Origin of the sequence: Streptomyces sp. B15 (genome assembly GCF_018070605.1) — a bacterium.
Classification (GTDB): domain Bacteria; phylum Actinomycetota; class Actinomycetes; order Streptomycetales; family Streptomycetaceae; genus Streptomyces; species Streptomyces smyrnaeus.
The window spans coordinates 1-54,484 of the sequence record NZ_JAGPXJ010000050.1 but is presented as its reverse complement, the minus strand read 5'-3'; the positions used below and the strand labels follow the sequence as shown (position 1 = coordinate 54,484).

The following is a 54,484-nucleotide window of genomic DNA, read 5'->3' as shown; positions in this document are numbered from 1 at the left end:
TCCTGGAGCGGCGTGGAACGCTGGCAGCGGGCTTGGTGGGCTTCGGAGGGCTCGGTGAGCATGGAGTGTTTCCCGACGGGGCATCAGTCGCTCGGCCGTACTTCTGTGCGCCCCTGGTGATCCCGGCGCCGGGTGGGGGACGGGGCCGCGTTCACCTCCGCGCCCGTTGACCGCCGTTCCCCTTCGCGGATCGGCCTGGAATGATATGGCCGCGTGGTCGGCGTTACTGAACTGGTGTCCTGTGGGGGAGGGTTGGGGAGTGCGCCGTAGAAGAGCGTGGCTGCTGGCGATCGGTGGCGGGCTGGGAGTGCTGTCCCTGTTCGTCACGCTGCTCGTGGTGGGCACGTACGTGGCTTCCGCCAGCCTGCTGGGCGCGGGTGGTGGCGGGGCCGTCGCGCTCGCCAAGGGCGCTGTGCCGGCTGCCTACGCGAAGCTCATCCAGAAGGCCGGCAACATGTGCGAGGCGATCAACCCGGCGCTGCTGGCCGCGCAGCTCAAGCAGGAGAGCGGCTTCAACCCCAACGCGCAGAGCCCCGCCAAGGCGCAGGGCATAGCCCAGTTCATCCCCGCCACCTGGGCGACGCACGGCCTGGACGCCAACGGCGACGGCAAGAAGAACGTGCACGACCCGGAGGATGCCATTCCGTCCGCGGCGAGCTACGACTGCAAGCTGGCCGCGAACGTCAAGAACGTACCGGGCAACCTCACGGACAACATGCTCGCCGCCTACAACGCGGGTCCGTACGCGGTCATCAAGTACGGCGGCGTGCCGCCCTACAGCGAGACCAAGAACTATGTGGCGACCATCCGCAGGATGGAGCAGAGCTTCGCGGCGCCCAGCGGTCGGCTCAGCCCCACCAAGCAGGGCGCCGGCGCCATCGCCTTCGCGCAGAGCAAGCTGGGTACGCCGTATCTGTGGGGCGGTAACGGTACGCCGGAGCAGGGCGGCCGGTTCGACTGCTCGGGTCTGACGAAGGCGGCGTTCGCGAAGGTCGGTGTCACGCTGCCGCGGGTGGCCAACGACCAGTACGACACCGGGCCGCACCCCAAGCGGAGTGAACTCCTCCCCGGGGACCTGGTGTTCTTCGCCCACGATCTGACCAACTCCCGGACCATCCACCATGTGGGCATCTACGTCGGTGGTGGCAAGATGATCAACGCTCCCTACACGGGGGCGAAGATCCGCTACGACCCCATCGACACTCCCGACTACTTCGGGGCGACCCGGCCGAGCGCCAAGTGAGCGTTTGTGTGCGCAGGGTAGGGATTGCGCCAACAATCCGTGAGGCACAGGCCTTGAGCTGCGCGTATGGGTCACCCTTGGGTAACGTCCTGGTGATCGTTCGGTAAGAACGGAACGGTTCGCCTGACGCAGCGCGTTTTTCTCCACGGAATGGGACTTCCGCACCGCGACCACGGGGGGTCGTCAGCGCAGATCCAGCGATGAGCACACAGCCGAAGTGAGGGGCCGCACCGCGATGGCACTCTGGGACAACCCTGATGTCGAACTGCTCTACGAGATCAACGGGCTGGCCAAGGACGCACCCACCTGGGCCGACCGGGTCATGGAGTACATCGGGGAGTACGGCATCGCCGTGGGGCTCGTCGTACTGGCCCTGTGGGCCTGGTGGGGCGTGACGCGCAAGCGGGAGAGCCGGGACGAGGCGCTGAGCGGCTTCGCCGGACTGGTCTGGGCCCCGCTGGCCGCGGTGATCGCCATCGTCGTCAACATCCCCATCCGGGGCTTCGTGGAGCGGCCGCGGCCCTTCATGGAGCACAAGGGCGTGGAGGTTCTGGTCGAGGGCAAGACGGACTTCTCGTTCGTCAGCGACCACGCCACCCTCACCATGGCCATCGCCGTGGGCATCTTCATGGTCCAGCGCAAGCCCGGTCTCGTCGCCATCGGACTGGCGCTGCTGGAGGCCTTCTGCCGCGTCTACATGGGCGTGCACTACCCCACGGACGTCATCGGTGGACTCGCGCTGGGCACCGCTGTGGCGCTGCTGCTGGCTCCGGTCGCCATGTGGGCACTGACGCCGCTGGTGCGGGTGGTGGCCGGAAACGCACGGCTGGAGGTGCTGCTGTGGGCGGGTGCCGCTGCTGCCGCCGTCGCGGCGGGCGGCCGGGCCGCGGGGCGGCGCGGCGCGGGGGAGCCCCGCCGCACCAGGGACCGCGACCTGGCAGCGTGATCTGAGACCGAACCGGTGGCCCGGCTGAGCCGGTAGGCCCGTCCCGGCCCCGCACCCGGGCCCCGCTCCGGTCCATGTATCGGCCTTCGAGCAGTACGCCGCGAGTTACAGCGCCCCCGCCGCATCGCCAGGCGGGGGCGTCGGCGTGTGGTCGCCGTGCTCCCGCTGGTGTGCGTGGCAGTCCGCACGGGCGCGGTCGCGGGCGCGGCGTGCCGGGCCGCGCCAGCCGCAGGTGCACGATGCGGAGCAGAAGGAGCCCCGCTCGTTCAGCGACGTCCCGTGCGGGACGGTGTGGGCCGCAGGGCGTACCGGGTCCGGCTGGTGTTCGGGAGCTCGCTCTCGCACATGACCACCGTACTCGGGCCGTGACGGCGTTCCCAGGGCCCTCGTTGAACCGTCGAATCCGGACCGGCCCCGCGAGACCGGGGCACCTGCCGGCCGAGGGCCGGGGGAGGCGGCGACCGGCAGCGAGGGGTCGGCTAGAGATGGCAGTGCGACGGCAGTCCCGAGGCGGCGCGGTGTTCTTCCCGCTCGGGATGGTGGCGCTCGGTGCCGTGCTGCTGTCGGTCGCCGGATGCTCGGGGGACGGCGCTGTGGCGACTGCCGGGCCGTCAGCGGTCGGGACCGCCCGGCCCGGACCGGCTGCCGTGGCGGCGGCGGCCGACGAGCTGGCCCGGGCCGGGACGGCACGGGTGCGTACGGCGATGGAGATGGTCAGCGGCCATACGCGCGTCACCATCGAGGGGCGGGGCGCCTTCGACCTGGCCGCCCGCACCGGCAGGCTGCGGGTCACGCTGCCGCCCGGCGTCGACGGGGCGCGGCCGGGGGAGCGCAGGCTGGTGCGCGAGCTGGTCACGCCGGGCGCGCTCTATATGCGCCACCGCGCGGGGGTGCCGGCCGACAAGTGGGTGCGGGTGGACACCACGGGGTTGCCGGACGGCAACCTGGTGACGGGTGGCGCGACCGACCCGGTCACCGCCGCCCAACTGTTGCGCGGCGCACGTCGAGTGGTACACGAGGGCGTCACCGAGCTGGACGGCAGCCGCGTGTGGCACTACAGCGGCGTGGTCGACATCGAGCGGGCGGCGGAGGGGGCGCCACCGCTGGCGCGCCGGCAGCTGAAGGCCGCGGAGAAAGGGTTCTCCGGCCGTATGGTGCCGTTCGACGCCTATCTGGACGCGCAGGGACGGCTGCGGAAGGTCCAGCACCGTTTCACTTTCGCCGCAGACCCGGACGGTCCTCCGGACGCGGACTACACGGTCTCCTCGACGACGACGCTGCACGCCTTCGGCGTCCGGGTGCGGATCAGGATGCCCGACCGTGGTGACATCTGGACCGGGAAGATCGCCGCTCCGTAGCCGCCGTACGGCAGCTGGGGCGGTCGCGCGCGGCGCCCGCGGGTCGCCGGGCCGGCGGCGCGGGAGGGGACGGGAGCGGGACGGCCACCGTGCCGTGCCGGTAAATGATTCGGAAGTGCCATGCGCGCAGGCGGCGGTCTCCCTAGGCTGGGAGGCTGGGCCCAGGCCCGGCCGTGGCGCTCCGCCCGGTGGATCCGTGCAGCACGGGAGGTGATACGGGTGCCCGTACCGAAGCGTGACGACAGGGGCGACGGCCGCCGTGGGGGCCGTTGCCGACGGCGTTCGCTGATGCACGACCACGTCGCCCTCGCCGAGATCGAACTGTGCGGCGAGCTGATGATCGCCGCGGCCGCCGCCGAGGGGCCGCTGAGCGCGGCCCGTATCGACGAGGTGCTGCGGCGCGCGGCGGACGAGCTGGACGACCTTCCCCGACCCGCCCGCTGAGGAACTGCCCGCCCGCTGAGGAACTGCCCCCGCGTCCTGTCCGGTCTGTCCGACCTGCGGGCTGCCCGGCCTCGGCGGAGGGTCAGGTACGCAGCAGGCGGGCGATGGCGGCGGTGGCTTCCTCCACCTTGGCGTCCATCTCGGCACCGCCGTCGAGCGCGGCGTGGGCCACGCAGTGCCGCAGATGCTCCTCGAGGAGTTGGAGGGCGAAGGACTGCAGGGCCTTGGTGGAGGCGGAGACCTGGGTGAGTATGTCGATGCAGTAGACGTCCTCGTCCACCATCCGCTGCAGGCCGCGGACCTGACCCTCGATACGGCGCAGTCGCTTGACGTGAGCGTCCTTGTTCTTGGTGTAGCCGTGCTCGCCGGTGGCCGCGTGTGCCGAGCAGCACTCCGAAGTGGCTTCGGCCACGGTTTCCGGCGTGTCCGGTGTGGTCTGCGGCGACGTCATACGGTCCTCCCGGGTGGTGGTGAGGGGCTGTCGAGGCCGTGATATCGGGCCCTTGATACCCCCAACGGGTATATGATACCGGACTTCTCGGAGCCCACTTCAGTACGCGAGTCTCCATGGGTGACACTGGGGGACGCCGGTTCGCTGTGGCCGGATGATGCGCCTAGCATCAACGAGACCGTCATCGATGCACCCCGAGGACCCCCAGTGCGCTTTCGTCTGACCCCCAGGGAGACGAGCTTCTACGACATGTTCGCGGCCTCCGCGGACAACATCGTGACCGGCTCGAAGCTCCTCATGGAACTGCTCGGGGCGGAATCCTCCGCGCGGAGCGAGATCGCCGAACGGATGCGCGCGGCCGAGCACGCGGGGGACGACGCGACGCACGCGATCTTCCACCAGCTCAACTCCTCCTTCATCACGCCGTTCGACCGCGAGGACATCTACAATCTGGCGTCCTCCCTCGACGACATCATGGACTTCATGGAGGAGGCCGTCGACCTCGTCGTCCTCTACCAGATCGAAGAGCTTCCCAAGGGAGTCGAGCAGCAGATCGAGGTTCTGTCGCGGGCCGCGGAGCTGACCGCGGAGGCCATGCCGAACCTGCGGACGATGGACAACCTCACCGAGTACTGGATCGAGGTCAACCGGCTGGAGAACCAGGCCGACCAGATCCACCGCAAGCTGCTGGCCCATCTGTTCAACGGCAAGTACGACGCCATCGAGGTCATGAAGCTCAAGCAGGTCGTGGATGTGCTGGAGGAGGCCGCCGACGCGTTCGAGCACGTGGCCAACACCGTCGAGACCATCACGGTCAAGGAGTCCTGACGCTCCGTGGACACCTTCGCGCTGATCGTGACCGTCGGTGTCGCGCTCTTCTTCACGTATACGAACGGCTTCCACGACTCCGCGAACGCCATCGCGACGTCGGTCTCCACCCGGGCACTCACTCCGCGTGCAGCCTTGGCCATGGCCGCGGTGATGAACCTCGCGGGCGCCTTCCTCGGCAGCGGCGTCGCCAAGACCGTGAGCGAGGGGCTGATCGAGACCCCGCACGGCGACAGCGGCATGGCCATCCTGTTCGCCGCGCTGGTCGGCGCCATCACCTGGAACCTCATCACCTGGTACTTCGGGCTGCCGTCCTCCTCCAGCCACGCCCTGTTCGGCGGCATGGTGGGCGCGGCACTGGCAGGCAGCATCGCCGTCCACTGGTGGGGGGTGTTCGAGAAGATCGTCGTGCCGATGTTCCTCTCGCCGCTGGTCGGGATGGGCGTCGGCTATCTGGTGATGTGCGTCATCATGTGGCTCTTCCGCAAGTCGAACCCGCACCGTGCCAAGCGGGGCTTCCGCATCGCGCAGACCGTCTCGGCGGCCGGGATGGCGCTCGGACACGGTCTGCAGGACGCGCAGAAGACCATGGGTGTGGTCGTCATGGCGCTCACCATCGCCGATGTGCAGCAGCACAACGAGATTCCCATCTGGGTCAAGCTCGCCAGCGCCGCCATGCTGTCGCTGGGCACCTACGCGGGTGGCTGGCGCATCATGCGCACCCTGGGCCGCCGCATCATCGAGCTCGACCCGCCACAGGGTTTCGCGGCGGAGACCACTGCGGCGTCCGTGATGTACACGGCGTCCTTCATGTTCCACGCGCCCATCTCCACCACCCATGTGATCACTTCGGCGATCATGGGCGTGGGGGCGACGAAGCGGGTCAGCGCGGTGCGCTGGGGCGTGGCGAAGAACATCGTTCTGGGCTGGTTCATCACCATGCCCGCCGCGGCCGTCGCTGCTGCGCTGATGTACTGGATCATCAAGCTCATCTTCGGCTGACCCGCGCCCCGACAGGGGCGCGGGGAACTGCGCGCCAAGCCGCAGACCCACCCGCAGACTGCCGCGGAGGCCAAGGGGCACCCCCTCCCCGAAATGAACGGGGAGGGGGCGAGGGAAAAGCCCGCGGTGGCACCGCCATGCAGCACCGCGGGCGGTCAATGGGTGGGCGGTCAAGGCCGGCCCGGCCCAACGCTCAGCCGAAGCGGCCGGAGATGTAGTCCTCGGTGGCCTGGACCGACGGGTTGGAGAAGATGCGCTCCGTGTCGTCGATCTCGACGAGCTTGCCGGGGGCACCCACCTCGGCGAGGTTGAAGAAGGCGGTGCGGTCGGAAACCCGCGCCGCCTGCTGCATGTTGTGCGTCACGATGACGATGGTGAAGCGCTCCTTCAGCTCCCCGATCAGGTCCTCGATCGCCAGGGTCGAGATCGGGTCGAGCGCCGAGCAGGGCTCGTCCATCAGCAGCACCTGCGGTTCGACGGCGATGGCCCGGGCGATGCACAGCCGCTGCTGCTGTCCGCCGGACAGGCCCGATCCCGGCCGGTTCAGCCGGTCCTTGACCTCGTTCCACAGGTTGGCGCCCTTGAGAGAGCGCTCGACGACCTCGTCGAGGTCCTTCTTGCGGTGCTCGCCGTTCAGCCGCAGCCCCGCCGCGACGTTGTCGTAGATGGACATGGTCGGGAAGGGGTTGGGCCGCTGGAAGACCATGCCGATGGTGCGCCGCACGGAGACGGGGTCGACACCGGTGCCGTACAGGTCCTCGTCGTCCAGCATCACCTTGCCGTCGACGCGTCCGCCGGGCGTCACCTCGTGCATGCGGTTGAGGGTGCGCAGGAAGGTCGACTTGCCGCAGCCGGAGGGGCCGATGAAGGCGGTCACGGAGCGGGGCTCGACGGTCATGGATATGTCGTCGATGGCGCGGAAGTTGCCGTAGTAGGCGGTCAGGCCGCTGACGTCGATGCGCTTGGCCATGGGGGAATCACCCTCTTAGTGCTTGGGGGCCTTCCAGCGGGCGATGCCGCGGGCGACCAGGTTGAGGATCATGACGAAGGCGATCAGCACGAGGGCGGCTGCCCAGGCGCGGTCGTAGGACGGCTCGTTGCCGAGGGCCCACTGCTCGTAGATGAAATACGGCAGCGAGGACTGCGCGCCTTCGAAGGGATTGTTGTTGATCTCGGCCGAGCCGAAGACCAGCAGCAGGATGGGGGCCGACTCACCCGCGATACGCGCGACGGCGAGCATGATGCCGGTGGTGATACCGCCGACGGCCGTCGGCAGTACGACCCTGAGGATCGTCTTCCACTTCGGCACACCCAGTGCCAGCGACGCCTCACGCAGCTCGTTGGGGACGAGCTTGAGCATCTCCTCCGTCGAGCGTACGACGATCGGCATCATCAGGATCGACAGCGCCATCGCGCCCGCGAACCCGGAGTAGCCGAAGTCGAGAATGATGATCCAGAACGAGAGGATGAACAGGCCGGCGACGATCGAGGGGATGCCGGTCATCACGTCCACGAAGAACGTGATGGCCTTGGCCAGCCGGCCCGTGCCGTACTCGACCAGGTAGATCGCGGTCAGCAGCCCGATGGGTGCGGCGATCAGCGTGGCCAGACCGACCTGCTCCAGGGTGCCGATCAGCGCGTGGTAGATACCGCCGCCCGGCTCCATGGTGATCACACCGCTCATGGAGTGGGTCAGGAAGTAGCCGTCGAGGACCTTGATCCCGCGGGCGATCGTCTCCCACAGCAGGGAGGCGAGGGGGACGACGGCCAGCAGGAAGCAGACCCAGATGACGCTGGTCGCCAGTCGGTCCTTGGCCTGCCGGACGCCCTCGACCCTGCCGGCGATGCCCGCGGTGAGGCCGAGATAGAGGACGGCGGCGATCAGACCCCACTGGATTCTGCTGTCCAGCCCGGCCACCAGCCCGACCCCGATGCCGAGCGCGGCGGCGACGACGGCCAGGCCGAGCGGGGCCCAGCGCGGCAGTCGCGGCTGCTTCAGCGTGGGCAGAGGCAGCGGGGCGCCGTCGACGGGGGCGTCGGCCACAGCTGTCTGGCTCATGCGTTCGCTCCCGAGTACTCCTTGCGGCGCGCGATGATCAGCCGGGCCGCACCGTTGACCAGCAGGGTGATGACGAAGAGGACCAGACCGGAGGCGATCAGCGCGTCCCGGCCCATGGATCCGGCCTCCTTGAAGCCCGCGGCGATGTTCTGTGCGAACGTGCCGCCGCCCGGCTGCAGCAGGCTGGCCTTGATCAGGAAGCTGGGGGACAGGACCGTGGCGACGGCCATCGTCTCGCCCAGCGCCCGGCCCAGACCCAGCATGGAGGCGCTGATGACGCCGGAGCGGCCGAAGGGCAGCACCGACATGCGGATGACCTCCCACCGGGTGGCGCCCAGTGCGAGGGCCGCCTCCTCCTGCATCTTCGGCGACTGCCGGAAGACCTCGCGGGAGACGTTGGTGACGATCGGCAGAATCATGATCGCGAGCAGGATGCCGACCGTGAACAGGGAGCGCGCGGCGCCGCCCTCATAGGTGAAGATCCCGGTCCAGCCGAGGTACTCGTCCAGCCAGGTGTACAGGCCGGTCAGGTGCGGAACGAGGAAGAGCGCGCCCCACAGGCCGTACACGATCGAGGGGACGGCCGCCAGCAGATCGATGACGTAGCCGAGCGGGGTCGCCAGCTTGCGCGGTGCGTAGTGCGAGATGAACAGTGCGATGCCGACGGCGATCGGCACCGCGACCACCATCGCGATGACGGAGCTGACGACGGTGCCGAAGGCGAGGACCGCGATACCGAAGCGCGGTGGGTTCGCGTTGGCGTCCCACTCGAAGCTGGTGAGGAAGTTGGCCTCGTCGGCGTTGATGGCGAGCGCCGCTCGCCAGGTGAGGAAGACGGCGATGGCCGCCATGATCACCAGGAGGGTGATTCCGGAGCCCCGGGAGAGCCCGAGGAATATTCGGTCACCCTTGCGCGTGGCGCCCTTCGCTGAGGCCGCTGAGGCCGGGGGGCCCGCTGTTGCGGGTGGGTTTTCGGTAGCCATGGTTTCTCCGGTCTGACGGTGCGGGTCGCTGCGCGCGCGGCGTTGCTGCGCGGGCGGCCCTTTGGCGGTGCACCGGAAGTCTTGGCGGCCCCTCGTCCAGGGACGTTCGGGGCGCCGTTTGCACGGGGAGAGCGGGAGGCGGCGGGCCGGGCGCCGCCCGACTTCGGCCGGGACGCCCGGCCGCTGGGCCGGGGCCTCGCCGTCGCGGTGGGAGCAGTGCCCTCCGCGACGGCGAGAAGGGAGCCGCTTGTGCGGCAGCCCGTCAGCTCAGGCCGTCGATGGTGGTGCGGACCTTGGTGATGATCTCGTCGGGGATCGGGGCGTAGCCCTTGTCCTTGAGGGCCTTCTGGCCGTCCTCGCTCGCGGTGTACGTCAGGAAGGACTTCATCGCGTCCAGCGATTCCTTCTTGTTGCCCTTGTCGCAGGCGATCTCGTACGTCACCAGGACGATCGGGTAGGCGCCCTCGGACTTCGTCTTGTAGTTCAGCTCCAGGGCGAGGTCCTTGCCCTGGCCGACGACCTTGGCGTCCGCGATCGCCTTGGAGGCGTTGTCCGCGGTGGCCTCGACCGGCTCCTTGGCGCCGGTGTCCAGCTTGACCGTGTCGAGGTCGTTGCCGGTGGCGTAGGAGAGCTCGGCGTAGCCGATGGAGCCGTCGTTCTGCTTGACGTTCGTGGCGATGCCGGAGGAGCCGTCGGCGCCCTGGCCGCCCTTGCCGGCCCAGGCCTTCTCCGGCTCGTGCTTCCAGGAGGAGGGCGCGGCGGCGTTGAGGTACTTGGTGAAGTTGTCGGTGGTGCCCGACTCGTCGGAGCGGTGGAACGCCTGGATCTTCTTGCCCGGAAGCTTCGCGTCCGGGTTGAGCTTCTTGATCGCGGGGTCGTTCCACTTGGTGATCTTCGAGTCGAAGATCTTGGCCAGCGTGTCGGCGTCCAGCACCAGGTCCTCGACACCTTCGAGGTGGTACGTGACGGCGATCGGGCCGCCGACCATCGGCAGGTCGATGCCCTGGCCGCTCTTGCAGACCTTCTTCGACTTGGCGACCTCCTCCGGCTTGAGCGCCGAGTCGGAACCCGCGAACGCCGTCTTGCCCTGGAGGAACTCCTGGATGCCCGCGCCCGAGCCGGTGGGCTTGTAGTTGATCTGGGTGCTGCCGCAGGCCGACTGGTAGGTCTGCGTCCAGATGTCCATGGCGTTCTTCTGGGCGCTGGAGCCGGAGGCGAGAAGGTTGCCCTCGCCCTCACACTTGATCTTGCTGGCCGCCTTGGTGGTGTCGCTGCCGGAGCCGCCGGAGTTGTCGTCCGAGCCGCAGGCGCTCAGGGCCAGGGCGCCACAGACCGTGAGAGCGCCGACAGCTGCGGTGCGGAGCCGGATCGTGCGCTGAAGCTTCACTTTCGTTCAGTTCCTTCCTGGGCCCGGGAGCGACGACCGGCCGGCCGTCGGGGTCTCTGGCTACGGGGCGCAGTCCCTGTCTCGGGGGGTGCCGCGCTCTTGGTAAGGCCGAAATTAGACAGATCAGGTGAAGCGGCCGACGGAGCTGAGTGAACGCCGAGTGAACCTCGGCCGTCAGCCCGGTGCTCCTCGGGAGTGGGAGCTTCCGGGGCGGGCCCTGTTGATACTCGTCAGTACATTCCTCTGTTGTCTTCGCGGCCGGCATGGCACTATCCGCTGCGTCGGCCAAAGTTGACCATAACCAGGGGGTGGCCCGGGTGAGACGGCCGCAGAGCAGCTCGACCCTCCCGTCCGGCCGGTACGGCGCGCTCGTGCTGGTCTGCACCATGGCGTTGCTCACAGGAGCCGCGCCGGGTACCGCGTACGCCGCGCCGGGGAGGCCGGATCCGGGCGACGCCAGGACCGGGGCCGGGTCCGACGAGCAGAGCGGTGCCGGCGAACCGGGTCTTGAGCAGATCCGGAAGCAGATCGAGCGGCTGCACGACAAGGCCGGTTCGGCGACGGACGCTTACAACGCCGCCGAGGACGCCGTCAAGAAGCAGCAGAAGCACATCGTCAAGATCGCCAAGCGTATCGAGGCCACCCAGGGCAAGTTGGACGAGCTCAACAAGACGGCCGGCGCCATGGCCCGCGCCCAGTACCGGAGCGGCGGCATGCCGGACGAGGCCAAGCTGCTGCTCAGCGACGACCCGGAGAAGTTCCTGCACAGCGTCTCCCTGGCGCGCAAGGGCCAGCACGCCACCCGGGGCTTCATCGGCTCCCTGAGCAAGACCCGCGGCCGGTTGCAGGGGTACGCCAAGGACGCCACGGACGAGTGGAAGAAACTGGAGAAGACCCGCAAGAAGAAGGCCGCCGCCAAGAAGAAGATCACCGCCCAGCTGAAGCAGGCCAAGAAGATCGAGTCCGGCCTCGAGGAGGAGGAGCGGGAGCGGCTGCGCGAGCTGGAGGACGAGGCGGCGAAGGCCCGGCAGGCCAAGTGGCTCGAATCCGGCGTGCTGAAGGGCCTCAAGGGCAAGGCTTCCCCGGCCGGTCGGCGCGCCATCGAGTGGGCCACCAAGCAGCTCGGCAAGGACTACGTGTGGGGCGCCGAGGGCCCTGACACCTTCGACTGCTCGGGGCTGACGATGCGCGCCTGGGAGGCGGCGGGGGTGCGGATTCCGCGTACGTCGCAGGAGCAGTGGAAGCAGCTGCCGCATGTGCCCGTCGGGAAGATGCGCCCCGGAGACCTGATCATCTACAAGAAGGACGCCAGTCACGTGGGCATCTACGTCGGTGACGGAGCGCTGCTGCACGCGCCGCGTACCGGTCGGCAGATCACCGTCGAGGGCGCGGGCACCATGCCGATCCTGGGCGTCGTCCGCCCGGACAAATAAGGCATATTCAGGGGAATTGACAGGGCGGGCGCGGGCGCGGGTCGCGAGTGGCAGCGGGAAGAGAGCGTCTTGGGGCCCATTTCCGTACGTGTGCGTATTTCGAGGCCGGTGGCGCGTGAGCTTGGTCATGCGGGGGCCGGTGAAAACGGCCGTATCGCGGTGTGAACTCCCGTTCTGTTGTGGGCATATGACAGAGGCGGATTGTCGTCGGCCATTCCATCGGTCCGTACGAGGGCGTTAAGGTCCTGTTCGAATGCCCGGGATGACGAGCGCCCGACCACCGCGCGCCGTTCCGGGCTGAGCCATGGTGGGCGCCGTTCGGCGCGCGCACCCCGCCCTCGGGGGAGGGAGAGGTTTCAGCATGCCCGTAAGCGCGCCCCAGGCCGGGGCGGCGGCGCAGTCCGCCGACGCGCCGGCCCGGCAGGCCGCCCAGGGACCCGGCAGCGGTCTGACCCTGCTGGTCATCGAGGACGATCCGGCCGGTGCGCTGAGCGTGCCCCGCATGCTCGACGCGTACGGCAGGCCCGTACGGGTCCGTACGGCCCGCAACCTCACCGAGGCCGCCCGGCTGCTCACGGACGACGTCCACTGCATCCTGCTGGACCTCGCGCTGCCGTGCGAGGCGCGCGGAGACACGGACGAGGCGCCGTCCGGGGGGTTCCCCGCCGAGCGGCCGGACGCCGCGTCCCCGGGCGCCATCCCCGGTATCGGCGGCGTCCCGGGCAGCGCGGCTGCGGCTCCCGGCGGCACCGGCGGTACGGTCCGGGGCGTTTCGGGCGTCTCCGGCGTTTCGGGTGCTGCCGCCGCTGCCGGTGGTCCGGGGACGACCGGCGCCTCCGCCTACGGCGCCCCGGCCGTCCCCGGCGCCGGCTCGGCCCCGGACTCCGACGAGCTGCAGATCCTGCGGCGCGTGCTGCGGATGGCCCCCCGGCACGCCGTCCTCGCGCTCACCGACGGCAGCGACGCCGAGCGGGCCGCCGAAGCCGTACGGGTCGGCGCCCAGGACTACCTCTTCCGCGACGAGCTGGACGGCAGGCTGCTGATGCGCGCCATCCGCTACGCGGTGGAGCGCAAACGGGCCGACCTCGCCCAGCGTCAGCTCACCGAGACCCGGTTGCGGGCCCAGGAGAACGCCCGGCTGGAGCGCGGGCTGCTGCCCCGGCCGCTGTTGGAGGGCAGTGATCTGCGGTTCGCCGCGCGATACCGGCCCGGCCGCTCCCGCGCCCTGCTCGGCGGCGACTTCTACGACACCGTCCGCACCCCCGACGGCGTCGTCCACGCCATGATCGGCGACGTGTGCGGCCACGGCCCGGACGAGGCGGCGCTCGGCGTCGAACTGCGCATCGCCTGGCGCGCCCTGACCTTCGCCGGACTGTGCGGGGACGCGTTGTTGAGCACCCTGCAGAAGGTGCTGGAGAACGAGCGGGACAGCGAGGAGATCTTCGCGACGCTGTGCACCGTCGACATCGCCGCCGACGGCCGCAGCGCGGGCGTCTGTCTGGCCGGTCACCCCTCGCCGTTGTTCGCGGACGACGGCGCGGGCGCGGCGCCCCGGCTGCTGCCGGAGGACGAGAGCGGGCCCGCGCTCGGACTGCTGCCGGACGCACGCTGGTCGCGCCGCCAGGTCGCGCTGGGGGGCTCCTGGAGCCTGATGATGTACACGGACGGGTTGATCGAGGGCCGTGTGCACGAGGGCCGTACGGAAGAGGGCCGCGCCGACGGGAGCCGTACCGACGAGGGCCGTACCGGGGCGGGCACCGGAGACGGCCGGACGCCGGGCCGGGAGCGGCTCGGTCAGCAGGGGATGCTCGACATCGTCGCCCGCCGGATGGCCGAGGGCGCGCAGGGCGAGCGGCTGCTGGACGAGACGATGGACGAGGTGCGCCGCCTCAACGGGGGCGAGCTGACCGACGATGTGGCGGTCCTGCTGCTGGGCCGGGGCCGGTGAGCCCTCGGGCACCGGCCCGGCACCTCCCGGCGGCTCACGCCGACGGTATCGTCACCGGCCGTTGAACGGCCCGTACGGCCCGTCGCTGCTGCTGCCACCGCGAGGGCGACGGCCGCCTCGCCCGTTGCCCATGATCTGCTTGAGCGCCGGGCGGACATCGACGATGTAGACGATCGTGGCGATCAGCCCGATGATCTTCAGCAGGAACATCGGCACCAGCAGGTTCACCAGGACCGTGATGCCCAGGATGATCAGCCAGAACTGCTTGTTCTGCTTGTCGGTGGCCCGGTACGCGTCCTCCCGCCGCAGGGCGGCGTCCACGAAGGCGAACAGCGCCAAGGCGAGCAGCACAACGGTGATCAGCCCGAAGACTGTGGCCTGAAAGCCCGCGAACAGCATGGTGCTCACACTCCCGGTCGGTGTCGTTCCCTGGCTCGGTCGCCTCGGTTGACGCGCTCTCGAAGGGGCTTTGCCGCAACGGTACCGCAGCGCTCAGGGAACGGGCCGGGCCCACGAGGGTGCCCGGCCCGTTCTGCGCTCCTGCCTCGTTCGCCTCGGCTTCCGCTCTTCCCCCGCGTCGTTCCACGCGGCTCAGGAGTCGGTCTTAGGAGCCGACTTCCGGGCGGCGGGCGTGGAGGTGCCGTTCGTCTTGCGGGCGGCGGTCGTCTTCTTGGCACCGGAGGCGGTCCTGGTGCCGTTGCCGCTGCTGCTCTTCGTGGTCCCGGCGGCGGACTTACGGGCGCTGCTCTTGGCGCCGCTGGTGCTGGTGCCGGTGGCTCCGGTGGTCTTGCTGCCCGTGCCGGCGGCGGCGGACCCGGAGGTCTCCTCGGCAGGCGGCTCGGCGATCTTCACCGACTGGGCGGGCTCGCGCTCCACGGTCACCTCGGGGGTGTCGTCGTCGCTCTCGCCCCGCCAGTTCTTGACCGCCTCGCGGCCGCGCACCGCCAGCTCGTCGTACGTCTCCCGCGCCTTGATCGCGTACTCCGCCGCGACGCCGACGCTCTGCAGCGCCAGGTGCTGGGCCTGCTCGCGGAGCTTCTTGATGTCGGTGTCCAGCCCGGTGAGGGTCTCACTCACCTTGGCCTGGGTCTCCTTGGCCTGCTGGGTGAGCTTCGTCTGGACCTCCTTGGGGTCCGTCTCCCGCACCGCCGCGAGGGCCTGCGGCGCCTCTTCGCGGATCTTGTCTACGACGCCCGCGGCGACGTAGAGGGGCTTCGGGTCGGTGAGGCTCTTGCGCAGGTCGTTCGAGAGGGGCATGAGGGTACGCCTTTCGTGGCTCAACTCGCCTGACAGGGCCGCTGGTTCGGTCCGTACGGTGCGTCGCGCCGGAACCGGCGCCCGACGCCGGTGGCCCGCACCGCCGCGGCCCTGGTGTTGCTTGTTCCGCTTGTGGTCACTCCGCTTGCTGTTCGTGCTCCGGCGATCGAGGCTCCTCGTCCGCCGGTCCTGCCCGTCCTGCGGGTCCCGTCGGCCCCGTCGGCGCCGCGTCCTGGGCGGTCGCCCGCTGCGGGGCGTTCTCCTTGCGGAACGACTCGTAGATCTGGAGCAGCGCCTGCTTCTGCTGCTCGTTCATCGAGGGGTCCGCGAGAATCGCGGCGGGGACCTGCAGCAGGTCCTGCCGGTCCCGCTCGTCGAGAATCCCGGCCTGCACGTAGAGCGTCTCCGCCGAGATCCGCAGCGCCTTGGCCAACTGCTGCAGGATCTCCGCGCTCGGCTTGCGCAGGCCGCGCTCGATCTGGCTCAGATACGGGTTCGAGACACCGGCGGCCTCCGCGAGCTGCCGCAGCGACAGCTTCGCGGTCCGTCTTTGTTCCCGCAGGAACTCGCCGAGGTTCCCGACATTGAGCGAGGCCATGACTCCAGAGTGCACCCGAACGCTAACTATTGCAAGCAAGCCGCTTGCAAGTGTCGCGCACGACACTTGTGCCGGAGCACGTTAGTTGGCCAGTTTTCAGAGTGCTTGGCCAATCTGAGCGGGTTGCTTGGCCACGTCGGCCTATGATCTTGATCCCGCGACCTTGGCGCCGTCTGGTGCGGGTGCGTGTTCTGGCTGGTGCGCTGTCCCGCTGAATGAGGAGCCACCACGCGCCCGGAGCGCGAGCCCTGCTCGGACCTTGGATCCAAGCGCGTGGCGAACCTCGATGGTGCGTCGTCAGCTTGCTTTCCCCCGTGGCCTGTCGCTGCGGCGGAGACCTCGGCGTCTCGTGTCGTGGATAAGCACAGCTGTGGCTGTGACTGCTGCCGCTCCGGCTACGGTCAGGAGCAGTGTGCGGTCGGAGATGGCGGTGCCGAGGCGGGCGAGGCGTTCTTCGATGACGAACTCGGTCTCGCTGTCCAAGGGGGAGGGGATGGCGGAGGTGCCGTCGAAGAGGAGGAAGAGAGCACCGAGAGCGACGAACATCGTTCCTCCTGCGAGTGACGTGCTGTGAAAGCTCAGCGGCCCGGCTTTGATCGCGCGTCCGCGGAGCCAGCCGCGACGGCCCAGGTCGAAGCGGTCCCACAGGTGCGCGAGGATGAACAGGGGCAGGGCCATGCCCATCGCGTAGGTGGCGAGGAGCGTGCTGCCGTACCAGGGGTCGCCGCCGATCGCGGCGACGGTGAGGATGCCGCCGAGGATGGGACCGGCGCAGAACCCGGCCAGGCCGTAGACGGCACCCAGGGCGAAGACTGAGGCTAGAGACACCGGTCGCAAAGCGGTGGCGGCCTGCTGCAGGCGGCGGGATCCGAACCCCAGACCGAGGATCTGTGCGGCGCCGAAGGCGATGACGGTCCAGCCGCCGACGGAGATGAGGATGTCGCGGTGTCCGTAGAAGGCGCGGCTGGCATACGAACCGGCCGCTCCGAGTGGAACGAGAGTGGCGCAAAGACCCGCGTAGAACAGTGCTGTCCGTACGGCCAGACGCGTGGGTGTGCTGAAGGAGTAGGCGAAGAAGGCCGGCAGGAGGAGGGCGCTGCAGGGACTGAGCAGGGTGAGCAGACCGCCGAGCAGTGCCATCAGGTAGCCGATGTCGTTCACCGTGTGGTCTCCTTTCCGGCTTTCCTGGCGGCCTTCTTGATGGCGTTCTCGAAGGTCCGGGTGGACTGGGCTCCGAGGATCGGGGTGTTGTTCACCAGGAAGGCCGGGGTGCTGGTGACGCCCAGGCCGTAGCCTTCTTCCCTGTCCCGGGCCAGTGCCTTGCGGGCGGAGGAACTGTCCATGTCGCGCCGGAACCTCTTCAGGTCCGGGACTCCGGCGCGCCGGGCGAAGTCGATGAGGGATTCCTTGGCGAAGGTGCCGGAGTTCCGCTCGCGTGGTTGCGAGTAGAGGAGCCGGTGGAAGTCCCAGAACTTCTTCTGTCGGCCGGCGGCCCAGGACGCGAGGGCGGCCTGTTCGGACTCCTGGCCGAAGACCGGAAAATTGCGCCACTCGATGCGCAGTGTGCCGTTACGGACGTAGTCGCGGATGAGTTGGGGTTCGGTCTCGCGAGCGAAGCGTCCGCAGAAGGGGCACTGGAAGTCGGCGTACTCGATGAGGACGACCGGAGCGTCGTGCCTGCCTTTCGCCATGGAGTCGTGGGCTTCCCGGCGGGCCAGTTGCCGCAGATCCGGCCCTTGGCCGGAGGGGCTCTTCGCGCCGGTGCCGGAAGTGCTGCTTTGCGTGGGTGAGGGCTTCTTCTCTCCGCTGCTCCGGCCGTCCTCGCCCGTGGTCAGCAGGACGGCGGAGACGACGAGTGCGAGAGCGAGTACGGCGGTGGCCAGGACGATGCGCCGACGGCGTGCCGGCTCAGGGGTGATGGACATGAGGGAACTCCTGGGATTGTGGAGTGGTGTCGGCGCGGTCTCAGGCTGCGGAGGCCGGGCTGGGGCACCCGTCCATCGCGGCGAGGCGGCGAAGAGCCGCTTCAGCCAGCAGGACGACGGAGGCCACGGCGATCAGCGGCTGCAGCGGTGCCCAGTAGGTGAGCGCGCCGGAGGTGCCGAGCAGGAGCAGCACGAGCTTGTTGCAGACGGGGCAGCCCACCGCGAAGAAGGACAGGACGCCGCCGACGGTCAGGCGGCCGGTGGTGGGCGCATGACCGGAGGCTGGTTCGCGGATGTAGGTGGCGAGCACCACGCCGGCGAGTGCGGCGGTCACCGCGAGGGTGGGGTAGTTCCACCACTGGACCGGCACGGAGCGTGTGAACAGCGGGTTGGGCAGGACGTCTGTCGGCAGGCCGACCAGAAGCGCGGTGCTGAGGGCGCCGCCGCTGGCGATCGCCCAGCGGTTCGGTGACCAGTCGGCCAGAGCTTTGACAGCCCGGCGCGGGGACCTGGGAGAGGAAGGCATGCGGAATGACTCCGTTCGCGAGATGTGTCAGTGCGCGCGGGATGGAACCCGCGGCCTACACCCGCAGAACGGAAAGGGCCTCAAGTGACGGCGGTGACGGCGGAGCCGGGCCGCCCCGCCCGGGGACCGAATCTGCGCTCGGACGGCCCGAGGAGAAGGGAGAGTCCGCTACCGCGTTGACGAGGAGGTGGAGCGGTGCTTCCTGCTGAGCCCTCGGGGGCGCGGGAGCCTCGGCATTCACGGCGTGCTTCTTGCCGCAGCCGCGCTTCCCGGCAGTGGCGCCGTTGGTTGTCTCCGGACCGTCGGCGATCCCTACGGTGCTACCAGGCGCATGCCGGGGCACGGTCGCCGATTCGTTGTCGGCCGCCTCAGCCGCGGAGCGTGGGGCGGCACCGGGTGACGGGGGGATCCCGGCGCAGCTCAGGCCGACGGTGAGGAGGAGGGCAGCGAGGACGGCACGCAGCACGAGATGTGCGGCGTTCATGCGACGCCCGGAAGCACTCACACGTCTGCTCCTCTCCTGCCCGTGCGGCAGCCTAGCCGACTGTACGACGCCAACAGGGAGCGCGATCCGCCCACCGACCGCGGCCAGGGTTTGTACCGGGTCATGCGGTCAGAGCTGAAGGGAGGAGGATTGCCGTGGTGGCGACGCCCGCAGCGACAGCCAGGACGACGTACGCAAACCACCGGCGGACAGTAGCGGCGGGAAGCCGGGGAGCGAGACGGGCCGCTGCCAGCGAGACGGCCAAGGACGTCCCGGCGAAGAGCAGCAAGACGCGATAATCCATGCTTGTCACGGCGGACGCGTGGGCGGCGAGCCCGGATACGGAGTTGATGAAGACCACCGCCAGGGAGGTGGCGACGGCTCCCTGCGGGCCAAGGCCCAGCAGCAGACTGAGAGCGGGGACGATGATGAAACCGCCCCCGACTCCGAACAGGCCGGTCAGCAGGCCGACGCCGAGACCGGCGAGAATCGACTTCGGCAGACAGCTGTGCCAGTTGATGCCCCCGTCGTGGGTCCGGCATGCGCCGACGGGTTCGTCCGAGCCGCGCAGCATCCGGATCGCCACCACTGCCATCAGCACGGCGAACGCGAGGAACAACCAGCGCTGCGGCACCGAGCGGCCCAGCGCGGAGCCTGCGAACGTCGCGGGGATTCCTGCGACTCCGAAGACGCCGGCGATGCGCCACTGGACCGCGTGGCGGCGCTCCTTGGGCAGAACGCCGCCGAGGGAGGACAGGGCGACGACGGCGAGGGAGGCGGGGATGGCGGCGTGCAGGGGCTGGCCGACCCCGTAGACGAGGGCGGGCACCGCGAGGATCGATCCGCCGGCGCCGAGCAGTCCGAGCGCGAGTCCGATGACGGCTCCGAAGAGCACGGCCAGGATGGTGATCACCTCAAGTCGGTACAGGTTCAAGGCTTGGGCGCTATCGGGACGTGAGGGCAGCCCGGGGCCGGGACGACCGAGTCGCCCCGGCCCGCTGGACGGCCCGTCCTGAGGCTCCGTGGGGAGTGATCAGGTCTCGGCCATGGGGACGCCCGCCTCGGCGGCGGCGTCGAAGTGGTCATCGACGATCACCGCGTCCCGGCCGCCCTGCTCCAGGAGGGAGGCTCCGGCGGTCGCGCGGTATCCGCTGCCACAGTGCACCCACACCGTGCCCGCGGGGATGTCCGCGAGGCGGTCCTTGAGCTCGTACAGGGGGATGTGGACCGCGCCGTCGACATGGGAGGCGCGGTATTCGTTGGTGGTGCGCACGTCCAGGACCACGCCGACCTCAGGAAGGTGGTCGGCGCTTCCGCGGAGGGCCGCGGCCAGGTCCTGGAAGGTGGCGGTGGGCGTATCGCGCAGCTGGTCGGGGGCTTCCGCGAGTATGGCGGGCTGGCCGTTCGCGGCGCCGGCGAGGTCGTCGATGCCGATGCGCGCCAGTTCCCGCTGTGCGGTGGCGACCTGTTCGCTGCTCTCGCCGACGAGGGTGACCGGGGCGCCCCAGTCGATCATCCAGCCGAGCCAGGTGGTCATGGGGCCGTCCAGACCCAGGCTGACAATGCCGGCGAGGTGGGAGGCGGCGAAGGCCTTCCTGTTGCGCAGGTCCACGACCCACTCGCCGTCGTCCAGCCGCTTCCGCAGCTCTTCGGGGGCGGCTGTCTTCGGGGGCCGCAGATCCAGCGGTTCGGGACCCTCGGCATTCTTCACGCCCATGTGCGCGTAGTAGGCGGGATAGGCGTCCAGACCCGAGAGGGTCTGCTCGATGAACTCCTCCTCGGCCAGGAGCAGCGCGGGGTTGATACGGCGCTGTTCTCGGATGTCGGCAGTGTCGCCGGACGCCTGCGTGGCCGAGCAGAAGCTGCCGAAGCCGTGGGTGGGCCACACCTGGGCCCCGTCGGGGAGCAGGTCGGCCAGCTTCCTGGCGGAGGCGTGCTGGTGGCGGGCGAGTTCGCGGCTGTGCTCGGACCCGAGCAGGTCGGTGCGGCCGGTGGTGCCCAGCAGCAGCGAGCCGCCGGTGAAGACTCCGACCGGACCGGCTTCGCCCTCCAGCACGTAGGAGAGGTGGTGGAAAGTGTGCCCGGGGGTGGCGAGGGCCCGAACCCGCATGCGACCGGACAGTTCCAGCACGTCGCCGTCCTCCAGCGGCCGGTGCGTAAAGGGCGCCTGATCGGCTTCGGACATGCCGTACTCCGCTCCGGTCAGACGGGAGAGCTCCAGGCCTCCGGAGACGTAGTCGTTGTGCACGTGCGTCTCCAATACGGCCGCGATGCGAACTCCCAGCCGGCCGGCTTCGGCGATCACCCGGTCCACATCACGCTGCGGGTCGATCACCACCGCCACCTCGCCGTCGGTGGCGAGGTAGCTGCGGTCGCCCAGCGACGAGGTCGCCACGGTGGACACACTCAGACCGCCCGCCAACTGCTCCTCGGCCTGCTTGGTCGCGGTGTCAGTCACTGCTTTCCTCCTTCGATCTCGCGGCCGGAATCGATCCACGCCGCCGTGCCCCCGGCCACCGAGACGGCAGCCACGCCCGCTTGTTGCAGAGCGCGTGCGGCCTCGGCACTGCGACGGCCGGACTGGCACACCACGTGCGCGCCGTCAGGGACGGCGGAGGCGGGTGCCGCCAGCAGCTCCTCCAGCGGAACGTTCACCGCCCCCGGCACGTGACCTTGCGCATACTCCTGCGGAGAGCGGACGTCGATCACCTCTGTGCCGGTGCTTCGCGCAGCATCCAGCTGCTCGACGGTCACCTCACGAACATCCGGGTTCACCAGCAAAGACCTCCTTTTACCCTGGGGGGTATTCACCGAGTTGTCGTTTCGGCAGTCCGTAAACCTCTGACGCTTGGGTTCGCTGCCCGGCCCACCATAGGGGACGATACCCCCCTAGGTATCTATTCCCAGGGATTGCTGCACGGAACTGCGCGGGCGAGAACTACGGAGCAGGGCCGGCAAGCGCCATGCACGGCGTCCCCGGTTCATACGGCTCCGCGTCGGCAGGCCGGGCGTGTGTCACCCGTTTGCAGGGCCAGGGGGCCGCAAAAGGCGGTGACACTGGCGGCTGCAGTCTCGATGGCGCTCGGGTCGTACAGGGCGAGGCGCCCATGGCTGACCGAGCTCCCTTGGCTGCTCTCCGCCATCGGGGCGCTACTGTCAGGCAAGCGACAGGAAGAGCTTCTCCAGTCGGGCCCGCAGCCGGTCCCGGTCTCCTGTCTGCTCCGGCTCTTCCGTCAGGCAGTGCTGCAGCCCGGTGGCGATGATGGCGAAGCCCGCCCGGTCCAGAGCTCGGGAGACGGCGGCCAGCTGTGTGATGACCTCCTCACAGTCCCGCCCGTCCTCGATCATCTTGATGACTCCCGCGAGCTGACCCTGAGCGCGTCGCAGCCGATTGAGAGCCGCCTTCAGCTCGTCAGCTGCCATGTCCAGCTCCACAATGCCCTCCTTCTGTATACCCCTACGGGTATTGTACGGTCTGAGGGGAGAAGGAAAGAACCCCGAAAGGAGCCCTTCGATGCCTGTGCCCACAGAGATCCACCCCGCCCAGGCCGCCTCTCGACTCGACGACTACACCATCATCGACGTCCGAACCCCTGGTGAGTACGCCTCGGGCCATCTGCCCGGAGCGCACAACGTTCCCCTCGACCAGCTGCCTTCCGCTCTCCCCGCCCTGCAGAACGCCGCTTCGCGCAGCGACCTGCTCCTGGTCTGTGCCTCCGGTGCCCGCTCCAGCCAGGCCGGTGAAACTCTCGCCGAACACGGCATCAACGCCTCTGCACTCACCGGCGGCACCCAAGCCTGGGCCCAGCACGGACACGACATCCACCACCCCGAGGGTGCTCACACCCCGTGGGGCATGGAGCGCCAGGTCCGCCTCGCCGCAGGAGCCCTCGTTCTCATCGGGCTTGTCCTCGCCCTGTTGGTCCACCCCGCGTTCCAGCTGCTGTCCGCCGCGATCGCAGCCGGCCTGGTCTACTCCGCCCTCACCAATACCTGCGGAATGGCCGCGCTCCTCGCAAAGCTCCCCCACAACCGGCCGCGGCATGCCGACCTCCAGGCCACTCTGAACACCCTGACACGCTAGGTCCACGCAGCAGGTCACTGTCGGGAGCCGACGGGCATTTGCGTGGTGGCAAGGGCCAGCTGTCGGATCGCCCCGGCCACCGGCGGTTCGGCCCTTCCGAAGACGTAGCGTCCGACTCCTCGGCGGCATCGGTCCCCTGGTGCCGGAGTGCTCGAGGCCCTCAACTCTGCCTGCTGCTCAGTGAGGGTTTTCAGAGTGGTCCCCGAACGGGTGACGGCGGGGCCGTAGGCAACGGACAGGGCTCCCGTGCCGTTGAGAGAGGTGTCTATGTCTCGACTCTCCAGCTCAGGAGCCCTGTTGGTCCCGTATCCTGCCGCACTCGACCTGCCGCATGCACTCGTGGAGTGGGTGACGATGCTGATCGTTACCCGTGAGGGTGACCGACGCTGCAAGCTCCGGCCGTCCGAGCGTGCGGTGATCGCTCTGGCATACCTGCGACGTCATGACCCTCTGGCTCAACTCGCTGCGGGTTTCCGTGTTTCCGTCGGTACCGCTCACGCGTACGTCACCACCGTCGTCGAGCACCTGGCCGACAAGGCGCCGGGCTTGCTGAAGGTCCTGCGCGAGGCGGACCCCGACTACGTCCTCGTGGACGGCACGCTCGCCGAGTGCGACCGAGTCGGCGACGGACGCGCGGACTATTCGGCCAAGCACAAGCGGCATGGTGTGAACGTGCAGGTCATCCCAGATCCGGCCGGTCGCACGCTGTGGCTCTCACCCACCCTTCCCGGCCGAACGCACGACCTGACCGCCGCCCGCACACACAAGATCATCAGGATCTGCGAGCGGCAGGGCATCCCCGTTCTCGCCGACATGGCTTACATCGGCGCGGGCGAGTGGGTCGCCACCCCCAAACGCCGGCCGCCCCAGGGGGAACTCACCCCGACCGAGCAGACGGTCAACCGGGCCCTCGCCGCCGCTCGTGTACCCGTCGAACGAGGAATCGCCCGCCTGAAATCCTGGCGAATCTTCCGTCACGCCCGATGCAGCCCAAACCGCATGACGTCAATGACCAAGGCCATCCTCACCCTGGAGCGGCACCGCTGAAAGGGCTCAGTCGTCTTCCTGGCTCAGCCGCGAACTCAGTTGGGCCGCACGCATTCCAGTACGGAGCGTGCAGTGAGGAGGCGGCGCAGAGCTGCGGATAGCCGTGGAGTGGTGGCCATGTGCCTGACCTCGGAGACGTTGAACGAGGAGGTCGCGAGCATCTCGGCGATGTGGTCGCTGACTGCTGAGGGCGAAGCGTCGAGGAACTCGGTGGCGAGAGCGAGAAGACAGCCGAGAGGCTTGGCTCGCAGCGGGGGTTTTTCATGCGTTCGCTGCGTGGTGGGGTTTCGCTGGAGGATGTATCTGCTGTCGTCCTCTCGCTCTTCAGACGAGCGGTAGTCGACGTATGCGGCGAGGATGTCTGGGTCGCAGAGGATGTGCAGTGAACGTGGGTGTGCGGATTGGATGATGCAGGAGATCACCCGTAGGTCGGCGAAGTAAGTCTTTGCCCACACTCGGCGGCCGAAGCTGATGGCGCGAGTGGTCTTGCCTTCGAGAAGGTCGTTGAGGTGTACCTGCAGCACCAGGAGGCGATGCAGGGCCTGTGGCGTCATGTGGATGGGGCCGATATCTGGGTCATCGAGGCGTGTTTCGCAGGGGTCCTGGAGCATCCACCACATCGATCGACACGCAGCAGGATGTGTGGGCTCACCGTGGGGGTTAGTGATGAGGGTGGAGATGTAGGACGGCTCCGTGCCCTGGGCGGGTGTGCTGCAGGCGGGGCACGTGCTGTGGAGCAACCGTCTGTGGCGGGTGCAGGCGAAGAGCACGGCGAGGCGCCATTGCTTTCTCCACGAGCCGCCGTACCGGTCCTGTACCTCACTGCTGTCGCTTGCCAGGCATTGCGGACAATAACGGGTGAATCGAGTGGATACCCAGGAGTCGCCGGAGGCGATGTCTTTCGGGCTTCGGGTCTTCCCGCCGGTGTGTACCGGATGGGGGCTGACGGGAGGGTAGCGGTCAGCGAGCGAGCCCAGAGTCAAAAGGCGCGTCTCCTTGGGAGACAAGCAGCAAGCAAGGGCGAAGCGCCTGGATTGTTGGGGCGTCATACGGATCAGAGGGCTGACCGGGATGGAGGCGCCCCAGGCGCCCTCTTCCAGTGCGTCGTCTCCGCCCTGTGCGAGGCCGGCCCATCGGGCGATGTGAATGGGGGCTGCGTCGAGTCTGTAGGAGAGCCGCAGAATATGGCCCACAAGTGTTTCGTCGGGGAGTGGTGCGAGAGCGCGGGGCAGCGGCCTGGGGAAGCGGCGGATCATCCGGCCTCTCCGTGGAGTCCTCGATCGTCGAAGACGGTGTTACGGCCTCGGCGGCGCTTCTTGGGCGGTGTGTGCGGCGGGACGTCGGGGACTTCACCGGAGTCGGCGTCGTGTTGATCGTCTGGGAGGTTGCCGATGTTGATGGTGACTTGTTCGAGGTGTTCCTCTTTGAGAACTTCGCTGCCGTCGGCGATGGCCATCTGGCAGCCGTCCTCGATCAGACGTTCCAAGAGGCCGACAATCCCGTTCGTGCGGCGATAGAGGTATTCGGGCATCGTGCCGCCGGAAAGCATGCCCGGGCTGCTGTTGAACAGCCGTAGCTGTGCTTCCAGGCCGTGCAGGTGGGCGGTCCAGGCCGCGATCTCGTAAGGGGTGTCGTAGCGGAAGGGGTTGAGGTCGATGACGTCGAATCGGCGCTCGGTCTGCGTGGCGGCTTCGTCGTTGTAACTCTTTGATCTGCGGCGGGGCGGCAGGTAGACCCACTGCTTGGTGTTCGCGTTGTAGCGGCCTTCGCGAAGCAGGCCGGAGCGGTGGATGCCCACACCGATCAGGACGAGGGTGACCTGCATGTCCATCAGAACGCGGATCATGTCCAGGACGTCCTGGTCATCTTGGCGGTGCATCTTGAGGCGCGTGATGTCGTCCATGATGAGGACTTTCGTGCCGTGATCGGCGAGGGAGGTGCGCACTGCCCGCAGAAGCTGGGGGAGCGTCATGTCGACGGGCCCGCCGTAGAAGTCCAAGATGGCCTGACAGGTCGACTTGGGTGTGGCCTTGACCGGGGTCGGCACGTAAGCGACCGGCGCGTGAAGGTCGCGGGTGCCGTGGATGGTGTTTGGGTTGAGGTCTCTGTGCAGGTCCAGCCACAGGTCTTCGAAAGCGGCGGCGAACTCGCACACTGTCTCCGTTTTGCCCTGGTAGCCACCGCCGTTGACCATGACGCCTGCGCGAGCTCCGGGGCGGCGTTTGAGAGCACCGCTTTCCACGCGCATCGACAGAAGCCGGGTGACTCTCGCGCTCATCGGGGTTTCCTGGATTGCCAAATTGGCGTGAGTGGCGGCTCGGTGCAGGTCGTGGATGCGCCGATCTCGCGGGCTGAGTAGTCGGTACTTCTGGACCGTCAACCGAGGTGCGGGTACGAACACGTGACGCGTTTCACGCCAGTTGCGCCAGGACTCGATGGTGTCGCGTGCGGCGCCGGTGGTGGGAAGGAGGAACGGCAGTGAGCGACGCTGTGCATCGCCTTCGTCCCGTGCGGCTGTCCTGGCCATGGTTTCTCCGATGCGTTCACGGTGCAGGTGGTGGAGTAGGAGTATCCGGCTCGTCGTCGGGAGAGGGCAGGGCGAACATGCTGCGCTGCCGGTAGGCATCGCCGAGTCGCGCTGGCGCGGAGTCCGCCGGAGCCGGTAGCGCTCGACGGCGACGTGCCCGTTCGGCGTCGACCACGTCGCTGACTTGGCGGGGCTTCCCTGCACGGCGGCCGTCTGGAGAAGAGGTTGCGACCTGTCTGGGCTCCGCGTGCCTCGGCTTATGGCGGTCCTGGGAGGCACTGCGCGTTCGTCGTTCATCGCGGGTGCTGCGGGAACGCTGCCGCTTCCCTCCGGGTTGGGTGATCCACCTGGAGACCGGCTGGTGCGTCTCCAGCAGCTCCAGAAGCAGGGGCAGCAATTCGCTGTCGTCGCGGGGTTGGATGCCACGACGGGCGGTCTCGGCGAGTAGATCCTCGGCGCGGGCGTCGGAGAATGCAGGAATCTCTCCCTCGGGGGGCAGGCCCGTCCAGCGCAGGCGGTGCCACACACCGTCGTACTCGAAAAACACCTCGCGTAGGTCCCGCGGGTCGGCATTCACGCGCCAGCGGTGGGCGTGACGGCCGCGCTTGGGAGCCTGACGGGCGCCGCACTCGTCCAGGACTGGCCCGTCGTACCACAGGCCATGGACCTTCACCCCGCGCTTGCGCCGAACAGTGACGTGATGCGCGGGCAACAGCCGGTAGAACAGATCAGGCGTCGGCATCCGCAGCGCGAACCCGCCCCGCGCGAAAGCTGAAGTAAACAGGGTGTTGGGGCTGTGTCGCTGGTCCGGGGCCCACGGCGGCGCATGTTCGGCTAGCTTCCGGTTCTGCCACACGCGGACCACCCACGTGGCGATCAGGTGCTCCATGTCATTGACCGTGATGGCAGCGTCAGCCTCCGGGTCACTGCCTCGATCGGCGACGTCGACACCTGTGTAGCCGAGAAGTTGCTCGAACAGCAGCGAGCGGATCGTGCCGAAACAGCGTTCCACTGCCTGCTTGTCAGTGGGTCGCATCGCCCTGGCGGGCAGGATGTTGCAGCCCAACAGCCGCTCGACCTCGACGACGTGGTGGTTCTTGTAGACCGATCCGTGGTCGGTCGTCAGCGTCTCCGGCGCGAAGAACGGAAGCCCGGCAGGTTCGTAGCCGGCAAAGTCCGCAACCACTGCTCCTGGAACCCCGGGGTAGGGCCAGGCCATCTCCTTACCCCAGCCGGGCCGCATCGGCAACGGCAGCATGACGTCCCGCAGCACCATGGCCACGTCCACCCCGGTGTCTGAACCGACATTGAGGCGGAACGCCACGATCGAGCGCGTGAACACGTCCAAGGCAAGAGTCAGCGAGACCGTGACGGGATCGCTGAACACGTCATCCAGCAGCTTGACCGGCACTGTCTGGGTGTCCAGTGCCACCACCTGTCCTGGACGCAGAGCCACCACCGGTGGTGCGGCTGGCTCTGTCGCTGAAGCGGAACGTACGTACTTCTGGCGACCCCCAGATGAGCCGTACCAGTCAAGCCAAATACGACGCAGCGTGCTGTAGGACGGAACCGAAACTGCTCCGCCGAGGATCTCCCTGACGTACTGGTGGATCATGCGCTCCTTGGTGCGCATGCTCACTCGCGATCGGTGCTGACACTCAGCGCGGACTGCCTCGATCGCCTCGACGAGCCGCTCGTCCAACTCCCGTTCAGATCCCCTGGAACGCAGCTGCCGACCGTAACCACGAAGGCCAGCCGGATCCGAGCGGCATTCGTCCGCGATTCGACGCAGTGTGCGTGCACTCACATACTGAAGACCAAGCAACCGAGCTTCCTCGCCCGACAGCTGCCTCAGCTCAGCGGCCTTGCGCTCGAACCTCCCCAGCCGCGTCGTCAGGCCAGGGTCATACTCCGGCCGCGGCTCACCAGGCGCAGGACAAGCCCGGTCACCGCTGCGGAAGCCGCAGTCTGCCTCCAGCGCATGCGCCACCCGCAGACGCATTCGCTCCTGTTCGTTCTCCTCAAGGTCCTCCAACCGCGGACTCTGCACCGGCCGCAGATCCTCTTCCGGAACACGCAGCAGATCCAGTAGTCGCCCCGCAGAGCAACTTCGCAGCTGCCCCTCGGTGTCAACCAGCTCCACGGTTCCAGTGACAGGGTCCAGCGCCTTCACCGACCAGGAAGCGCCCTCCAACACCAGCAGCATCCCTGGAGCAAGCTCCAGCAGGCCCGAGCGTCCGGTCACGGCGACCGCCTGCCCCGCACGACCGTCGAGCCGTCGTCCAGCGGTCGCGAAAGGTCCACGCCCAGATGGCGATGCCACAGCAAATGCAGAGCATGCGCCCGAGCCACCACCGGCAGCGGTGTCGAACCCACCAACTCCCCGAAGGACGATTCCGAGGCCGCCGCCTCCCACAACTGTCGCTCGAACCCGTGCCGGTCCTCCAACGGACGACGCTGAGCAGACATCGCCTCGAGCCCCGCCGTCACATGGGCTAGCCAGCCGACCACCACGCTGTATCGCCAACCGACGACATACGCCGCGTGCCTCGCGGCGGCGAAGCATTCAACGTCCCCGGGTTTGATCAGCTTCCTGGGGCGTACGTCCACCAGCCAGCAACCGTCCGGCAACAGCAGGAGGAAGTCCGGTGTGTGAGTACGCTCCCGACCTGCAACCATGAAACGCAAGCGCAAGGGTTGCGACAGCACATCCCGGGCCCGGCCGGCGAAGTCCAGCGCGAGAAGGAACCGCTGCTCTTCCAGACTTTCGAAACCATGATGTCGCCCGGTGGTCAACAGGTACTGCAGCCCAGGGCGGTGCCGTTGCCGCGGCCGCCAGCTGAACTGCCGTACCGGCTGTGCCTGCAGCAAGGGCACCGACCCGGCGTTCGCGACACTGCAGACCACATCTGAACCAGCGATCCGCCACTCGGTACTCCACCGGTCTGTGCCTGAAAGCGCCGCGCATTCCGGGTCGAAGTCCTCGAAGAGCTCATCGAGTGTGCAGGACTGCGACCACAACCTGTTGCCAGCGTTCGTGCGCATGAAGCCAGAAAGCCCTAACAGTCGGCTCTGTGGGCCCTATCCGCACGAACGTCACACCTGCAGGGTCTTTGTCGCGCGTTCCGCACCCGCCCAGAGGGCTGGCCAGGCATTATGGAAAGTTTGGCCAACTAACGTGCTCCGGCACAGACACTCGACGCTGGAAGTCACAGCCTTTCGGATCAATCCGCCGGGGACGACTGCGGTGCGAGGGGCGCAGGAGTCGGATCCTGGATTCGGGCATGGGCGGCGGGCTCGCCGGGGCGGTGGACCGCGGTCGGTTCCGGCAGCGCGGGCCAGTAGTGCTCGGTGAACAGGCGGGCGACCAACTCGCCCCGACTGGAGACGCGAGCCTTGGCGAAGACGGTCTTGATGTGGTCGCGGATTGTGTGCGGGGAGAGGAAGAGCGTGGTGGCTATCTCCGCGGTGGTCGTTCCGCGCGCGACGAGCTGGGTGATCTGGAGCTCCCGGGAGGTCAGACCATACGCATCGGCGACCAGGACCGCGAGGTCGGCGGGTGTCGCCGGCTCGATGACGAGGGCCACCGGACCGGGCAGACCACCGGGGCCGGTGAGGCAGGAGGCGTGGCAGCTCAGCCAGCGGCCTTCGGTGGTCCGGATGCGTACCCGGGCGTTGCCGTGGTCCCAGCCATCGGCTATGGCCCGTGCCTGCAAAGCCGTGCCGATCACCCAGATGGGCAGTTCCACCCCCAACGCCGAGGCGTAGGAAGGCCCCGGCGGCAGCAGTGCGAGGTGGTGTCGCGCCTCGTCGTTGATCGACGTGGCTTCGCCGTAGGCGTCGAAGAGGATCAGACCGGGCGCGGGCGAACCGGTGCGCGGAGCGGACTCGGGCGGTCGGGCGAACCCGCGCAGCCGCTCGGCCAGCGGGCGGGACAGGTCGGCAAGGAGCGCGACCTCGTCCGGCTGGAAGGCGTCGGTGGTGCGGAACAGACTCACCAGGCCCCAGGGCCGGTTGCCGATCCGCAGTACGGCGCGCAGTTCGTCGTGTACGCCCTGGCTGAGCAGCAGGCGCCGGAAGCGGGCGCTGCGGGCGGGCAGATCGTCGGTGGCCGCGCGCAGCCCGGCCGCCGGTACCGATGCGCGGGCCAACTGCCGGAACGGTACGACGTTCTCCTCCAGGAGCTCACTCTCCCAGTACGTGGCACAGCCCTCACCGGCGCTGAGGTTCTCCACCAGCATCGGCGCCGTGATCAGGCCGGTCTCCGGGTCGGCGGCCGTCCACACGGCCGACTGGTACGGCACAAGGCGGCGCAGCCGGGCCGAGGCCCGGCTGAACAGCTCCGATGCGTCGGCGGCCTGTTCGGCGGCCGACAGCACCGGCCGGCGTGGATCGGTCATGTGCATCCCTCCGCTGGTCAGCCTCCCAAGGCTGCTGCACAGCACCAACCCCCCATCTGAGGGGGTCGTTCCCGGCCGATGGCCCGTCGGCGCGGGATGGGGTTCTCCGACGGCGTCGGCGAAGGTCGCCGACAACACGACCGACGGAGAGGGAGATCATGAACATCGGCATAGGCATCGACGCAGACGCAGACGCAGACGCAGACGCAGGCACGGACAGCGACATCGCAATCGTCGGAGGCGGTGCGGCAGCGGTCGGGCTCCTCGACGCGCTGGCCGCCAGGCAGGACGGGACCTTGGCCGGGAGCGGCACGCTGACCGTCTTCGAACCGTCGCCCCAACTGTGGCGGGGGCGGCCCTACGGCCCTGACCTGGATTCGGTCCTGGTGAACGCGCCACCGGCCATGATGTCGATCCGCAACGGCGACTTCGGCCACTATGCGGCTTGGCTGGGCGAACGAGGCACTGACCACATCGACGTGCTCCTGGGGCAGCCGTTGGTCCCGCGTGCGCTCTACGGCGAGTATCTGGCGCACACCGCCGAGAAGGCCATCGCCACCTTGGGCGAGCAGGGGTGGTCTGTGCGCGTGGTGGCCGCCCGCGTGACCGGGATCGTCCGCCGCGGAGCCCGTCTCGTACTGCGAACACATGACGCACACGAGTACGGGGCCACTCAGGTGGCGCTGTGCACGGGCGGCGGAGCACCTCCGGATCTGTACGGACTCACCGGCAACCCGGGCTTCACAGCCGACCCTTATCCGCTGGCCGACACACTCGCCTCAGTTCCGGCCGGGGACGATGTAGCGGTCATCGGCAGTGGTCTGACCGCCGTGGACGTGGCCGTTTCACTCGCCGCGCGCGGCCATCGAGGGCGGATCACGCTCCTGTCGCGCAGCGGAGTGCTGCCGCGCGTCTGGCAGCGTCCGGTCGACCGGCGACCGCAGCATCTGACCGTCGAACGGGTGTCGGCACTGTGCGAGGCACGAGGGAAGGTCACGCTCGACGACCTCGTCGGGCTGCTGCGCACTGAGCTGGCGGACGCCGGGGAGGATTTCGACGCGCTCATGGCCGAGCTCCTCCACACCGAGGCCATCAGCCCGGTTCAGCGGCTGCGGCGGCAGATCGCCGCTGTCGACGATCCCTGCGTCGGCCGGCGTGTGGTCCAGGAGACGGCGCATACCGTCGGCCCTTATGTGTGGCGGCTGCTGCCCGAATCCGACCGGGTGTGGCTCAGGCGTCACCTGCGCACCGCCACCAGCGTGGCCTCGCCCATGATTCCGGCGAACGCCGCCACCTTGCTGAGGCTCCTGGAGGCCGGTCAACTCACCGTCGCTGGTGGGGTTCGAGCGATCGAACCGGTGAACGGAGGGTTCCGCGTGCGGGACAAGGACGGCGCCCACACCGCGGGCACCGTGGTCAACGCCGTGAATCCGCAGCCTCAGGCCATTTCGGCCGCCGCCGAGGAACTGGTCCGGTCCCTGGCGGACTCCGGCCTGGCCACCCTCCACCCGTCCGGCGGGCTGAACCTGGCCGACCAGCACCTGCACATCGTCGGCGATCTGACCGGTGGCGCGTCGTTCATCACCTCGAGCATCGCCGGCCTGGCTGCCCAGGCGTCCCGTACCGCACAGGCCCTCCGGGCACCGTGACACCCAGGCGCCCACCACGGCCCGGTCCGGCCGCCCCCGCAGGGCCAGGGGCGAGGCTCTCACCCCCTGATGAGTGAGACGCACACAGTGCCACCGTCCCACCGCTTCGAGGGGGCAGGGAGCGGGGGCAGCCACCTTTTTGTGGGTACTTGGCAGCGCCGGACGGCCGGGCGACTCTGGTGGTGGCCGGTCGGACGACGGCCGGCCCGCAGGGAGCACGGAGTCGAGGAGGTGGCGGGTGCGGTGGACGCGAAGGTGGAACGGGGCCTCAGGAGACCGGTGTCGGCGGCGCCACGGCCCCGGCGAGCATCTCCAGGCGGCGGTGGCCCCAGTCCGACAGCGGCGCGAGCGCCTCGGCCAGGTCGCGGCCGAACGGGGTCAGGGAGTACTCGGTCTTCAGCGGTAGCACGTCGTACACCTCGCGGTGCACGAGGCCGTCCGTCTCCATCTCGCGGAGCGCCTGAGTAAGCACCTTCTCGGTGAGGCCCGGCAGATTTCTGCGGAGCTCACCGGGGCGGCGCGGGCCCGACTCCAGTTGCCAGAGCAGAGCGGTCTTCCACTTGCCGTCGATCACGGAGATGGCGGCGGTCACCCCGCACACGTTCGGATCCTGGGCACGGCTGCGCGTCATGGTCGTCCCCTTTGTCGGCCTTTGTGGGCCTTGCGTTGTTGTTGTTCATCCTATTCGTACGGGAGTTGCAGCATGTCTTCCTCCAACGAACAAACCACCGGCCGACCGTCTTCCGCCCACCGGCCGTCCGCAGCGGGCGAGTCCGCCGTGACGGTGCTGGGGCTCGGGCCGATGGGGCAGGCACTGGCCGGCGCGTTCCTGGACGCGGGGATACGGACCACCGTCTGGAACCGGACCCCGGGCAAGGACCGGGAGCTGGTCGAACGGGGCGCGACGAGTGCCGCGACCGCCGAGGAGGCGGTCGCCGCCGGTGAGTTGACCGTCGTCTGCGTGGTCAACTACGACGCGGCGGACGCCGTCCTGCGGCGCGACGCCGTCACCGAGGCGCTCAAGGGCCGTACGGTCGTGAACCTGAGCGCCGACACCCCGGCCCGCGCCCGGGACACCGCCGACTGGGCCGCCCGGCACGGCATCCACTACCTGGACGGCGCGATCATGACGCCGACCCCCACGATCGGCACCCCCGACGCAGTCTTCCTGCACAGCGGCCCGCTGGAGCCCTACGAGCAGCACCTGCCGGTGCTGCGGGCGCTCGGCGGCACCCACACCCACCTCGGTACGGAGATCTCGCGCGCGGCCGCCTACGACGTCGCACTGCTCGACATCTTCTGGACCGCGTCGGCGGGTTACGCGCACGCCCTCGCGGTGGCCCGCGCGGAGGGCATCAGCGGGCGGGAGCTGGCGCCGTTCGCCAAGGGCATCGCCGAGATCCTCCCGCCGCTCTTCGAGGAATGGGCCGACGACGTGGACGGCGGCACCTTCTCGGGGGAGTCCAACCCGCTCACCTCGGGGGCCTCTTCCATGGCGCACATCGTGCACGCCTCCGAGGAGCACGGCATCGACGCGGGGGTGATGCGTGCTGCCGAGGGCTGGGCCCGCCGCACGATCGGGTTGGGGCACGGCACGGACGGGGCCAGCCGGATCACGGAGGTGCTGGGACGTCACTGACCGGCGGGTGACCATCGGACGGGCCGCGCCGACGACGACCGGTTGACCTTCACCTCGGGGGAAGCCGCAGCATCGGCGGGGCCGGGCGCGGAGCCCGGTGAGGAGGGAGGACGGGTATGGACATGGACCCCGGCCCGCTGACCATCGGAGCCTTCGCCAAGGCGTCGCGGCTCTCGCCCAAGGCGCTGCGGCTGTACGACGAGCTCGGCCTGCTGGCCCCGGCCCGCGTCGACCCGGTGAGCGGCTACCGCTACTACGCGCCCGAACAGCTGGAGCGCGCCCGGCTGGTGGCCTGGTTGCGCCGCCTGGGCATGCCGCTTGCCCGCATCAGGCGCGTATGCGACCTGGCGGCGGCAGCGGACGCGGCAGCCGCCGCCGAAGTGCGGGCGTACTGGGCGGAGACCGAGGCGGAGGTCGCGGCGCGCCGGGACCTGGCCACCCTCCTCGTCGACCATCTGTCACGGAAGGAACCTGCAGCCATGCCCTCCACCTTGGAAAGCACCCCCGACGCTCCCTTGACCATCCGCTACGCGGCCCTGTCCGACACCGGACGGATACGGGAGAGCAACCAGGACACGGTGTACGCGGGCGCGCGACTGCTGGCCGTCGCCGACGGGTTCGGCAGCGGGGGAGAGGAGGCGAGCGCGGCTGCTGTCGCGGCGCTCCGCCGACTGGAGACGACGGACCTCCCGGCCGGTGACCTCCTCAACGCGTTGGAGGACGCCGTCGAGGAGGCGGGCCGGGAGGCGGGGCGCGCCGTGCGCGGTGTCGCGGCGGAGGACGCCGGCACCACCCTCACGGCACTGTTGTGGAACGGCTCCCGGCTCGCCCTCGTCCACATCGGTGACACCCGCGCCCATCTGCTGAGGGACGGTGAACTCTGTCAACTCACCGAGGACCACACGCTGGCGCGAAAACTGCTCGACGAGGGGCGGTTGACCCCCGAGGAGGCCGCCTCCTGCCCGCAGCCCGCGCTGCTGGCCCGCGCGTTGACGGGGAGCGGTGCGGGCGGTGCGGGTGAGGTGGACGGCAGCACCGTCGACACCAAGCTCCGCGAAGCGCGCGTCGGCGACCGGTATCTGCTGTGCTCGGACGGCCTGTCCGCGGTCGTGTCCACGGCGGACATCCGGGAGACCGCCGCCACGGTCGCCGACCCGGCGCAGGCGGTGCGCGCGCTGGTCGAGTCGGCCAACCGGGCGGGCGGACCCGACAACGTGAGCTGTGTGGTCGCCGACGTGGTGCAGGCCGACGGCGCCGCGGGGTGACCGCTCCGCCGGGACGCCGCAGCCGTTGGGGCAACGTCAGGGCATACCGTCAGGGCACAGCCTCAGGGCACACCGTCAGGGCGACATCGCGGCAGCCCGAGCACTGCCGCCGACCGCGCTCTCCGTAAGGGGCGGTCGGCGCCGCAGCAGTCGGGCGGCGTGGTCGCGGAGGGCCTTGGTGGCCGGGTGGGTCGGGGTGTGCGGCCACACCAGCTGGACGGTGACCGGGTCCGCGTCGGCGAGTGGGAGATAGCGGACGCCGGGGTGCGGATAGCTGTGGCGCGTGCTCTCCGCGGTCACGCCGACGGAGTCCCCGGTGGCGATGGCGGTGAGCCACTCGTCCACGTTGGCCACCTCGAACGTGTGCGGTCGCGCCTCCTCGGGCCACAGCTCGGCGCTGGTGGTGGCGGCGGTCGCGCAGATCGCGACCGGGCGCGGCGCCAGGTCGGCCAGCCGCACCGTGGCGCGCTCGGCGAGCGGATCGCCTTCCGGTACGGCCGCCATCCGGGACTCCTCGTACAGAGCGAGCGCTTCCAGCCCCGAACCGGGCGCGGGGCGCTTCCGCAGGAAGGCCGCGTCGAGTCCACCCCGCCGCAGCTCCGCCTCGGGGTCGTCGCACCGGCGCACACCCAGCGGGGTGTCCGGATGCTCCGCACGCCAGGAGTGCAGCAGCGGCACGGTGTGGCGGCCGAGCGACCCCCAGGGGAAGCCGATCCGCAGCGGTCGTGGCCCCGTCGCAACCTCCGCGAGCGCGTCGTCGAACTCCCGTAGCACCCGGTGCGCACGCTCCCAGAGCCGTCGGCCCGCCTCGGTCAGCTCCAGTCGCCGGGTGGTCCGCTCGACGAGCCGGGTGCTCAGTCGTGTCTCCAGCTGGTCGAGGGTGCGGGAGAGCGCCGGCTGGCTGATGTGCAGGACATGGGCCGCGCCCGTGATGGTGCCCTCGTCACCGATGGCGGCCAGTGCGCGCAGATGCCGCAGCTCCACATTCATAACCACTGAGCATAGGTCCTGCACAATCGGCATTTCCCCGCACAGTGGACGGGGCCCTAGCGTCCTGGGCATGAACATTCTTCTCATAGGCGCCACAGGCACGCTGGGCACCGCGGTGCGCTCCGCACTGGCCGAACGAGGCCACCAACTGTTCAGCGTCGGCCGCACCGGCGGCGACCTGCGCTACGACATCGCCGACCCCGAGCAGGTGACGGCCCTGTACGAGGCGGCGGACGCGGCGGCGCGCGCGGCGGGCGGACCGCTGGACGCCGTGGTCAGCACAGCCGGTGACGTGCCGTACAAGCCGGTGGCCCGGATGACGGCCGCCGACTACACCGCCGCCTTCCACGGCAAGGTCCTCAGCCAGCTCGAACTCGTACGGCAGGGCGTGCCGCGCGTGGCCGAACGCGGTTCGTTCACGCTGATCAGCGGCGTGCTGACCCGCGAACCCATCCCGTCCGGCAGCGCCGCCTCCATGGCCAACGGCGCCGTGGAAGCCTTCGTACGGGCCGCGGCCATCGAGATCGCGCCGCAGCGCGTCAACGCCGTCAGCCCCACGCTCTTCACCGAGAGCGTCCCGGACTACGGCGACTTCTTCCCCGGCGTCCGGCCGGTGGACCTCGCGGACGTCGCCCAGGCGTACGTCCGCTCGGTGGAGGGCGGCCACACGGGACGGATCTACGAGCCGGCCTGAGCGGCGGGGCCGCTTGGCCACGGGGCGGTGGGGTGGGGGGGCCAGGGGGCGGCGCGGGGCTAGACCACTGAAGACAACGGACTCAATCATCTAGGGGGTGGCGGGGGCGCTGCTGAACGCGCCGGCCCGCGCGGCGAGCGCCGCCGTGCGGGCGGCCTCGGCGGGCAGCCCCGGATCCGGTTCGGAGTGCAGCAGCACCCGCTGGTGGTAGAGGGGAGCCGTTGCACTCACCACCAGCCTCCGCGCGTCGACGGGCGGGCTCAGTTCGCCGCGCTCCACCGCCCGGCCCACGACCGCCTCGCAGCGCGCGTACCGCTCCTCCCAGAACCGTCTCAGCGCTCGCGCCGCCTCCTCCGAGCGGAACGAGGCGGCGATCAGGGCCAGTGCGACGGACGGCTCCTCCGTCAGCGCCTCCTGCACCTCTTCGTTCAGCGCCCGCAGGTCACCCTCCAGGGAGCCGGTGTCGGCCGGGCGCCAGCCGTCGTCGCCTGCCGCGTCGAGGACGTCGGCGAGCAGCCCGCCCACATCCCGCCAGCGGCGGTAGACCGTCGCGCGGTGCACACCCGAGCGGGCGGCGACGGCGTCGACGGTCAGGCCGTCGAACCCGTGCTCCACCAGCAGCGGACCGACGGCCCCCAGCACCTGTTCGCGGACGCGCGCCGTCCGCCCGCCGGGTCGCCGGGCACCGGGCGCCGGAGACCCAGCGACCGCGGGCCCGCCGCCGCTGCCGTTCTCGCCGCTGCCGTTCTCGCCGTGGCCGTTCTCACCGCTGCTGTTCTCGCCGTCGTTGCCGCTGCCGTACGCGTTGCCGAAGCCGTGTGCGCTGCCGCCGTCGGCCTCGGGTCCGCTCCGGCTCCCGGTCTCTTCCCCGGACCTTCCCGCAGTCATTCCGCGCTCATCTCCGCTTCTCGTCCGGCCCCGCTTCGGCCTGTTCCCGCCCGCTCCGCCCCTGCTTCGACCTCGCTCCCCGACCCCGCTCGCGATATCCCCTTGCCGTGGCGGCCTCGCCGTGCCACTATCTTAACGCGACAGGCGTCGCTGTAAAGCTCGCCGGTCGGTACGAGGTCGCATTCGTCGCGCATGCCGCGACGCGGAAGAGGAGTTGCCGATGCTCAACCAGAGCGTTCACCCGGTCCCGCGGTCCCCCCTGGCCGCCTCAGCCTCGATCGCTTTGGAGAGCACATATGCCTACCCAGATCACGGCCTCGGCCGTCACGAAGTCGTACGAAGGCCGGACCGTTCTTGACGGAGTGAGCTGCGCGCTCCCGGCGGGGGAGCGCGCCGGGATCGTGGGGGAGAACGGCTCCGGCAAGACGACGCTGCTCCGCTTGTTCGCGGGGCGCGAGAAGCCGGACGGCGGTGAGATCGTCCTGCACGCCGAGGGCGGTGTCGGGTATCTCCCGCAGGAAGAAGTGCTGCCCGGGGAGTTGACGGTGCAGCAGGTCATCGACGGCGCGATGAGCGAGTTGCGCGCCATGGAACGGCGGCTGCGCACACTGGAAGCGGCGATGGCCGACGGGGACGAGTCGGCTCTCAAGGAGTACGGGGAGCTGCTGACCGTCTTCGAGGTGCGCGGCGGCTATGAGGCCGAGGCCCGTGTCGAACGCGCCCTGCACGGACTCGGGCTGGGGTTGCTGCCCCGTGCCCGCACCGTGGGCGGCCTCTCCGGCGGTGAGCGGGTGCGGCTCCGGCTGGCCGCGCTGCTGGCAGCGAGCCCCGAGGTGCTGCTGCTGGACGAGCCCACCAACCACTTGGACGATGCCGCGCTGCGCTGGCTGGAAGAGCATCTGCGGGCGCGCCGAGGCACCACGGTCGCGGTCTCGCACGACCGCACCTTCCTCGAACGTGTCGCGACGACGCTGCTGGAAGTGGACGCCGACCGCCGCCAGGTCGTCCGCTACGGCAACGGATACGCGGGCTATCTGGCCGAGAAGGCAGCAGCGCGCCGCCGTTGGGCCGAGGCGCACGAGCGCTGGCGGGACGAGACGGAACGGCTGCGTGAGACCGCGGCCACCACGGCCCGCCGGGTGGCACCCGGCAGGGCGATGAAGGACGGCAACAAGATGGCCTACGACCGGGCCGCCGGTCGTGTCCAGCAGTCCCTGGCCAGTCGGGTCCGCAACGCGGAGGAGCGGCTGCGCCGAATGCTGGCGGACCCGGTGCCACCGCCGCCGGCGCCGCTGCGCTTCGCCGCCCCGGCCCTGCGTGGCGCCGGGCTGCGCGGCACGGTGCTGGACGCCGAGGGGGTGGGCGTCCGGGGCAGGTTGGCCCGGACGGGGCTGACCGTCTCCGCCGGTGAGCGACTGCTCGTGACGGGACCGAACGGCGCGGGCAAGAGCACGCTGCTGAGCGTCCTGGCCGGAGAGCTGGCGCCCGACACCGGCCGGATCTCCCGCAGAGGGCGCATCGGCCATCTCCCCCAGGAGCCGGAGAGCGCCGGCGACGGCGGGGCGACGCTGCTGGAAGCCTATGCGCACGGGCGCCCGGGGTCACCGGAGGAGCACGCCCAACGTCTGCTGTCCCTGGGACTGTTCGACGCGGAACGGCTGTCCGTGCCGGTGGCCCGGCTCTCCACCGGCCAGCGGCAGCGCCTGGCCCTGGCCCGGCTGGTGACCGAGCCGGTCGATGTGCTGTTGCTGGACGAGCCGACCAACCACCTCTCGCCCGCGCTGGTCGAGGAGTTGGAAGCGGCACTGGACGCCTACGACGGCGCTTTGGTCGTCGTCAGCCACGACCGCCGGTTGCGGCAGCGCTGGCGAGGCGCGCATCTCGCCCTGGAAGAACAGAGCGCGCCGCTCCCCGAGGGGACGGCCGAGGAGAGGAGCCGTTTGTGAGCCCGAGCCCGGACCGACCGAGCCCCGCCTCGTCCGCCACATCCGTTCCGTCCGCCGCCTCCGGTCCACCCGCCCCCGCCGTCGAGCCCGACGCGGCGGAGGTCGCGGAGGCCGCGGAGGCGGTGACGATGACGACCACGGCCGCCTTCGGCTCCGAAGCAGGCCCCTACGACGTCGTCACCGGCCCCGACGGGGCGTTGTGGGTGACGCTGGTGGCAGCGGGCGCCATCGCCCGTGTCACCCCGGAGGGCCGGACGACGACATACGCGCTCGACGCCGCCGACTGCGGCCCGACGGTACTCACGCCGGGCCCGGACGGTGCCCTGTGGTTCACCCGCACCAGGGACCACCGCATCGGCCGGATCACGGTGGACGGGCAGACCGAGTCGTTCGCCCTGCCGACGCCGGAATGCGGTCCGTTCGGTATCGCGGCGGGCGCGGACGGTGCCCTCTGGTTCACGGAGACGAGCGCGCACCGCATCGGCCGTATCACCACCGAAGGTGAGGTGACCGAGTTTCCGCTGCCGGTCGACGGATGCTTTCCCTCCGCCATGGTGGCGGGACCGGACGGCGCGCTGTGGTGCACGCTGAACCAGGCGGACGCGATCGGCCGCATCGCGCTCGACGGCGGCGTCACCCTGTATGAGCTGCCCACCCGGGATGCCGCACCGGTGGGGATGGCCGCCGGCGCCCAAGAGCTGTGGTTCGTGGAGATCGGTGCCGGCCAGCTCGGCCGGATCACCACGGACGGCCGTATCGATGAATTCCCGTTGCCCGACCGCGGATCCAGACCGCACGCGGTGACCGTCGGCCCGGACGGCACCTGCTGGGTCACCGAGTGGGCGGCGAACCGGGTGGCCGCCCGCGCCCCGTCCGGCCGGATCGTGGAGCATCCGCTGCCCGCTCCCGGTGCGGAGCCGCACGGCCTCGCCGTCGGCCCGGACGGTGCCGTCTATGTCGCTCTGGAGCTCGGGGAGGTGGTGCGGGTGGGTGAGGGGACGCGCTGACGGTACGGCGACGCTCCGACCGGTTCGGCGGTAAACCGGTTGGCCCGGCCGGTGCGGGCCCAAGAGGATGGAGGGATGGCGCGTTCATTCGATGAGCTGGTGGCGGAGGCCGCTGCGGCGTCCGTGGACGGCTGGGGCTTCTCCTGGCTGGAGGGGCGGGCGACCGAGGAGCGGCCCTCCTGGGGGTACCAGCGGCGGATGAGCGCCCGGCTGGCCACCGCCTCCGCCGCGCTCGACGTCCAGACCGGCGGCGGCGAGGTGCTCGCGGAGGCGGACAGACTGCCGCCCGTGATGGCCGCGACCGAGTCGTGGCCCCCGAACGCGGCCAAGGCGACCGCGCTGCTGCGGCCGCGCGGGGTGGTCGTCGTCGCGGACACGGGAGAACCGCCGCTGCCGTTCGCCGACAGCGCGTTCGACCTGGTGGTGAGCCGTCATCCGGTACGGCCCTGGTGGTCCGAGATCGCCCGGGTGCTGGAGCCGGGCGGCAGCTATCTGGCCCAGCATGTGGGTCCGGCGTCGGTGTTCGAGCTGGTGGAGTTCTTCCTCGGCCCCCAGCCCGAGGGGCGCAAGCACCGGCGGCCCGAGGACGAGCAGGCGGCGGCCGAGGCAGCCGGGCTGGAGGTGGTGGACCTGCGCTCCGAGCGGCTCCGCATGGAGTTCTTCGACATCGGAGCGGTCGTCTATTTTCTGCGCAAGGTGGTGTGGATGGTTCCGGACTTCACGGTGGAGGGCTACCGCGACCGCCTGCGCGAGCTGCACGACCGGATCGAGGCCGAGGGCCCGTTCGTCGCCCACTCGGCGCGCTCCCTCATCGCGGCGCGCAAAGCCGCCTGACCCCCGCCCTCCCCCGACCTTCGGGCCCGCAGCCGGCCCGCCCCGCCTGCCCCGCACGTTCTGGCCGGGGGCTTGGGCGGGGCTACTGCTCGCCGAAGAGGTCGAGCAGTTCCCGCTTCTCGAACATGCGGGCGGTCTCCACGGCGGACGGCGTACCGGCGTGCGGGTCGGCGCCTGCCTCGACGAGGACCCGTACGACCTCTTCCTCGCCCTTGAAGACGGCACCGGCGAGCGGGGACTGGCCCCGGTCGTTGGTGCGGTCGGGGTCGGCGCCCTGGGCGACGAGGGCGCGGACGGTCTCCGGGTGGCCGTGGTAGGCGGCCAGCATGATGAGGGTGTCGCCCTTGTCGTTGCTCAGGTTCGCCGGGACGCCCGCCTTGACGTAGGCGGCGACGGTGTCGGTGTCGCCGTGCCGGGCCAGGTCGAAGACCTTCTGCGCCAGTTCGAGGACCTCGGGGTCGTGTGCGGGTTCGTCGCTCTCGGGGGTGGGTGCGTCACTCATGGGGCCAGCGTACGGAGGGAAGGGGGCCGAGGTCGGCTTTGGCCCGTGCCCCGTTCACACATGGGCCAGTGGGTCGACGGTGAGCAACACCTCGCGCAGCGACGGCACCACCCATTCGGCACCGGCGCCGTGCAGCTCCCGCCCTTTGCGTTCGTTGCGGGCGTAGCCCACGAAGCCGACTCCTGCGGCATGTGCCGCTGCGACATCACGCGCGGAGTCCCCGATCATCACCGTCTTCGCGGCGTCGGCGCCCGTCGACTCCAGGGCGCGCAGCACACAGTCCGGGTCGGGCTTGAGGCGGGGGCCGGCCGAGTCGCAGACGCGGCCGCACACCCGGCTGGGGGCACCTGAAGGTCGCCGGTCGGCGGAGAAGGCCTCCAGCAGTGAGCGCTTGGCGAGGTAACGTTTCACCGCGTCGGCGCAGTTGTCCGTGGCGACGGCCACCGTGCGTCCTGTGGCGCGCAGGGTCCGTACGAGCGTGTCGGCGTATCCGGTGGGGAAGGCCATTTCGGCCGCGGCGACCTCCTCCAGCGACAGGGAGTGCTCCATCCGCAGGGCGCTCTCCTGCGGCAGCGGGGCGGCGCCTTCGAAGGCGGCGGTCAGCAGTCGCAGCGGGTCGGTGGTCTCGGGCCATGTCCGGGGGGTGCCGTCGGGGGCGGTGGCGTAGGCCTCGCGCAGCCGGTCGGCCACCGAGGCGGCGGTGCGCCGGGCGAAGAGGTGGCACAGCGGGCCGTCGAAGTCGAATATCACGCACTGCGCCGAGCTGATTTCCCGCTCCACTGCCGCCACCATCCTCTGTACCCCCGTGTGTCCCCGTTCATGGGCCGTTGGGCCGGAGCCGGTGTCGGCGCTCTTGCCCCGCGGCCGGGCAGGCAGTGATTGTCGCAGGCTCCCCCGCCCCTGGGCAGTGGTTCCGGTCCGCAGTCGGCGCCCCTCCGCCGGACGGGGGCGCCCGGCGGTCGTCCGACCGACGCGGAGCGGTCGTCCGTCGGACGCCCAGCGGTTGCCGGCGGGGCGCCTGGCGGTTGCTGCCTAGCGGTTGCCCGGCGCCGTGCAGAAGTCGGCGTACGCCGACTCGACGGCGCCCGCGCTCGGCACGTCGGACAACTGCAGCGGTTCGGCGGCCCGTACGAGTACGTCGTGCACCAGCTTGGCCGCCTGTGCCAGTTCGCCTGCGAAGTCGGGGGAGCCGACGGCGGCGCTGACCGCGACGGCTTGCCGGACCACGTCGGTGAAGACGGACTGGGCCCGCTTGTAGTCGAGGTAGCGCGGCAGGTCCTGCGCCAGCCCGGCGTCGGCTCCGGGCAGCAGCGGGGTGACGGTCCGCCGCCATTCCTCGACGACGTCGGCCTGCTGGCGGGCCGGGTAGTCCATCAGGTGGAGATGGGTGGCCAGGTCGTAGAGCGGGTCGCCGTAGGAGGCGAGTTCCCAGTCGATGGTCCACAGGGTGCCGGCCGGGTCGACGATGAAGTTGGCCCGGTGCAGGTCCCCGTGCAGCAGGCAGCCGGGCCGGTCGGTCAGCCGCGCGGCCTCGGCGGCCGTCCGGGAGCGGGGGCCCAGCGCGTCGTGCGGGACACCGAGCCGTGCGAAGAGCGGGCCGAAGCGGGGGAGGTGTGCGCGGTGGGCGCGCTCGCGGGTGAAGGCGAGCAGTCCGCGCAGAAAGAGTGAACTGTCGCTGTGCCCGGCCCCCGGCTGGTCGGCCGCGCTGCCCTCGTCGGCCAGGACGCCCTCGTCGGGCCGCAGCCGGCAGGCGCGTACGTCGCCGGGGCGTAGTCGGCACAGTGAGGCGAACCGTTCCATGATCTGCCGCAGGTGGGCGGGGGCGACGGGGTGACCGCGGGGGGAGAGGGCCGCGAGGGTGCTGCCCTCGATGAATCCGTGGAAGACCGTGCCGGTGGAGCGGACCCGGTGGACCGGGGGTACGCGCGGTACGCCGAGCCGGGCGAGCTCCAGCAGCAGTTCGTCCTCGGAGGCGAAGTACCGCCGGTCGAACCAGAGCGCCCCCTCCCGGGGTTCGCCGATCTTGACCCGTCCCAGCCGGGTGAGCTCGCCCTGGGGGCGGACCACGTACCACTCGCGGTGGTAGCCCGCCAGCGGTCCGTCCACGGCGCCGATCGTCGCGGCCTGTCGCAGGGCGGGGGAGGTCATCGGCGCTGTCCTCGGGGGCGGTCGGGCTCGGCCACGGAGATCACCGGGGTGCGGGCACTGTACCGGGCCGTTCTCCCCGACCTCTCGCGGCTCCCTCGCCGGTCACCCGAAGGGAACGGCGATGGTGGTCCACAGGGAGTCGAAGAACTGCTGCGACTCCTCCACGAAGCTGCTTTCCTGCTCGTCCCGTGCCTGGGGCCCTCGGGTGGAGCGGAAGAGTTTGGCGGTCAGTCCGAGGACGTCGTAGAGGGCCAGTTGCTCGCCCTCGAAGGCGGCTTCCTCGTTCTTGACGACCTGGTAGTAGCCGATGAGGGCCTCGTCGCCGTTGAGCAGATAGAGCTTGTGGGTGGGGGTGAGGGGCACGGTGCGGACGGTCAGCGTCACCTCGGTGCCGAACTGGGCGAGGGAGTTCAGGGAGTTGCTGAGGGCGTTGACGTAGGTGGTCTGTATCCGGTGCAGCCGCTCGCGGGGCTTGGGGTTCTCCGGGTCGTCAATCAGCCGCGGCAGGGCCAGCCGGGCCTCCAGGCTGGGGATGAGGACGCGTGCGGTGACCGAGCGGGGGGTGAGTTGGTGGTCCATGACCTGTCGGACGGGCCAGGCGAGAGCGTTGTTGAGGGTCTCGGTGGTGAGGGAGAAGGCGTCGACGGTGACGTCCTCGGCCTGAAATGCCTCATGGAGACGGTCGGCCAGTTCCACCCCGGCGCTGCGCGGGGCGTCCGGGTGGTGCGTGGGCTCGGCCACGGTCGGTGAGGCGCCGCGGCCCACGTTCTCCAGCAGCCCCTCCTGGGTGAGGGCGGCCAGGGCCTCGCGTACGGCGCTGCGGCCTACGGAGAACTCGGCTTCCAACTCCCGTTGGGTGGGGAGGCGGGCGCCGGGCCGGAGCTTGCCGGTCCGGATGCGCTCACGGAGCGTGTCAGCGACCACTTCGCGCGGACGGCGGCCGCTTACGGAGGTCGGCTTCCTGGTCACGGATTGACCATACAACTTCAGGTCACCGGGCGTTAGTTGTCCGCCAGATGTTTCCAGATGGCGGACAAGTGGGAATGTAGTAAGCGAGTTGGTCGCCAACTTTCCTATCTGGCGGACAACCTCGCAGAGAAGTCACAGCCGGCTCGACTCAGCACCACCCATCCTCTTGGTCGGCCCTGAGCCATCCGCCCGTCCGATGACGCATGGGCGAACTCCGCACTCCCAGCACAGCCGTTCCTCTCGTGCCTGAGAAGGAGGGACCGCCATGCCGTTCTTCGCACTCGCCGTAGCCATCGCCGTCGTCGCCTTCGAACAGCTCGTCCAGGTGCGCTACGGGGCCCTGGGCCTCGTGGGCTTCCTGCTGCTGAGCATAGGTCTCAAGGCCCGGCACACCGGTTGCAGCACCGCGGGAGCCCTGGTGCTCGCCACCCTGCTGCTCCACCCCTGACCGCCCGGACCGGTGTCCGACCCGCGGCCGCTGTCATGCCGCCTTCCCCTCCCATCAACCCACGCCACGGGGAAGGCGGCTTGACGGCGACTTCGGGGCCGGCCCCGCGGCGGCACATCCGTGGGAAGGGCCCGATGCCCGCCCGGACGATGTCCGGTGCGGCGGGGACCGATGATTTTCTGCGGACTGCGTGGTCTTCACCCCGACGGGGCGGCACGCGTCCCGGACTGAGGAGAGGCGGCGCACGGTGAAGTTGATTCTGCAGGAATTCCTGTCGCTGGACGGCGTGGCGCAGGGCCCCGGGTCCCCGGACGAGGACATCAGCGACGGGTTCACACGGGGAGGCTGGCTCGTGCCCCACTTGGACGAGGAGTTCATGCGGATCACGACGAGCTGGCTCGGCGAGGCGGACGCGTTCTTGTTCGGTCGTCGCACCTACACCAACTTCGCGCGTGACTGGCCGACCATGGACGATCCGGGCGACCCGGCCGCCGCCAAGCTCAACGGCTTGCCCAAGTACGTGGCCTCGCAGAGCCTGACGGGGGTCGACTGGGAGCCGACCACGATCCTGACCGGCGATGTGCTGTCCCAGGTCGCCGAGCTCAAGCGGCAACCCGGAAGGGAGCTGCAGATTCACGGCAGTGCCCGTCTGGGTGCGTCGCTGCTGGCCGCCGGGCTGATCGACGAGTTGCGGCTGATGGTGGCGCCAGTGGTCGTGGGCGGGGGGCGTCGGCTGTTCCCCGACAGCGGCGTGCCGGCCGGACTGCGGCTGCTGAGCAACGAGACGACGCCGAGCGGTGTCGCAGCCCAGGTGTACGAGTGGACCGGAGTGCCTCGGTACGGGAGATACGAGGCCGGCGCGCACTCCTGAGAAGGAGGCAGGGGAAGGCGCCTGTTTCCGCTGCCCCGCACGGTCAGAACACGTCCGGGCACCACGGCCGTCGTGCCGTACGGAACATCAGCTCCGCCCGCTCCAGCGCGCCGCTCCGGTGCTCGGTCAGCCGGCCCAGCGTCGCCAGCCGGACGGCCGACTCGTCGCCCAGGAAGAGAGCGCCCAGCTCGGAGACGTCCAGCGACAGCTCCGGGTCCTCCCGGGTGGCCGCACACCGTGCCCCGCCGCGCGGACCGGCCGCCGCCTCCAGCTTGAAGCGCCCACCCGCGTAACCGTCCTTGTCGCGCACCTCCAGCACCAGCGTGCCCTCGGCCGGGTAGGTACGGGCAGTCAGCATGCGCGGCACGTCCAACGGGCGTATCCACAGCCAGTCGGCGTGGGTGACCGTGCGCGCCGCACGCGGGTCCGGCAGCAGCAGCGGCAGCACGTCGTCCGGGGCGCGCAGGCCCGTGCGTACCCGCTGTACCCAGTCCATCGCCAGCACGAACCGCCACAGCGCCGCCTCACCGGCGGCCGTGGTGGCGAACAGGTCCTGCACCGTCACGGTCTGCTCGGGCTGCTTGGCCCGCCACACGTCGTCGGAGGTGTAGGTCACACCGCCCTGCGGCTGACCGTCGGCGTCGCGGTAGACGGCGTGGAAGGGGGAGCCGAAGCCGTCGCCGGGGAAGCGCAGGGCGCCGGTGGTCACCTGCCACCACTTCTCGTCGCGGTCGATGGCGCCCTGCCGCTGCGGCCCGGTACGGAACCGCTCATGGACGGCGGGCAGCAGCGCGCGGAAGCCGTCGGCGTCCACCAGCTCCACGCTGCCGTCGTCCCCCAGATCGGCCGGGCCCGCGTAGCGCCGGTCCAGTCCCGTACGGGCGACCTGGACCTCCCACTCGGTTGTCCAGGCCGCCGGGCCGAAGCCGTACCGCCCGTAGATGGGGTACTCGGCCGCGATCAGGCTGGCGAAGGCGTCGCCCCGCTCCTTGGCCGCGTCCAGCGCGTTCGCCATCATTCCGGTCAGCAGCCCGCGCCGCCGGTGGGTGGGGGAGACGGTGACGTTGGTGACCGCGCACGCGGGCAGTTGCGCTCCCCCGGGGACGGTCATCGACTGCGGCGTCGTACGGAAGGTGCCCACGCACCGCCCGGCGTCGTAGGCGCCCTGCGTACGGTCGAGGGCCATGCCCCGCCTGCGGACCGCCACTTCCGCGTCGTCGACGCTCGGGGAGCGGAAGAAGCCGGTGGAGACGGCACGCAGCCACTCCGGGAGCTCGTCGGGGCCGGTCAGGGTACGGATCTCGACGGGGTTCGGCATCCGCTCACGCTAGGCGGGCGCGGCCCCGCCCCGCACCCGTATTTCCGCCGCCCCCGGAACCCCGCCCTCAGAACGCCGCGCGGACCTCGCCGACCTGCACGCCGCCGCCCAGGATCGGAGCCGTCGCGAGCCGCTGCAGAACGGGCGCGCTGACCCCCATGTGGCGGGAGAGCGCCCGCGCCAGCACCGGGCCCAGGGCGCGTGCCGCCCCGTCCTCCACCTTGAGGGCGAGCGCGCTGCCGTCCGGCAGCGCGAATCCCTGCACGGCCTCGGCTCCCATTTTGCTGACGGCACCGGGAAGTTCCCGCATCAGCCAGGTGTCGTGCCGCCGGGTGCCGCCCACGTACTCGGGGTGGGCGCGCATCGCCTCGGCCACCCGGCCCTCCGGCGTCCCGGCGGAGGCCAGCGCCAGCGCGCGGAAGCCGCGGGCCAGTCCGGTCAGCGAGACGGCCATCAGCGGTGCGCCGCAGCCGTCCACACCGATGTGTGCCACCGGGTCGCCGGTGGCCTCCTCCAGCGTCTCGCGGACCAGCTTCTGCAGCGGGTGGTCGGGGTCCAGATAGCTGTCCACCGGCCAGCCGTTGGCCTGGCAGGCGGCGAGCATCGCGGCGTGCTTGCCCGAGCAGTCCATGGCCAGCGGGGTCCGGGTGGAGCCGGCCGCCAGGAACGCCTCGGCCTCCTTCTCGTCCAGCGGGAGGGAGGCGGGGCACCGCAGATGGGACTCGGTCAGCCCGTGCTCGGCGAGCATCGTGCGGACCAGGTCGAGCTGGAAGCCCTCCCCGGAGTGGCTCGCCGCGGCCAGCGCCAGCCGCTCGCCGGACAGCTCCAGACCGGAGCGCAGCACGGCGGACGCCTGGAAGGGCTTGTTGGCGGAGCGTGGGAAGACCGGCGCCTCGGGGTCACCCAGCGCGCAGGTGACGCTTCCGTCGGCCGCCAGCACCACCAGCGAGCCCCTGTGCTGCCCCTCGGTGAAGCCGGACCTGACGACCTCGGCGAGCACGGGGAGTATCTCGGGCATCTCGGGACCTTCCGGTGGTGAACGCTGTACGCGGTGTGCGGGGCAGACGAATGTGACCCTTCACCGTAACCGGACCCGCCGCGCCGCAGAACGGACACCCCTGTCTCCCGGCCCCGGGCCCTGTCTCCCGGTCGGCCCTCCCGGCCCCGGTCACGGCAGCAGGTCGTCCACCTGTGCCTCTCCCTCCCGGTACCGTCGGGCGATCTCCGTGCTGCACGCGTCGGCGGTGTGCTGCAACGACTGGCGGCGGCGCGAGACCTGCTGCTCGTAGCGGATCAGCCGGGCCATCGCGTCGTGCAGCTCGCTGTCCGTACGGGCCTCCAGGTCGCTCAGCTCCACCTCGGACAGCATCTCCTCGGCCAGGGTGCGGTACTCCTCGCTGCGGGGTGCGGCGAGTGTCACATGCCGGGCCGAGGAACGGTGGCTGGGCGGGCTGTCGGCGAGGATCTGCGGCAGCAGATCCAGCAGCGGAGAGCCCGCCGAACTGCGCCGGGCCAGTTCGGCGCGGAGGATGTCGATGCGCCCCTGGAGCAGTCTGCGCACATAGCTGAGATCCGCCTCGTCCTGCTGTGCCGAACGTCGCAGGGCCCGCAGTTCTCGCAGGCACAGCGTGTGCAGGTCCGGCTGCTCCGGCTCACGCAGCGCCTCAAGGGCCCCGGACTGTCGCGGCGTCCGGGACCGGCCCGCTCCGGTTGTGCTCATGGGCTTGTGTCCCCTCATCCCCATTGCGCGGTACCTGCTGAACGCACCGCGTGTGCGCATCGTGCCACTCTGTGCCGCTTGCTCGCACTGTTCCTCACCCCCGTTCGGCCGCCGTACGCCCCGCCGAACGGCGGCACGGCATCATGGCGGCATGCGAGCAGTGGTGCAGAGAGTGGACGGCGCGAGCGTCACCGTGGACGGCGAGACCGTTGGTCGGATAGTCGGCGAAGGCCTGTGCGTGCTGGTCGGAGTCACGCACGACGACACGAAGGAGAAGGCGGCACAGCTCGCGCGGAAGCTGTGGTCGGTGCGGATCCTGCACGAGGAGAAGTCGTGCTCGGACATCGGGGCGCCGCTGCTGGTGATCAGCCAGTTCACTCTCTACGGTGACGCGCGGAAGGGGAGGCGGCCGACCTGGAACGGCGCGGCGCCCGGCGATGTCGCCGAACCCCTGGTGGACGAGGTGGTCGCCCAACTGCGTGCGCTGGGCGCCACCGTCGCCACGGGTGTCTTCGGTGCCGCCATGCAGGTGTCGTTGACGAACGACGGCCCCTTCACGGTGCTGCTGGAGGTGTGAGACGGCTCCCCGGGGGTTCCCAGGGGGTTCCTAGGGAGCGACGACCACTTCCTGTGCCGCCGCGGTGGCATCCGGGCCGACGATCAGCTGTGCGTCCGGATCGACGTTCCGCTTCACCAGTGCCAGCGCGATCGGCCCCAACTCGTGGTGCCGTGCCGTGGTGGTGACGAACCCGATCTGCCGGCCCTCCAGGCCCTCGGCGGCGAGCCGTACCTCGTCGCCGTGCACCGGCACCCGCACCTCGCTCCCGTCGAGGTGCAGGAAGACCAGCCGCCGCGGCGGTTTCCCCAGGTTGTGGACGCGGGCCACCGTCTCCTGCCCGCGGTAGCAGCCCTTCTCCAGGTGCACGGCGGAGCCGATCCAGCCCACCTCGTGGGGGATGGTCCGGTGGTCGGTCTCCATGCCCAGCCGCGGTCGCCGCGCCTCCACGCGCAGCGCCTCGTAGGCGAGGACGCCGACGGCCGGCCCGTGCGAGGCGGCGAAGTCGGTCAGCTGGTCGCGCGGCAGGAACAGATCACGCCCGTAGGAGGTCTCCCGTACGGCCAGGGCGCTGTCCGGCACATCGGCGATGGAACCCGCGGGCAGATGCACGACGGCGACGTCCGGCGTCCGGTCGGCGATCTCGACGCGGTAGAAGAACCGCATGCTCTCCAGATAGGTGATCAGCTCGCCCTGTTTGCCGGGTTCGGTGTGCATCCACACCGTCGTCCCGTCGTCCACGAGCTGGAGCGCCTGCTCGATGTGTCCGTTCGCGGACAGGATCAGCGCCTCCGTGGCCTGCCCGGCCGGAAGCTGCTCCACGTGCTGGGTCAGCAGCAGGTGCAGCCAGGAGAGCCGGTCCGCACCGGAGACGGTGACCACGCCGCGGTGCGAGAGGTCCACGAAGCCGGTGCCGTCGGCCAGGGCGCGCTGTTCCTTGAACAGATCGCCGTAGTGGGCGGCGACACCCTCGTCGGGGGCTTCGGCCGCTACCGCGCCGGGCAGGGTCAGCAGCGGGCTGGGGGCGGGAGCGGCGGCGCTGTTGCTCGAACTGCTGGAGGACATACGCCCAGCCTACGACGGGCTACGAGGCGTCCCCGGCCGCGTCGGCGGACTTGTCGCGACCGCCGTCTTCGGAGTCGGCGGCCTTGCCGACGCACTTCGCGCACTGTCCGAAGATCGCGAAGTGCTTCATGTCCGTCTCGAAGCCGAAACGCTCCCGCAGGGTCGCGGTGAACGGCTCGGCGACGGACAGGTCGGCCTCGATCACCTCGGTGCAGTCCCGGCAGACCAGGTGCATGTGATGGTGCCGGTCGGCCAGATGGTAGGTGGGCGCGCCGTGCCCGAGATGCGCGTGGGAGACCAGTCCCAGCTCCTCCAGGAGCTCCAGCGTGCGGTAGACCGTCGAGATGTTGACGCTGCCGGCCGTACGGCGGACCTCGGCGAGGATGTCGTCGGGCGTGGAGTGCTCCAGTTTGTCCACGGCCTCCAGCACGAGCTGGCGCTGCGGAGTCAGCCGGTATCCGCGCGCCCGAAGGTCGCTCTGCCAGTCGGTGGTAGCCACGAGGTCCAGTGTAGAAGCGGCGCGGGGGGGGGGGGCCCCGTGGCACCCGGACCCGCGCTGTCGGAAGGAGAGAAGGGTCAGTTCTGGCCGGCCTTCTTCCGCTTGGCGGCGAAGACGGCCAGACCGCCGATCACGACGAGTGCGCCCGCGCCACCGACGAGCAGCGGCGTGTTGGAGCTGCTGCCGGTCTCGGCGAGGTCGCCCTTGCCGCTGTCGCCCTCGTCGGAACCGCCCGCGGGCGCCGGGGTGTTGGCGTCGGAGGCGTCGTCACCGGGCTTGTCCGACGGCTTCTCGGTGGGCTTGTCCGAGGGCTTCTCGGTCGGCTTCTCGGTCGGCTCGTCCGAGGGCTTCTCCGTCGGCTTGTCGGTCGGCTTCTCGGTGGGCTTGGGCTTGGTGGCGTCCACGCTGTAGGTCTGGGTGACGCTGTTGTTGCTGGTGTCCGGGTCGGGCTTGTCGCCCTTGATCTGGGCGCGCAGCGTCTGCTTCTTGCCCGAGAGGGTGGCCGGAAGGTCCATGTTCTCCAGCGCGTCACCGTCGGCGGCCAGGTCGGCCACGATGACGACCTTCTTGGCGTTCCAGGACGTGACCGTGCCCTTGTCCACCTTCGGCTTGCCGGTGAACGTGACGTTCTTGACGGCGGTCACCGTGACGGTGGCCTTGGCGGCCTCGGGGCCGTGGTTGCCGAAGTTGCCCCCGATGCCGTCGCCCATCACCTTGCCGGTGTTCTTGTCGTAGAGGATCCCGGACGTCAGGCCGACGTTCATCTCGGCACCGCTGTCGTACGCGAACGCGCCTGCCGCGGTGGCCAGCTGAGTGGTGGCCAGGCCGCCGAGCAGCGCGACGGTCGCGGCGGCGGAGGTCATGCGAGAACGATTCACAGAAGAGCCTTTTCCCCGTTATGGCAGCCGAGCGCGGGGCGAGGGGGCGCAGAACGCGCGACAGGGACTCGCCGGCGCTCCTGCCGGTGAATGGATTAACGCCATTCTTATCACTCAGGGGTACGCATTAATATGCCAACTCTGTGTGATGACACCTGTCCGATGCGTGAGGAAGCTGCCCTGACCTGCGGCTACCCCGGGTCGAGGGCGCCGGGAGCGGGTTCCCGGACTCTGCCCGGGAAACGGGCTATTTCACAGCTTTCACAATCGTGACACCGCTGAGACGCCCGGCCCCGGGCCTTGTTTCCCTGCGGGGCGGGACCGCCGACACAAGGCGGGCCGCCGCCGGCGCAAGGGGCGGACCGCCGCCGGCGCAAGGGGCGGACCGCCGCCGGCGGAATGGGGCCCGCCGGTGAAAGGGCGGGACCCTCGCAGGGGGTGGGTTCGTCAGCGGAAGAAGGCGATGCCGTCGTCGGGCAGATCCACGACGTCCTTGGCCCATTCCTTCGGGTCGACGACCTTCTTCAGATGCGCCGACATGTAGGGCCGCAGCGGCGCCTGGGGCGTGGCCTTCTCGCCCACCCACATCAGATCGCCGTTGACATAGCCGTACAGCCGCTTGCCGCCGCTGTACTCGCCCGCGACGGCGGTCCGGGCCACCGCGTCGGTCGCCAGATCGATCTGCGGCTTCTTCTCGGCCAGCTCGCCGTACCAGACCTCCGCGATGCCCTGGTCGCGGATCATCACGACCTCGACCTTGCGGTCCTTGTCGACACGCCAGTACCCGGTCTCGGTCTCCAGCGGGCGGACCTTCCTGCCCTCCGAGTCCAGCTCCCAGGAGTGCGAGACGTACTCCAGGAAGTCACGGCCGTCGTGGGTGAAGGTGACCTCCTGCCCGAAGTTGCACTTGCGCTCCTCCTCGCCCTGCTGTCCGTCCTGCGGAGCGTCGAGGGCGGCCACACCGGCACCGGTCCAGTTGCCGAGGAGGAAGGCGAGGGGGACGAGGTCCGGGTGGAGGTCGGACGGAATCTCGATCATGGAGCTGGTCGATCCCTAAGTGTGGCGGGCGAGCGGTCAGCGCTAGCGCTGGCCCTGGTAGAGCTTCTTGAAGGCCAGCCCGGCGAAGGCCACGGTACCGATGCAGACCAGGACCATCAGGGCGGTGAAGAATGCCTCAAGCACGGGGTGGCTCTCCTTGCGCGATGTTCGATGACGGGGCCGAGTCTAATCGCCGTGCCCGGCGGGGGCCTCCCGAGGGGCGCTCAGTAGACGAGGGCCTGCACGCCCTCGGGCATGATCTCGCTCACGAAGAGCTGGGCGCCCGCGATGCGGACGCCCTCGATGACGTCCTTCTCCTCGATGCCCCTGCGGGCGGCGCACTGGGTGCACAGCGTGATACGGCCACCGCTCGCCCGGACCGCCGCCATGAGGTCGGGCAGGGGCGCGGCGTGCGGCAGCTCGAACTCGGCGGCGCGGCCGGGGAGGGCGAACCAGGCGGATTCGCCGGTCAGCCACAGGCTCACCTCTGTGCCGCTGGCGGAGGCCACGGAGGCGACCGTGAACGCTTGCGAGCATCGTTCGGGGGCGTCCGCCCCCGCGGTGACCTTGATGACGAGCTTCCGGTTTGCCATACCGCCAGCATATGAGTGCGAGGGCCGCCGCCAATGC

55 protein-coding genes and 1 pseudogene are annotated in these 54,484 nt (G+C 70.1%); 20 read left to right on the top strand and 36 right to left on the bottom strand.

Annotated features, from left to right (window positions below; translation table 11 throughout):
* Positions 1-259: 259 nt before the first annotated feature.
* The 4 genes from KBY19_RS22040 to KBY19_RS22025 all read left to right on the top strand — a co-directional run bounded on the left by KBY19_RS22040 (position 260) and on the right by KBY19_RS22025 (position 3,991).
* On the top strand, positions 260-1,243 hold the full coding sequence (locus KBY19_RS22040) for a bifunctional lytic transglycosylase/C40 family peptidase (protein WP_099882463.1): 984 nt from the start codon (positions 260-262) through the stop codon (positions 1,241-1,243).
* A 235-nt stretch (positions 1,244-1,478) separates the two neighbouring features.
* Complete coding sequence (locus KBY19_RS22035; RefSeq protein WP_099882462.1) at positions 1,479-2,189, top strand: phosphatase PAP2 family protein; 711 nt, start codon at positions 1,479-1,481, stop codon at positions 2,187-2,189.
* A 485-nt stretch (positions 2,190-2,674) separates the two neighbouring features.
* Positions 2,675-3,547 (top strand): hypothetical protein, encoded by an 873-nt coding sequence (locus tag KBY19_RS22030; protein ID WP_099882458.1) that lies wholly within the window; start codon positions 2,675-2,677, stop codon positions 3,545-3,547.
* Between the two features lie 288 nt (positions 3,548-3,835).
* Entirely contained in the window at positions 3,836-3,991 is a 156-nt protein-coding gene (locus KBY19_RS22025; protein ID WP_180289679.1) for a hypothetical protein, read from the top strand.
* Positions 3,992-4,073: 82 nt separating this feature from the next.
* Here KBY19_RS22025 and KBY19_RS22020 read toward each other — a convergent pair whose 3' ends face one another.
* Positions 4,074-4,442 carry a metal-sensitive transcriptional regulator gene (locus KBY19_RS22020; protein WP_180289678.1) on the bottom strand — a complete coding sequence of 123 codons (369 nt, stop codon included), beginning with the start codon at positions 4,440-4,442 and terminating at the stop codon, positions 4,074-4,076.
* A 207-nt stretch (positions 4,443-4,649) separates the two neighbouring features.
* Here KBY19_RS22020 and KBY19_RS22015 point away from each other — a divergent pair, with 207 nt between their 5' ends.
* The gene (locus KBY19_RS22015; protein WP_099882457.1) at positions 4,650-5,270 is read left to right on the top strand and encodes a DUF47 domain-containing protein; all 621 of its coding nucleotides are present in this window, start codon (positions 4,650-4,652) and stop codon (positions 5,268-5,270) included.
* A 6-nt stretch (positions 5,271-5,276) separates the two neighbouring features.
* Complete coding sequence (locus tag KBY19_RS22010) at positions 5,277-6,272, top strand: inorganic phosphate transporter (RefSeq protein WP_099882455.1); 996 nt, start codon at positions 5,277-5,279, stop codon at positions 6,270-6,272.
* A 193-nt stretch (positions 6,273-6,465) separates the two neighbouring features.
* Here the strand turns inward: KBY19_RS22010 and pstB are convergent, their stop codons facing one another.
* The 4 genes from pstB to pstS all read right to left on the bottom strand — a co-directional run bounded on the left by pstB (position 6,466) and on the right by pstS (position 10,701).
* A complete protein-coding gene (gene pstB / locus KBY19_RS22005; RefSeq protein WP_099882454.1) occupies positions 6,466-7,242 on the bottom strand; it encodes a phosphate ABC transporter ATP-binding protein PstB in 777 nt (258 codons plus the stop codon).
* A gap of 15 nt (positions 7,243-7,257) precedes the next feature.
* Positions 7,258-8,331 (bottom strand): phosphate ABC transporter permease PstA, encoded by a 1,074-nt coding sequence (gene pstA / locus KBY19_RS22000; RefSeq protein WP_099882452.1) that lies wholly within the window; start codon positions 8,329-8,331, stop codon positions 7,258-7,260.
* Positions 8,328-9,314 (bottom strand): phosphate ABC transporter permease subunit PstC, encoded by a 987-nt coding sequence (pstC, locus tag KBY19_RS21995; RefSeq protein ID WP_099882450.1) that lies wholly within the window; start codon positions 9,312-9,314, stop codon positions 8,328-8,330. The genes pstA and pstC overlap by 4 nt, the downstream gene beginning before the upstream one ends.
* Before the next feature lie 262 nt (positions 9,315-9,576).
* Positions 9,577-10,701: a phosphate ABC transporter substrate-binding protein PstS gene (gene pstS, locus KBY19_RS21990; RefSeq protein ID WP_099882449.1), complete on the bottom strand. Its 1,125-nt coding sequence runs from the start codon at positions 10,699-10,701 to the stop codon at positions 9,577-9,579.
* A 317-nt stretch (positions 10,702-11,018) separates the two neighbouring features.
* On the opposite strand from pstS, the gene KBY19_RS21985 reads away from it, so the two are divergent.
* Positions 11,019-12,134, top strand: a complete 1,116-nt coding sequence (locus tag KBY19_RS21985; RefSeq protein WP_307842772.1) for an NlpC/P60 family protein — start codon at positions 11,019-11,021, stop codon at positions 12,132-12,134.
* A 361-nt stretch (positions 12,135-12,495) separates the two neighbouring features.
* Positions 12,496-14,082 (top strand): fused response regulator/phosphatase, encoded by a 1,587-nt coding sequence (locus KBY19_RS21980; RefSeq protein WP_210966522.1) that lies wholly within the window; start codon positions 12,496-12,498, stop codon positions 14,080-14,082.
* Positions 14,083-14,133: 51 nt separating this feature from the next.
* Here the strand turns inward: KBY19_RS21980 and KBY19_RS21975 are convergent, their stop codons facing one another.
* From KBY19_RS21975 to KBY19_RS21930, 10 genes are all read right to left on the bottom strand, one after another.
* Positions 14,134-14,481, bottom strand: a complete 348-nt coding sequence (locus KBY19_RS21975; RefSeq protein ID WP_099886605.1) for a DUF2516 family protein — start codon at positions 14,479-14,481, stop codon at positions 14,134-14,136.
* 192 nt (positions 14,482-14,673) lie between these two features.
* Complete coding sequence (locus KBY19_RS21970; protein ID WP_210966521.1) at positions 14,674-15,339, bottom strand: hypothetical protein; 666 nt, start codon at positions 15,337-15,339, stop codon at positions 14,674-14,676.
* A gap of 136 nt (positions 15,340-15,475) precedes the next feature.
* A complete protein-coding gene (locus KBY19_RS21965; RefSeq protein ID WP_247691269.1) occupies positions 15,476-15,937 on the bottom strand; it encodes a helix-turn-helix domain-containing protein in 462 nt (153 codons plus the stop codon).
* A 297-nt stretch (positions 15,938-16,234) separates the two neighbouring features.
* Complete coding sequence (locus KBY19_RS21960) at positions 16,235-17,098, bottom strand: cytochrome c biogenesis CcdA family protein (protein WP_210966520.1); 864 nt, start codon at positions 17,096-17,098, stop codon at positions 16,235-16,237.
* Positions 17,095-17,862, bottom strand: a complete 768-nt coding sequence (locus KBY19_RS21955; RefSeq protein ID WP_210966519.1) for a thioredoxin domain-containing protein — start codon at positions 17,860-17,862, stop codon at positions 17,095-17,097. The genes KBY19_RS21960 and KBY19_RS21955 overlap by 4 nt, the downstream gene beginning before the upstream one ends.
* 40 nt (positions 17,863-17,902) lie before the next feature.
* Positions 17,903-18,388, bottom strand: a complete 486-nt coding sequence (locus KBY19_RS21950) for a hypothetical protein (RefSeq protein ID WP_210966518.1) — start codon at positions 18,386-18,388, stop codon at positions 17,903-17,905.
* Between the two features lie 605 nt (positions 18,389-18,993).
* Positions 18,994-19,785: a sulfite exporter TauE/SafE family protein gene (locus KBY19_RS21945; protein WP_210966517.1), complete on the bottom strand. Its 792-nt coding sequence runs from the start codon at positions 19,783-19,785 to the stop codon at positions 18,994-18,996.
* A gap of 120 nt (positions 19,786-19,905) precedes the next feature.
* Entirely contained in the window at positions 19,906-21,330 is a 1,425-nt protein-coding gene (locus KBY19_RS21940; protein ID WP_307843580.1) for an MBL fold metallo-hydrolase, read from the bottom strand.
* Positions 21,327-21,647 carry a rhodanese-like domain-containing protein gene (locus KBY19_RS21935; protein WP_307843581.1) on the bottom strand — a complete coding sequence of 107 codons (321 nt, stop codon included), beginning with the start codon at positions 21,645-21,647 and terminating at the stop codon, positions 21,327-21,329. The genes KBY19_RS21940 and KBY19_RS21935 overlap by 4 nt, the downstream gene beginning before the upstream one ends.
* Before the next feature lie 381 nt (positions 21,648-22,028).
* Positions 22,029-22,307: a metal-sensitive transcriptional regulator gene (locus tag KBY19_RS21930; protein WP_307843579.1), complete on the bottom strand. Its 279-nt coding sequence runs from the start codon at positions 22,305-22,307 to the stop codon at positions 22,029-22,031.
* 79 nt (positions 22,308-22,386) lie between these two features.
* On the opposite strand from KBY19_RS21930, the gene KBY19_RS21925 reads away from it, so the two are divergent.
* Positions 22,387-22,956 carry a rhodanese-like domain-containing protein gene (locus tag KBY19_RS21925; RefSeq protein ID WP_210966514.1) on the top strand — a complete coding sequence of 190 codons (570 nt, stop codon included), beginning with the start codon at positions 22,387-22,389 and terminating at the stop codon, positions 22,954-22,956.
* A gap of 297 nt (positions 22,957-23,253) precedes the next feature.
* Positions 23,254-24,003, top strand: a complete 750-nt coding sequence (locus KBY19_RS21920; protein ID WP_210966513.1) for a transposase family protein — start codon at positions 23,254-23,256, stop codon at positions 24,001-24,003.
* Positions 24,004-24,038: 35 nt separating this feature from the next.
* Here the strand turns inward: KBY19_RS21920 and KBY19_RS36720 are convergent, their stop codons facing one another.
* The 6 genes and pseudogenes from KBY19_RS36720 to KBY19_RS21895 form a co-directional block, all read right to left on the bottom strand.
* Complete coding sequence (locus tag KBY19_RS36720) at positions 24,039-24,614, bottom strand: hypothetical protein (RefSeq protein ID WP_247691267.1); 576 nt, start codon at positions 24,612-24,614, stop codon at positions 24,039-24,041.
* A gap of 135 nt (positions 24,615-24,749) precedes the next feature.
* Positions 24,750-25,259: pseudogene (locus KBY19_RS37810) on the bottom strand (TniQ family protein); the annotation flags it as partial.
* Positions 25,256-26,530 carry an AAA family ATPase gene (locus KBY19_RS21910; protein ID WP_210966511.1) on the bottom strand — a complete coding sequence of 425 codons (1,275 nt, stop codon included), beginning with the start codon at positions 26,528-26,530 and terminating at the stop codon, positions 25,256-25,258. The pseudogene KBY19_RS37810 and the gene KBY19_RS21910, both read right to left, overlap by 4 nt.
* Before the next feature lie 16 nt (positions 26,531-26,546).
* The gene (locus KBY19_RS21905; protein ID WP_307843578.1) at positions 26,547-28,775 is read right to left on the bottom strand and encodes a transposase; all 2,229 of its coding nucleotides are present in this window, start codon (positions 28,773-28,775) and stop codon (positions 26,547-26,549) included.
* Positions 28,772-29,575 (bottom strand): TnsA-like heteromeric transposase endonuclease subunit, encoded by an 804-nt coding sequence (locus KBY19_RS21900; protein ID WP_210966510.1) that lies wholly within the window; start codon positions 29,573-29,575, stop codon positions 28,772-28,774. The genes KBY19_RS21905 and KBY19_RS21900 overlap by 4 nt, the downstream gene beginning before the upstream one ends.
* Before the next feature lie 179 nt (positions 29,576-29,754).
* Positions 29,755-30,930 (bottom strand): helix-turn-helix transcriptional regulator, encoded by a 1,176-nt coding sequence (locus KBY19_RS21895; protein ID WP_247691266.1) that lies wholly within the window; start codon positions 30,928-30,930, stop codon positions 29,755-29,757.
* A 158-nt stretch (positions 30,931-31,088) separates the two neighbouring features.
* Here KBY19_RS21895 and KBY19_RS21890 point away from each other — a divergent pair, with 158 nt between their 5' ends.
* The gene (locus tag KBY19_RS21890) at positions 31,089-32,579 is read left to right on the top strand and encodes an FAD/NAD(P)-binding protein (protein WP_099882441.1); all 1,491 of its coding nucleotides are present in this window, start codon (positions 31,089-31,091) and stop codon (positions 32,577-32,579) included.
* A gap of 268 nt (positions 32,580-32,847) precedes the next feature.
* Here KBY19_RS21890 and KBY19_RS21885 read toward each other — a convergent pair whose 3' ends face one another.
* A complete protein-coding gene (locus tag KBY19_RS21885) occupies positions 32,848-33,210 on the bottom strand; it encodes a helix-turn-helix domain-containing protein (RefSeq protein WP_099882439.1) in 363 nt (120 codons plus the stop codon).
* Positions 33,211-33,282: 72 nt separating this feature from the next.
* Between KBY19_RS21885 and KBY19_RS21880 the strand changes: the two genes are divergently transcribed.
* Positions 33,283-34,218, top strand: coding sequence for an NAD(P)-dependent oxidoreductase (locus tag KBY19_RS21880; RefSeq protein ID WP_185017471.1), 936 nt, complete (start codon positions 33,283-33,285; stop codon positions 34,216-34,218).
* Between the two features lie 116 nt (positions 34,219-34,334).
* Positions 34,335-35,483 (top strand): MerR family transcriptional regulator, encoded by a 1,149-nt coding sequence (locus KBY19_RS21875; RefSeq protein ID WP_210957602.1) that lies wholly within the window; start codon positions 34,335-34,337, stop codon positions 35,481-35,483.
* Positions 35,484-35,558: 75 nt separating this feature from the next.
* Here KBY19_RS21875 and KBY19_RS21870 read toward each other — a convergent pair whose 3' ends face one another.
* On the bottom strand, positions 35,559-36,473 hold the full coding sequence (locus KBY19_RS21870) for a LysR family transcriptional regulator (protein ID WP_210966508.1): 915 nt from the start codon (positions 36,471-36,473) through the stop codon (positions 35,559-35,561).
* A 70-nt stretch (positions 36,474-36,543) separates the two neighbouring features.
* On the opposite strand from KBY19_RS21870, the gene KBY19_RS21865 reads away from it, so the two are divergent.
* Positions 36,544-37,167: a short chain dehydrogenase gene (locus tag KBY19_RS21865; protein ID WP_099882431.1), complete on the top strand. Its 624-nt coding sequence runs from the start codon at positions 36,544-36,546 to the stop codon at positions 37,165-37,167.
* A 90-nt stretch (positions 37,168-37,257) separates the two neighbouring features.
* On the opposite strand, the gene KBY19_RS21860 is transcribed toward KBY19_RS21865, so the two are convergent.
* The gene (locus KBY19_RS21860; protein WP_247691265.1) at positions 37,258-38,055 is read right to left on the bottom strand and encodes a TetR/AcrR family transcriptional regulator; all 798 of its coding nucleotides are present in this window, start codon (positions 38,053-38,055) and stop codon (positions 37,258-37,260) included.
* Positions 38,056-38,351: 296 nt separating this feature from the next.
* Here KBY19_RS21860 and abc-f point away from each other — a divergent pair, with 296 nt between their 5' ends.
* The 3 genes from abc-f to KBY19_RS21845 all read left to right on the top strand — a co-directional run bounded on the left by abc-f (position 38,352) and on the right by KBY19_RS21845 (position 41,842).
* Positions 38,352-40,001 (top strand): ribosomal protection-like ABC-F family protein, encoded by a 1,650-nt coding sequence (gene abc-f / locus KBY19_RS21855; protein WP_210966507.1) that lies wholly within the window; start codon positions 38,352-38,354, stop codon positions 39,999-40,001.
* 128 nt (positions 40,002-40,129) lie between these two features.
* Complete coding sequence (locus KBY19_RS21850) at positions 40,130-41,008, top strand: virginiamycin B lyase (RefSeq protein ID WP_210966523.1); 879 nt, start codon at positions 40,130-40,132, stop codon at positions 41,006-41,008.
* Positions 41,009-41,083: 75 nt separating this feature from the next.
* Entirely contained in the window at positions 41,084-41,842 is a 759-nt protein-coding gene (locus tag KBY19_RS21845) for a methyltransferase domain-containing protein (protein WP_210966506.1), read from the top strand.
* Between the two features lie 82 nt (positions 41,843-41,924).
* Here KBY19_RS21845 and KBY19_RS21840 read toward each other — a convergent pair whose 3' ends face one another.
* The 4 genes from KBY19_RS21840 to KBY19_RS21825 all read right to left on the bottom strand — a co-directional run bounded on the left by KBY19_RS21840 (position 41,925) and on the right by KBY19_RS21825 (position 45,461).
* On the bottom strand, positions 41,925-42,344 hold the full coding sequence (locus tag KBY19_RS21840; protein WP_099882425.1) for an ankyrin repeat domain-containing protein: 420 nt from the start codon (positions 42,342-42,344) through the stop codon (positions 41,925-41,927).
* A gap of 54 nt (positions 42,345-42,398) precedes the next feature.
* A complete protein-coding gene (locus tag KBY19_RS21835; protein ID WP_210966505.1) occupies positions 42,399-43,136 on the bottom strand; it encodes an HAD family hydrolase in 738 nt (245 codons plus the stop codon).
* Positions 43,137-43,376: 240 nt separating this feature from the next.
* On the bottom strand, positions 43,377-44,492 hold the full coding sequence (locus KBY19_RS21830) for an aminoglycoside phosphotransferase family protein (protein WP_210966504.1): 1,116 nt from the start codon (positions 44,490-44,492) through the stop codon (positions 43,377-43,379).
* A 102-nt stretch (positions 44,493-44,594) separates the two neighbouring features.
* Positions 44,595-45,461 (bottom strand): FadR/GntR family transcriptional regulator, encoded by an 867-nt coding sequence (locus KBY19_RS21825; RefSeq protein ID WP_099882419.1) that lies wholly within the window; start codon positions 45,459-45,461, stop codon positions 44,595-44,597.
* A 265-nt stretch (positions 45,462-45,726) separates the two neighbouring features.
* Between KBY19_RS21825 and KBY19_RS21820 the strand changes: the two genes are divergently transcribed.
* Together KBY19_RS21820 and KBY19_RS21815 are read left to right on the top strand one after the other, a co-directional pair.
* Positions 45,727-45,909: a hypothetical protein gene (locus KBY19_RS21820; protein WP_210966503.1), complete on the top strand. Its 183-nt coding sequence runs from the start codon at positions 45,727-45,729 to the stop codon at positions 45,907-45,909.
* A 247-nt stretch (positions 45,910-46,156) separates the two neighbouring features.
* The gene (locus KBY19_RS21815; RefSeq protein ID WP_210957606.1) at positions 46,157-46,780 is read left to right on the top strand and encodes a dihydrofolate reductase family protein; all 624 of its coding nucleotides are present in this window, start codon (positions 46,157-46,159) and stop codon (positions 46,778-46,780) included.
* Between the two features lie 43 nt (positions 46,781-46,823).
* Here KBY19_RS21815 and KBY19_RS21810 read toward each other — a convergent pair whose 3' ends face one another.
* The 3 genes from KBY19_RS21810 to KBY19_RS21800 form a co-directional block, all read right to left on the bottom strand.
* Positions 46,824-48,098: a GNAT family N-acetyltransferase gene (locus KBY19_RS21810; protein WP_185017457.1), complete on the bottom strand. Its 1,275-nt coding sequence runs from the start codon at positions 48,096-48,098 to the stop codon at positions 46,824-46,826.
* A gap of 67 nt (positions 48,099-48,165) precedes the next feature.
* Positions 48,166-49,116: an asparaginase gene (locus tag KBY19_RS21805; protein WP_099882411.1), complete on the bottom strand. Its 951-nt coding sequence runs from the start codon at positions 49,114-49,116 to the stop codon at positions 48,166-48,168.
* Positions 49,117-49,266: 150 nt separating this feature from the next.
* Positions 49,267-49,818, bottom strand: a complete 552-nt coding sequence (locus tag KBY19_RS21800; RefSeq protein ID WP_180289676.1) for an ABC transporter substrate-binding protein — start codon at positions 49,816-49,818, stop codon at positions 49,267-49,269.
* 151 nt (positions 49,819-49,969) lie between these two features.
* Between KBY19_RS21800 and dtd the strand changes: the two genes are divergently transcribed.
* Positions 49,970-50,395, top strand: coding sequence for a D-aminoacyl-tRNA deacylase (gene dtd / locus KBY19_RS21795; RefSeq protein ID WP_099882407.1), 426 nt, complete (start codon positions 49,970-49,972; stop codon positions 50,393-50,395).
* Positions 50,396-50,425: 30 nt separating this feature from the next.
* On the opposite strand, the gene KBY19_RS21790 is transcribed toward dtd, so the two are convergent.
* The 5 genes from KBY19_RS21790 to KBY19_RS21770 form a co-directional block, all read right to left on the bottom strand.
* Complete coding sequence (locus KBY19_RS21790; RefSeq protein WP_210966502.1) at positions 50,426-51,439, bottom strand: folate-binding protein YgfZ; 1,014 nt, start codon at positions 51,437-51,439, stop codon at positions 50,426-50,428.
* A gap of 19 nt (positions 51,440-51,458) precedes the next feature.
* Positions 51,459-51,938 (bottom strand): Fur family transcriptional regulator, encoded by a 480-nt coding sequence (locus KBY19_RS21785; protein ID WP_210966501.1) that lies wholly within the window; start codon positions 51,936-51,938, stop codon positions 51,459-51,461.
* Between the two features lie 77 nt (positions 51,939-52,015).
* Positions 52,016-52,801 carry an LAETG motif-containing sortase-dependent surface protein gene (locus KBY19_RS21780; RefSeq protein ID WP_099882401.1) on the bottom strand — a complete coding sequence of 262 codons (786 nt, stop codon included), beginning with the start codon at positions 52,799-52,801 and terminating at the stop codon, positions 52,016-52,018.
* A gap of 462 nt (positions 52,802-53,263) precedes the next feature.
* Positions 53,264-53,854, bottom strand: a complete 591-nt coding sequence (locus KBY19_RS21775; protein WP_099882399.1) for an FABP family protein — start codon at positions 53,852-53,854, stop codon at positions 53,264-53,266.
* A 224-nt stretch (positions 53,855-54,078) separates the two neighbouring features.
* Positions 54,079-54,447 (bottom strand): DsrE family protein, encoded by a 369-nt coding sequence (locus KBY19_RS21770; protein ID WP_099882395.1) that lies wholly within the window; start codon positions 54,445-54,447, stop codon positions 54,079-54,081.
* Between the last annotated feature and the right edge of the window lie 37 nt (positions 54,448-54,484).

What these genes read in the sequence shown, in the direction of transcription:
- KBY19_RS22035 (WP_099882462.1), top strand. Translation starts at nt 1,479, where the DNA reads ATGGCACTCTGGGACAACCCTGATGTCGAACTGCTCTACGAGATCAAC.
- KBY19_RS22030 (WP_099882458.1), top strand. Translation starts at nt 2,675, where the DNA reads ATGGCAGTGCGACGGCAGTCCCGAGGCGGCGCGGTGTTCTTCCCGCTC.
- KBY19_RS22025 (WP_180289679.1), top strand. Translation starts at nt 3,836, where the DNA reads ATGCACGACCACGTCGCCCTCGCCGAGATCGAACTGTGCGGCGAGCTG.
- KBY19_RS22020 (WP_180289678.1), bottom strand. Translation starts at nt 4,442, where the DNA reads ATGACGTCGCCGCAGACCACACCGGACACGCCGGAAACCGTGGCCGAA.
- pstB (WP_099882454.1), bottom strand. Translation starts at nt 7,242, where the DNA reads ATGGCCAAGCGCATCGACGTCAGCGGCCTGACCGCCTACTACGGCAAC.
- pstA (WP_099882452.1), bottom strand. Translation starts at nt 8,331, where the DNA reads ATGAGCCAGACAGCTGTGGCCGACGCCCCCGTCGACGGCGCCCCGCTG.
- pstC (WP_099882450.1), bottom strand. Translation starts at nt 9,314, where the DNA reads ATGGCTACCGAAAACCCACCCGCAACAGCGGGCCCCCCGGCCTCAGCG.
- KBY19_RS21980 (WP_210966522.1), top strand. Translation starts at nt 12,496, where the DNA reads ATGCCCGTAAGCGCGCCCCAGGCCGGGGCGGCGGCGCAGTCCGCCGAC.
- KBY19_RS21975 (WP_099886605.1), bottom strand. Translation starts at nt 14,481, where the DNA reads ATGCTGTTCGCGGGCTTTCAGGCCACAGTCTTCGGGCTGATCACCGTT.
- KBY19_RS21970 (WP_210966521.1), bottom strand. Translation starts at nt 15,339, where the DNA reads ATGCCCCTCTCGAACGACCTGCGCAAGAGCCTCACCGACCCGAAGCCC.
- KBY19_RS21965 (WP_247691269.1), bottom strand. Translation starts at nt 15,937, where the DNA reads ATGGCCTCGCTCAATGTCGGGAACCTCGGCGAGTTCCTGCGGGAACAA.
- KBY19_RS21955 (WP_210966519.1), bottom strand. Translation starts at nt 17,862, where the DNA reads ATGTCCATCACCCCTGAGCCGGCACGCCGTCGGCGCATCGTCCTGGCC.
- KBY19_RS21950 (WP_210966518.1), bottom strand. Translation starts at nt 18,388, where the DNA reads ATGCCTTCCTCTCCCAGGTCCCCGCGCCGGGCTGTCAAAGCTCTGGCC.
- KBY19_RS21925 (WP_210966514.1), top strand. Translation starts at nt 22,387, where the DNA reads ATGCCTGTGCCCACAGAGATCCACCCCGCCCAGGCCGCCTCTCGACTC.
- KBY19_RS36720 (WP_247691267.1), bottom strand. Translation starts at nt 24,614, where the DNA reads ATGCTCCAGGACCCCTGCGAAACACGCCTCGATGACCCAGATATCGGC.
- KBY19_RS21910 (WP_210966511.1), bottom strand. Translation starts at nt 26,530, where the DNA reads ATGGCCAGGACAGCCGCACGGGACGAAGGCGATGCACAGCGTCGCTCA.
- KBY19_RS21900 (WP_210966510.1), bottom strand. Translation starts at nt 29,575, where the DNA reads ATGCGCACGAACGCTGGCAACAGGTTGTGGTCGCAGTCCTGCACACTC.
- KBY19_RS21895 (WP_247691266.1), bottom strand. Translation starts at nt 30,930, where the DNA reads ATGACCGATCCACGCCGGCCGGTGCTGTCGGCCGCCGAACAGGCCGCC.
- KBY19_RS21890 (WP_099882441.1), top strand. Translation starts at nt 31,089, where the DNA reads ATGAACATCGGCATAGGCATCGACGCAGACGCAGACGCAGACGCAGAC.
- KBY19_RS21885 (WP_099882439.1), bottom strand. Translation starts at nt 33,210, where the DNA reads ATGACGCGCAGCCGTGCCCAGGATCCGAACGTGTGCGGGGTGACCGCC.
- KBY19_RS21880 (WP_185017471.1), top strand. Translation starts at nt 33,283, where the DNA reads ATGTCTTCCTCCAACGAACAAACCACCGGCCGACCGTCTTCCGCCCAC.
- KBY19_RS21875 (WP_210957602.1), top strand. Translation starts at nt 34,335, where the DNA reads ATGGACATGGACCCCGGCCCGCTGACCATCGGAGCCTTCGCCAAGGCG.
- KBY19_RS21870 (WP_210966508.1), bottom strand. Translation starts at nt 36,473, where the DNA reads ATGAATGTGGAGCTGCGGCATCTGCGCGCACTGGCCGCCATCGGTGAC.
- KBY19_RS21865 (WP_099882431.1), top strand. Translation starts at nt 36,544, where the DNA reads ATGAACATTCTTCTCATAGGCGCCACAGGCACGCTGGGCACCGCGGTG.
- KBY19_RS21860 (WP_247691265.1), bottom strand. Translation starts at nt 38,055, where the DNA reads ATGACTGCGGGAAGGTCCGGGGAAGAGACCGGGAGCCGGAGCGGACCC.
- abc-f (WP_210966507.1), top strand. Translation starts at nt 38,352, where the DNA reads ATGCCTACCCAGATCACGGCCTCGGCCGTCACGAAGTCGTACGAAGGC.
- KBY19_RS21850 (WP_210966523.1), top strand. Translation starts at nt 40,130, where the DNA reads ATGACGACCACGGCCGCCTTCGGCTCCGAAGCAGGCCCCTACGACGTC.
- KBY19_RS21845 (WP_210966506.1), top strand. Translation starts at nt 41,084, where the DNA reads ATGGCGCGTTCATTCGATGAGCTGGTGGCGGAGGCCGCTGCGGCGTCC.
- KBY19_RS21840 (WP_099882425.1), bottom strand. Translation starts at nt 42,344, where the DNA reads ATGAGTGACGCACCCACCCCCGAGAGCGACGAACCCGCACACGACCCC.
- KBY19_RS21835 (WP_210966505.1), bottom strand. Translation starts at nt 43,136, where the DNA reads ATGGTGGCGGCAGTGGAGCGGGAAATCAGCTCGGCGCAGTGCGTGATA.
- KBY19_RS21830 (WP_210966504.1), bottom strand. Translation starts at nt 44,492, where the DNA reads ATGACCTCCCCCGCCCTGCGACAGGCCGCGACGATCGGCGCCGTGGAC.
- KBY19_RS21820 (WP_210966503.1), top strand. Translation starts at nt 45,727, where the DNA reads ATGCCGTTCTTCGCACTCGCCGTAGCCATCGCCGTCGTCGCCTTCGAA.
- KBY19_RS21810 (WP_185017457.1), bottom strand. Translation starts at nt 48,098, where the DNA reads ATGCCGAACCCCGTCGAGATCCGTACCCTGACCGGCCCCGACGAGCTC.
- KBY19_RS21805 (WP_099882411.1), bottom strand. Translation starts at nt 49,116, where the DNA reads ATGCCCGAGATACTCCCCGTGCTCGCCGAGGTCGTCAGGTCCGGCTTC.
- KBY19_RS21800 (WP_180289676.1), bottom strand. Translation starts at nt 49,818, where the DNA reads ATGAGCACAACCGGAGCGGGCCGGTCCCGGACGCCGCGACAGTCCGGG.
- dtd (WP_099882407.1), top strand. Translation starts at nt 49,970, where the DNA reads ATGCGAGCAGTGGTGCAGAGAGTGGACGGCGCGAGCGTCACCGTGGAC.
- KBY19_RS21790 (WP_210966502.1), bottom strand. Translation starts at nt 51,439, where the DNA reads ATGTCCTCCAGCAGTTCGAGCAACAGCGCCGCCGCTCCCGCCCCCAGC.
- KBY19_RS21780 (WP_099882401.1), bottom strand. Translation starts at nt 52,801, where the DNA reads ATGACCTCCGCCGCCGCGACCGTCGCGCTGCTCGGCGGCCTGGCCACC.
- KBY19_RS21775 (WP_099882399.1), bottom strand. Translation starts at nt 53,854, where the DNA reads ATGATCGAGATTCCGTCCGACCTCCACCCGGACCTCGTCCCCCTCGCC.
- KBY19_RS21770 (WP_099882395.1), bottom strand. Translation starts at nt 54,447, where the DNA reads ATGGCAAACCGGAAGCTCGTCATCAAGGTCACCGCGGGGGCGGACGCC.